This window comes from Herbiconiux liangxiaofengii, assembly GCF_041927335.1.
GTDB lineage: Bacteria > Actinomycetota > Actinomycetes > Actinomycetales > Microbacteriaceae > Herbiconiux > Herbiconiux liangxiaofengii.
Window position 1 is genome coordinate 1 of sequence record NZ_JBHFHD010000015.1, and the last position, 55,313, is coordinate 55,313.

54 protein-coding genes and 3 tRNA genes (1 of these 57 running past the window's edge) are annotated in these 55,313 nt (G+C 70.6%); 27 read left to right on the forward strand and 30 right to left on the reverse strand.

From position 1 onward, the window contains the following. Window positions 1–227 precede the first annotated feature (227 nt). From ACEXOR_RS15370 to hemE, 9 genes are all read right to left on the reverse strand, one after another. Entirely contained in the window at window positions 228–1,007 is a 780-nt protein-coding gene (locus ACEXOR_RS15370) for a uroporphyrinogen-III synthase (RefSeq protein WP_374850598.1), read from the reverse strand. Further along, window positions 1,004–1,990 carry a hydroxymethylbilane synthase gene (gene hemC / locus ACEXOR_RS15375; protein WP_374850599.1) on the reverse strand — a complete coding sequence of 329 codons (987 nt, stop codon included), beginning with the start codon at window positions 1,988–1,990 and terminating at the stop codon, window positions 1,004–1,006. The genes ACEXOR_RS15370 and hemC overlap by 4 nt, the downstream gene beginning before the upstream one ends. A gap of 55 nt (window positions 1,991–2,045) precedes the next feature. Next, the gene (locus ACEXOR_RS15380) at window positions 2,046–3,263 is read right to left on the reverse strand and encodes a ferrochelatase (RefSeq protein WP_374850600.1); all 1,218 of its coding nucleotides are present in this window, start codon (window positions 3,261–3,263) and stop codon (window positions 2,046–2,048) included. After that, entirely contained in the window at window positions 3,260–4,006 is a 747-nt protein-coding gene (gene hemQ, locus ACEXOR_RS15385; RefSeq protein WP_374850601.1) for a hydrogen peroxide-dependent heme synthase, read from the reverse strand. Before hemQ ends, ACEXOR_RS15380 begins: the two co-directional genes overlap by 4 nt. A 116-nt stretch (window positions 4,007–4,122) precedes the next feature. Next, window positions 4,123–4,380, reverse strand: a complete 258-nt coding sequence (locus ACEXOR_RS15390) for a DUF3618 domain-containing protein (RefSeq protein ID WP_374850602.1) — start codon at window positions 4,378–4,380, stop codon at window positions 4,123–4,125. Continuing rightward, window positions 4,377–4,781, reverse strand: coding sequence for a phage holin family protein (locus ACEXOR_RS15395; RefSeq protein ID WP_374850603.1), 405 nt, complete (start codon window positions 4,779–4,781; stop codon window positions 4,377–4,379). The genes ACEXOR_RS15390 and ACEXOR_RS15395 overlap by 4 nt, the downstream gene beginning before the upstream one ends. 13 nt (window positions 4,782–4,794) lie before the next feature. Next, window positions 4,795–5,244 carry a YtxH domain-containing protein gene (locus ACEXOR_RS15400; protein ID WP_374850604.1) on the reverse strand — a complete coding sequence of 150 codons (450 nt, stop codon included), beginning with the start codon at window positions 5,242–5,244 and terminating at the stop codon, window positions 4,795–4,797. A gap of 106 nt (window positions 5,245–5,350) precedes the next feature. Beyond that, window positions 5,351–6,895 (reverse strand): protoporphyrinogen/coproporphyrinogen oxidase, encoded by a 1,545-nt coding sequence (locus tag ACEXOR_RS15405; RefSeq protein ID WP_374850605.1) that lies wholly within the window; start codon window positions 6,893–6,895, stop codon window positions 5,351–5,353. After that, window positions 6,892–7,974 (reverse strand): uroporphyrinogen decarboxylase, encoded by a 1,083-nt coding sequence (gene hemE / locus ACEXOR_RS15410; RefSeq protein ID WP_374850606.1) that lies wholly within the window; start codon window positions 7,972–7,974, stop codon window positions 6,892–6,894. Before hemE ends, ACEXOR_RS15405 begins: the two co-directional genes overlap by 4 nt. Before the next feature lie 135 nt (window positions 7,975–8,109). Between hemE and ACEXOR_RS15415 the strand changes: the two genes are divergently transcribed. From ACEXOR_RS15415 to ACEXOR_RS15425, 3 genes are all read left to right on the forward strand, one after another. Further along, window positions 8,110–9,444, forward strand: a complete 1,335-nt coding sequence (locus tag ACEXOR_RS15415) for a hypothetical protein (RefSeq protein ID WP_374850607.1) — start codon at window positions 8,110–8,112, stop codon at window positions 9,442–9,444. A gap of 117 nt (window positions 9,445–9,561) precedes the next feature. After that, entirely contained in the window at window positions 9,562–10,905 is a 1,344-nt protein-coding gene (locus tag ACEXOR_RS15420; protein ID WP_374850608.1) for a glutamyl-tRNA reductase, read from the forward strand. Window positions 10,906–10,909: 4 nt separating this feature from the next. Further along, entirely contained in the window at window positions 10,910–11,356 is a 447-nt protein-coding gene (locus tag ACEXOR_RS15425; RefSeq protein WP_374850609.1) for an NUDIX hydrolase, read from the forward strand. Between the two features lie 58 nt (window positions 11,357–11,414). Here ACEXOR_RS15425 and ACEXOR_RS15430 read toward each other — a convergent pair whose 3' ends face one another. Continuing rightward, window positions 11,415–12,506, reverse strand: coding sequence for an aminotransferase class V-fold PLP-dependent enzyme (locus ACEXOR_RS15430; RefSeq protein WP_374850610.1), 1,092 nt, complete (start codon window positions 12,504–12,506; stop codon window positions 11,415–11,417). Between the two features lie 93 nt (window positions 12,507–12,599). On the opposite strand from ACEXOR_RS15430, the gene ACEXOR_RS15435 reads away from it, so the two are divergent. Beyond that, window positions 12,600–13,538, forward strand: coding sequence for a LysR family transcriptional regulator (locus tag ACEXOR_RS15435; RefSeq protein WP_374850611.1), 939 nt, complete (start codon window positions 12,600–12,602; stop codon window positions 13,536–13,538). On the opposite strand, the gene ACEXOR_RS15440 is transcribed toward ACEXOR_RS15435, so the two are convergent. Next, window positions 13,528–14,469, reverse strand: a complete 942-nt coding sequence (locus ACEXOR_RS15440; RefSeq protein WP_374850612.1) for a hypothetical protein — start codon at window positions 14,467–14,469, stop codon at window positions 13,528–13,530. The genes ACEXOR_RS15435 and ACEXOR_RS15440 overlap by 11 nt on opposite strands. Before the next feature lie 173 nt (window positions 14,470–14,642). Beyond that, on the reverse strand, window positions 14,643–16,844 hold the full coding sequence (locus ACEXOR_RS15445) for an FAD/NAD(P)-binding protein (RefSeq protein ID WP_374850613.1): 2,202 nt from the start codon (window positions 16,842–16,844) through the stop codon (window positions 14,643–14,645). 169 nt (window positions 16,845–17,013) lie between these two features. Between ACEXOR_RS15445 and ACEXOR_RS15450 the strand changes: the two genes are divergently transcribed. The 5 genes from ACEXOR_RS15450 (at window position 17,014) to ACEXOR_RS15470 (ending at window position 21,709) form a co-directional block, all read left to right on the forward strand. Beyond that, window positions 17,014–18,177 carry an LLM class flavin-dependent oxidoreductase gene (locus ACEXOR_RS15450; RefSeq protein WP_374850614.1) on the forward strand — a complete coding sequence of 388 codons (1,164 nt, stop codon included), beginning with the start codon at window positions 17,014–17,016 and terminating at the stop codon, window positions 18,175–18,177. Beyond that, window positions 18,164–18,790, forward strand: coding sequence for a GNAT family N-acetyltransferase (locus ACEXOR_RS15455; protein WP_374850615.1), 627 nt, complete (start codon window positions 18,164–18,166; stop codon window positions 18,788–18,790). The genes ACEXOR_RS15450 and ACEXOR_RS15455 overlap by 14 nt, the downstream gene beginning before the upstream one ends. Continuing rightward, window positions 18,787–19,821 carry an amino acid ABC transporter permease gene (locus ACEXOR_RS15460; RefSeq protein ID WP_374850616.1) on the forward strand — a complete coding sequence of 345 codons (1,035 nt, stop codon included), beginning with the start codon at window positions 18,787–18,789 and terminating at the stop codon, window positions 19,819–19,821. The genes ACEXOR_RS15455 and ACEXOR_RS15460 overlap by 4 nt, the downstream gene beginning before the upstream one ends. Continuing rightward, window positions 19,818–20,594: an amino acid ABC transporter ATP-binding protein gene (locus tag ACEXOR_RS15465; protein WP_374850618.1), complete on the forward strand. Its 777-nt coding sequence runs from the start codon at window positions 19,818–19,820 to the stop codon at window positions 20,592–20,594. Before ACEXOR_RS15460 ends, ACEXOR_RS15465 begins: the two co-directional genes overlap by 4 nt. 110 nt (window positions 20,595–20,704) lie before the next feature. Then, the gene (locus ACEXOR_RS15470) at window positions 20,705–21,709 is read left to right on the forward strand and encodes an ABC transporter substrate-binding protein (RefSeq protein WP_374850619.1); all 1,005 of its coding nucleotides are present in this window, start codon (window positions 20,705–20,707) and stop codon (window positions 21,707–21,709) included. Window positions 21,710–21,812: 103 nt separating this feature from the next. Here the strand turns inward: ACEXOR_RS15470 and ACEXOR_RS15475 are convergent, their stop codons facing one another. The 3 genes from ACEXOR_RS15475 to ACEXOR_RS15485 all read right to left on the reverse strand — a co-directional run bounded on the left by ACEXOR_RS15475 (window position 21,813) and on the right by ACEXOR_RS15485 (window position 26,132). Next, entirely contained in the window at window positions 21,813–22,994 is a 1,182-nt protein-coding gene (locus ACEXOR_RS15475) for a MalY/PatB family protein (RefSeq protein WP_374850620.1), read from the reverse strand. A 143-nt stretch (window positions 22,995–23,137) separates the two neighbouring features. Continuing rightward, complete coding sequence (locus tag ACEXOR_RS15480; RefSeq protein WP_374850621.1) at window positions 23,138–24,142, reverse strand: serine hydrolase; 1,005 nt, start codon at window positions 24,140–24,142, stop codon at window positions 23,138–23,140. Between the two features lie 22 nt (window positions 24,143–24,164). Beyond that, complete coding sequence (locus tag ACEXOR_RS15485) at window positions 24,165–26,132, reverse strand: M13 family metallopeptidase (RefSeq protein WP_374850622.1); 1,968 nt, start codon at window positions 26,130–26,132, stop codon at window positions 24,165–24,167. A gap of 34 nt (window positions 26,133–26,166) precedes the next feature. Here ACEXOR_RS15485 and ACEXOR_RS15490 point away from each other — a divergent pair, with 34 nt between their 5' ends. Next, window positions 26,167–27,495, forward strand: a complete 1,329-nt coding sequence (locus ACEXOR_RS15490) for an MATE family efflux transporter (RefSeq protein ID WP_374850623.1) — start codon at window positions 26,167–26,169, stop codon at window positions 27,493–27,495. 78 nt (window positions 27,496–27,573) lie between these two features. On the opposite strand, the gene ACEXOR_RS15495 is transcribed toward ACEXOR_RS15490, so the two are convergent. Next, window positions 27,574–28,344, reverse strand: a complete 771-nt coding sequence (locus ACEXOR_RS15495; protein WP_374850624.1) for an MBL fold metallo-hydrolase — start codon at window positions 28,342–28,344, stop codon at window positions 27,574–27,576. A 4-nt stretch (window positions 28,345–28,348) separates the two neighbouring features. Beyond that, window positions 28,349–29,971 (reverse strand): MFS transporter, encoded by a 1,623-nt coding sequence (locus tag ACEXOR_RS15500; protein WP_374850625.1) that lies wholly within the window; start codon window positions 29,969–29,971, stop codon window positions 28,349–28,351. Between the two features lie 256 nt (window positions 29,972–30,227). Between ACEXOR_RS15500 and ACEXOR_RS15505 the strand changes: the two genes are divergently transcribed. Genes ACEXOR_RS15505 through ACEXOR_RS15515 form a run of 3 tightly spaced genes read left to right on the forward strand, consistent with a single transcriptional unit; the run spans window position 30,228 to window position 32,455 of the window. Then, entirely contained in the window at window positions 30,228–31,673 is a 1,446-nt protein-coding gene (locus ACEXOR_RS15505; protein ID WP_374850626.1) for an MFS transporter, read from the forward strand. Between the two features lie 12 nt (window positions 31,674–31,685). After that, window positions 31,686–31,967 carry a helix-turn-helix transcriptional regulator gene (locus ACEXOR_RS15510; protein ID WP_374850627.1) on the forward strand — a complete coding sequence of 94 codons (282 nt, stop codon included), beginning with the start codon at window positions 31,686–31,688 and terminating at the stop codon, window positions 31,965–31,967. A 2-nt stretch (window positions 31,968–31,969) separates the two neighbouring features. Continuing rightward, complete coding sequence (locus ACEXOR_RS15515) at window positions 31,970–32,455, forward strand: hypothetical protein (protein WP_374850628.1); 486 nt, start codon at window positions 31,970–31,972, stop codon at window positions 32,453–32,455. 27 nt (window positions 32,456–32,482) lie between these two features. Here ACEXOR_RS15515 and ACEXOR_RS15520 read toward each other — a convergent pair whose 3' ends face one another. Next, entirely contained in the window at window positions 32,483–33,349 is an 867-nt protein-coding gene (locus tag ACEXOR_RS15520) for an AraC family transcriptional regulator (RefSeq protein WP_374850629.1), read from the reverse strand. 125 nt (window positions 33,350–33,474) lie between these two features. Here ACEXOR_RS15520 and nucS point away from each other — a divergent pair, with 125 nt between their 5' ends. Next, window positions 33,475–34,170 carry an endonuclease NucS gene (nucS, locus tag ACEXOR_RS15525; protein WP_374850630.1) on the forward strand — a complete coding sequence of 232 codons (696 nt, stop codon included), beginning with the start codon at window positions 33,475–33,477 and terminating at the stop codon, window positions 34,168–34,170. 90 nt (window positions 34,171–34,260) lie between these two features. Continuing rightward, window positions 34,261–34,662 (forward strand): SseB family protein, encoded by a 402-nt coding sequence (locus ACEXOR_RS15530; RefSeq protein WP_374850631.1) that lies wholly within the window; start codon window positions 34,261–34,263, stop codon window positions 34,660–34,662. Between the two features lie 70 nt (window positions 34,663–34,732). On the opposite strand, the gene ACEXOR_RS15535 is transcribed toward ACEXOR_RS15530, so the two are convergent. Next, entirely contained in the window at window positions 34,733–35,905 is a 1,173-nt protein-coding gene (locus ACEXOR_RS15535; protein WP_374850632.1) for an SLC13 family permease, read from the reverse strand. A gap of 97 nt (window positions 35,906–36,002) precedes the next feature. Here ACEXOR_RS15535 and ACEXOR_RS15540 point away from each other — a divergent pair, with 97 nt between their 5' ends. Next, entirely contained in the window at window positions 36,003–36,674 is a 672-nt protein-coding gene (locus ACEXOR_RS15540; protein ID WP_374850633.1) for an HAD hydrolase-like protein, read from the forward strand. Between the two features lie 117 nt (window positions 36,675–36,791). Here ACEXOR_RS15540 and ACEXOR_RS15545 read toward each other — a convergent pair whose 3' ends face one another. Further along, window positions 36,792–37,913 (reverse strand): choice-of-anchor D domain-containing protein, encoded by a 1,122-nt coding sequence (locus ACEXOR_RS15545; protein WP_374850634.1) that lies wholly within the window; start codon window positions 37,911–37,913, stop codon window positions 36,792–36,794. Window positions 37,914–38,049: 136 nt separating this feature from the next. On the opposite strand from ACEXOR_RS15545, the gene ACEXOR_RS15550 reads away from it, so the two are divergent. Then, window positions 38,050–39,375, forward strand: a complete 1,326-nt coding sequence (locus ACEXOR_RS15550) for a coiled-coil domain-containing protein (protein WP_374850635.1) — start codon at window positions 38,050–38,052, stop codon at window positions 39,373–39,375. 35 nt (window positions 39,376–39,410) lie between these two features. Then, window positions 39,411–40,160, forward strand: coding sequence for an alpha/beta hydrolase (locus ACEXOR_RS15555; protein ID WP_374850636.1), 750 nt, complete (start codon window positions 39,411–39,413; stop codon window positions 40,158–40,160). 135 nt (window positions 40,161–40,295) lie between these two features. Here ACEXOR_RS15555 and ACEXOR_RS15560 read toward each other — a convergent pair. Further along, window positions 40,296–40,379, reverse strand: a tRNA-Leu gene (locus ACEXOR_RS15560). A 207-nt stretch (window positions 40,380–40,586) separates the two neighbouring features. Here ACEXOR_RS15560 and ACEXOR_RS15565 point away from each other — a divergent pair. Genes ACEXOR_RS15565 through pknB form a run of 7 tightly spaced genes read left to right on the forward strand, consistent with a single transcriptional unit; the run spans window position 40,587 to window position 49,642 of the window. Continuing rightward, window positions 40,587–41,330 carry an FHA domain-containing protein gene (locus tag ACEXOR_RS15565; RefSeq protein WP_374850637.1) on the forward strand — a complete coding sequence of 248 codons (744 nt, stop codon included), beginning with the start codon at window positions 40,587–40,589 and terminating at the stop codon, window positions 41,328–41,330. Window positions 41,331–41,335: 5 nt separating this feature from the next. Next, a complete protein-coding gene (locus ACEXOR_RS15570; protein ID WP_374850638.1) occupies window positions 41,336–41,944 on the forward strand; it encodes an FHA domain-containing protein FhaB/FipA in 609 nt (202 codons plus the stop codon). A gap of 3 nt (window positions 41,945–41,947) precedes the next feature. Then, window positions 41,948–43,261, forward strand: coding sequence for a Stp1/IreP family PP2C-type Ser/Thr phosphatase (locus ACEXOR_RS15575; RefSeq protein ID WP_374850639.1), 1,314 nt, complete (start codon window positions 41,948–41,950; stop codon window positions 43,259–43,261). Next, entirely contained in the window at window positions 43,261–44,682 is a 1,422-nt protein-coding gene (locus ACEXOR_RS15580; protein ID WP_374850640.1) for an FtsW/RodA/SpoVE family cell cycle protein, read from the forward strand. The genes ACEXOR_RS15575 and ACEXOR_RS15580 overlap by 1 nt, the downstream gene beginning before the upstream one ends. A 4-nt stretch (window positions 44,683–44,686) precedes the next feature. Further along, window positions 44,687–46,138: a peptidoglycan D,D-transpeptidase FtsI family protein gene (locus ACEXOR_RS15585; RefSeq protein ID WP_374850641.1), complete on the forward strand. Its 1,452-nt coding sequence runs from the start codon at window positions 44,687–44,689 to the stop codon at window positions 46,136–46,138. Next, a complete protein-coding gene (locus tag ACEXOR_RS15590) occupies window positions 46,135–47,883 on the forward strand; it encodes a protein kinase domain-containing protein (protein ID WP_374850642.1) in 1,749 nt (582 codons plus the stop codon). The genes ACEXOR_RS15585 and ACEXOR_RS15590 overlap by 4 nt, the downstream gene beginning before the upstream one ends. Before the next feature lie 58 nt (window positions 47,884–47,941). Then, window positions 47,942–49,642, forward strand: coding sequence for a Stk1 family PASTA domain-containing Ser/Thr kinase (pknB, locus tag ACEXOR_RS15595; protein ID WP_374850643.1), 1,701 nt, complete (start codon window positions 47,942–47,944; stop codon window positions 49,640–49,642). A 12-nt stretch (window positions 49,643–49,654) separates the two neighbouring features. On the opposite strand, the gene ACEXOR_RS15600 is transcribed toward pknB, so the two are convergent. From ACEXOR_RS15600 to ACEXOR_RS15610, 3 genes are read right to left on the reverse strand one after another with little or no spacing between them, the layout of a single operon-like run. After that, window positions 49,655–50,293 (reverse strand): anthranilate synthase component II, encoded by a 639-nt coding sequence (locus ACEXOR_RS15600; RefSeq protein WP_374850644.1) that lies wholly within the window; start codon window positions 50,291–50,293, stop codon window positions 49,655–49,657. Then, complete coding sequence (locus ACEXOR_RS15605) at window positions 50,290–50,451, reverse strand: hypothetical protein (RefSeq protein WP_374850645.1); 162 nt, start codon at window positions 50,449–50,451, stop codon at window positions 50,290–50,292. Before ACEXOR_RS15605 ends, ACEXOR_RS15600 begins: the two co-directional genes overlap by 4 nt. A 6-nt stretch (window positions 50,452–50,457) precedes the next feature. Beyond that, entirely contained in the window at window positions 50,458–51,288 is an 831-nt protein-coding gene (locus tag ACEXOR_RS15610) for a class E sortase (protein WP_374850646.1), read from the reverse strand. A 102-nt stretch (window positions 51,289–51,390) separates the two neighbouring features. Here ACEXOR_RS15610 and ACEXOR_RS15615 point away from each other — a divergent pair, with 102 nt between their 5' ends. Further along, on the forward strand, window positions 51,391–51,660 hold the full coding sequence (locus ACEXOR_RS15615) for a cell division protein CrgA (protein ID WP_374850647.1): 270 nt from the start codon (window positions 51,391–51,393) through the stop codon (window positions 51,658–51,660). 107 nt (window positions 51,661–51,767) lie between these two features. On the opposite strand, the gene ACEXOR_RS15620 is transcribed toward ACEXOR_RS15615, so the two are convergent. Both ACEXOR_RS15620 and ACEXOR_RS15625 read right to left on the reverse strand, forming a co-directional pair. After that, window positions 51,768–52,625 carry a rhomboid family intramembrane serine protease gene (locus tag ACEXOR_RS15620; RefSeq protein WP_374850648.1) on the reverse strand — a complete coding sequence of 286 codons (858 nt, stop codon included), beginning with the start codon at window positions 52,623–52,625 and terminating at the stop codon, window positions 51,768–51,770. A gap of 53 nt (window positions 52,626–52,678) precedes the next feature. After that, window positions 52,679–53,218: a peptidylprolyl isomerase gene (locus ACEXOR_RS15625; protein WP_374850649.1), complete on the reverse strand. Its 540-nt coding sequence runs from the start codon at window positions 53,216–53,218 to the stop codon at window positions 52,679–52,681. Window positions 53,219–53,359: 141 nt separating this feature from the next. Between ACEXOR_RS15625 and ACEXOR_RS15630 the strand changes: the two genes are divergently transcribed. Beyond that, the gene (locus tag ACEXOR_RS15630; protein ID WP_374850651.1) at window positions 53,360–53,911 is read left to right on the forward strand and encodes a hypothetical protein; all 552 of its coding nucleotides are present in this window, start codon (window positions 53,360–53,362) and stop codon (window positions 53,909–53,911) included. 118 nt (window positions 53,912–54,029) lie between these two features. Here the strand turns inward: ACEXOR_RS15630 and ACEXOR_RS15635 are convergent. From ACEXOR_RS15635 to gyrA, 4 genes are all read right to left on the reverse strand, one after another. Further along, window positions 54,030–54,102: transfer RNA gene (locus ACEXOR_RS15635), tRNA-Ala, on the reverse strand. 31 nt (window positions 54,103–54,133) lie between these two features. Next, window positions 54,134–54,210, reverse strand: a tRNA-Ile gene (locus ACEXOR_RS15640). A gap of 54 nt (window positions 54,211–54,264) precedes the next feature. After that, complete coding sequence (locus ACEXOR_RS15645; protein WP_374850652.1) at window positions 54,265–54,672, reverse strand: DUF3566 domain-containing protein; 408 nt, start codon at window positions 54,670–54,672, stop codon at window positions 54,265–54,267. Then, window positions 54,665–55,313, reverse strand: partial view of a DNA gyrase subunit A gene (gene gyrA / locus ACEXOR_RS15650; RefSeq protein WP_374850653.1) — the 3' end only. The gene runs 1,877 nt beyond the window's last position; the window shows 649 of its 2,526 coding nt (coding positions 1,878–2,526); the start codon falls outside the window, past its right edge — the gene reads right to left on this strand; the stop codon is at window positions 54,665–54,667. The genes ACEXOR_RS15645 and gyrA overlap by 8 nt, the downstream gene beginning before the upstream one ends.

Consider the following 55,313-nt stretch of genomic DNA (forward strand, 5'->3'; position numbering starts at 1 on the left):
AGCAGCATTACGGTGAGACACGAAGACCTCCGGCAGTGGTGATGGAACCTAGACAGCTCCAACCCTCCACCGGAGGTCTTCGTCACTTCAAGACATCACACATCAACCAACGTCCCTGGGCAGTACACCTAGCCCCGCCACCACCCCGGTGAGTCGCGCAAAGTCGTGCTGAAGCGCCCTTGAGGGCGACTTTTCGCGACGCAATGCGCAGGGCGCAGCGCGCAGGGTCAGGTGCGGCGGGAGTTCGCGACCTCGATGACCGCGTTGATGAGCGACTCGGCGGAGCGGCCCTTGGCGATCACGTCGACCCGGAGGCCGTAGGCCCGGGCGTCTTCGGCGGTGCGCGGGCCGATGGCCGCCACGAGCGTCGACTCGGGGATGGGGCCCAGCTGCAGCTGCACCTGCTCGGCCACCGAGCCCGACGTCACGAAGATGGCGTCGATCGAGCCCTCCGCCACGTCGGTGCGGATCTGCGGATCGACCTCGACGCCGATGGTGCGGTACGCCACCACCGACTCCACGGTGTGACCGCGCGCGATCAGCCCCTCGGTGAGCGTGGGCTTCGCGATGTCACTGCGCAGCGTCAGCACCTTGAGCTCGGGTCCGAACTGCTCGAACCGCTTGAGCTCGCGCAGGAGCCCGGCGGCCGAGTTGTCCTCCGGCGGCACCAGGTCGACCTTGTAGCCGGCGGCACTCAGGGCCGCCGCGGTGGTCTCGCCCACGGCGGCGATGTGCGTCTCGGGCGGCACCACGGCCTGGTGCGCCGCCAGCACGTCGACGGTGGTGGCGCTGGTCATGGTGAGCCAGTCGAAGCGCCCCTCGGCCAGGGCCCGCAGCGCCTGCTGCAGCGTCTCGTCGTCTTCGGTGGGCGCGAAGTTGATCATCGGCGCCACGATGGGCTTGGCCCCCACCGCGCGCAGGTCGGCGGCCACGCCGTGACCCCAGGGGCCGCCGCGGGGAACGAGGATGCGCCAGCCGCCGAGCGGCCGCTGACCCCAGGCCGTCACTCGGTACCGCCCGGCCAGGAGGCGGAGGGGTCGGCACCGTCGGCCAGGCCGGACGAGCCGGCGGGGCCCACCGGCGCGAGCTCTGCGGCCCCGTCCTCCAGCAGCTGGGTGGCCACGGCCTCGCCGAGCAGCGTCGCCACGAGGGTGTCGTCGCCCATCAGCCGAGCCGACCGCTCGCAACCGAGCTCCGCGGCACCGTCGGCCTGATAGACGGTGGCGGCGAGCAGCAGTTCGTCGCCCAGCACCGTGGCCGTGGCGCCGATCGGCGCCGCGCATCCCGCCTCGAGGGCAGCCAGCACGGCGCGCTCGGCGAGCACGGCCGTGCGCGTCGGCGGGTGTTCGATGCTGAGCAACTCGGGAATGCTGTCTCCCTCTCGGGTCTCGATCGCGAGGGCACCCTGGCCCGGCGCCGTCGGCCAGAGGTCGAGGGCGAAGATCTCGGATGCTGCGTCTAGCCTATCGAGCCTGGTGAGACCCGCTGACGCCAGCACCACCGCGTCCAGGTCGCCGTCGCGCACGCGGCCGAGCCGGGTGTCGACGTTGCCGCGGATGTCGACCACCGTGAGATCGGGCCGCAGAGCGAGCAGCTGCGCCACCCGGCGGGGCGATCCGGTACCCACGCGGGCGCCGATCGGCAGGTCGTCGAGGCTCATCCCGTCGCGCGCGCAGAGCACGTCGCGCGGGTCTTCGCGCAGCGGCACGGCCCCGATCACGAGGCCGTCGTAGGCGGCGGTGGGCAGGTCTTTCAGCGAGTGCACGATGAGGTCGCAGTCGCCGGCCACGAGGGCCTCCCGCAGCGCGCTCGCGAACACTCCGGTGCCGCCGAGCGAGGCCAGCGACTCCTTCGAGCGGTCGCCCTCGGAGGTGATGATCACCGTCTCCACCTCGACGCCGGTGGCTTCGACGAGGGCCGCCACCACGTGCCCCGTCTGGGCTCTGGCGAGGGCGCTGCCGCGTGTCGCGACCCGAAGCTTCCTACTCACGATGACTGCTGTCCTTCATACCGCTGATGATCGAATGGCGCCGAGCACGCCGATGTCAGGGGGCGAGCCCCGACACTGCCGGCTTGAAGCCGAGCCGCGCGTTCTCGCAGCATCCGGAGCGGCACACGTCGTACCACGGCCCGATGTCGGTGGCGTGCGGGCGCTCCTCCACGGGCGTCCCGTTCACGCGCTCCAGCACCAGGTCGACGAGGCCGGCCACGTAGGCGGGGTCGATGCCGGGGGTCGGCGTGCGCACACCGTAGAGGCCGTGCTCGGCGCAGCTCTCCAGCGCCTCGTTGTCGAGGTCCCACATCACCTCCATGTGGTCGCTCACGAAACCGAGCGGCACGATCACCACGGCGCGGATGCCCTTGGCGGGCAGCTCGGCGATGGCGTCGTTGATGTCGGGCTCGAGCCACGGCTGCGTGGGCGGGCCCGAGCGCGACTGGTACACGAGCTGCCAGGGCACGTCGGGCTGGCCGGCGAGACCGGAGGTCGCCGACATCAGCACCACCTCGGCCACCGCCTTGTGCTGCGCGGCGTAGGCGCCCTCCGGCCCGAAGCCGCGGAAGTCGGGGCCCGACTTCGCGGCATCGCCCGAGGGGATGGAGTGCGTGCTGAACAGCACCTCGACCTCGGTCGCCAGATCGATGTCCTCGAAGCGATCCTGGATGCCCGCCAGCGCCGTCGCGAGTCCGTCGATGAAGGGCTGCACGAATCCGGGGTGGTCGAAGAACTGCCGCACCTTGTCGATGGTGATGGTGTCGGCGAGGCCGGTCTCGTCCAGCGCCGAAGCGAAGTCCTCCCGATACTGGCGGCACGAGCTGTAGGAGCTGTAGGCGCTCGTGGCGACCGCGATCAGCGTGTGCAGGCCCCGCGCATCCGCTTCTCGGAGTGCCTCGGGGAGGTACGGGTCCCAGTTGCGGTTGCCCCAGAGCACCGGCAGGTCGATGCCGCGCTCGGCGAGCTCGGCCTCGAGGGCGGCCTTCAGGGCGCGGTTCTGCGAGTTGATGGGGCTGACGCCGCCGAAGGCGCGGTAGTGGTGGGCCACCTCTTCGAGCCGCTCGTCGGGGATGCCGCGACCGCGGGTGACGTTGCGGAGGAAGGGGATGACGTCGTCCTGGCCCTCCGGTCCGCCGAAGGAGGCGAGCAGGATGGCGTCGTACGCCGTGGGGGTCGAGACGTGCTCGGGCCCGGCCGCGGCGGCGGGGCTGGCGTTGCGCACGACGGGCGCGGGGGTTCCGGACGGGGCGGAGCCGTCGATGACGGTCACTGGAGCACCTCCACGATCTCGGCGACGTCGATGCGGCGGCCCGTGTAGAACGGAACCTCCTCGCGCACATGACGGCGCGCCTCCGTCTGTCTCAGGGCACGCATCATGTCGACGAGGTTGGTGAGCTCGTCGTCCTCGAGCGCCAGGATCCACTCGTAGTCGCCGAGGGCGAACGAGGCGACGGTGTTGGCGAGCACCGAGCGGAAGGCGCCGCCCTTGCGGCCGTGGTCGGCGAGCATCGCCCGACGCTCCTCCTCCGGCAGGATGTACCAGTCGTACGAGCGCACGAAGGGATACACGGTCACCCAGCCCTTGGGCTCCTTGCCGCGCATGAAGGCGGGCAGGTGGTTGGCCGAGAACTCCGCATCACGGTGCACGCCCATGGCGTTCCAGGTGGGCAGCAGCGGGGCGAACAGCTGCGTGCGGCGCAGCTGACGAAGCGCCCACTGCAGGGTCTCGGGCACGCTGCCGTGCAGCCAGACCATCACGTCGGCGTCGGAGCGGAGGCCCGAGACGTCGTAGAAGCCCCGCACCATCACGTCTTCGGCCTCGACGGAGACCACGGCGTCGTCGAGCTCGGCCACGGCATCCGGTACGTCGCTGCCGTCGAGCACGACCGCCCGATCGGGGTTGCGACGGAAAACCGCCCAGAGCGTGTAGCCCAGGGCGGGTACCTCCTCCGAGTCCTCGACATCGCGAGCGGGCTCGACATCGGCGGTGGTTCGGACTGTCGGGTCAGTCATGATCCCTCTTCGTTTCGATGGTGGTACGCGAGCGCGACGGCGGGCGCCCGTGGGCATCGGCCGGGGCCGGTGCGCGAGCCGAACAGACCGGTGGAACGGCCGGGCTCTCTTACACGCTACCTCGTGGAAGCGGCGCGGAAGCCGAGAACGGCCACTCCTGCCAGCACCACGACCGCCCCGCCGATCCCCGCCGCGACGGCCGCGGGGTTCTCGGCGCGCAGCCGGTTGAAACGGCTCTTCAGCCGGTGGGCCGCGTGCCTGGCCTGCTTCGGCACGTTCAGCTTGAACTCGATCGCGTCGAGCGTCGACCGCAGCTCGTCGCGGGTCTTGGCGATGTCGGCGTGCAGGGCCGGTGTGCTCCGGTTCTCGGTCACTGCCCCAGACCCCTCACCGTGTTGAGGTCTTTCTTGATGCTCTCGATCGACTCCTCCGGCACCGGTGGCAGCCCCTTCTTCAGCGAGCGCACGCCGATCAGCACCAGGATGCCCGCGATGATCAGCAGGGCGACTCCCACGATGAGAGCCGCGAGCCAGGCGGGCAGCGCGGTGGCGATGCCCAGCACGGCGGCGGCGACCAGCGTCGCGAAGGCGAAGAACGCCAGCAGCGCCGCGGCCACGAACAGGCCCACGCCGATGCCGAGTTTCGCGAGCTTGGCGGTGAGCTCGCGCTTGAGGTTCTCGATCTCGTCTTTCAGCAGCTGGATGATGAGCGTGGGCAGCTCGGCCAGCAACGAGACCAGCGAGCGGCGGGCCTTCTTGTCGCGTTCTTCGGTCATGTGGGGCGCCCTTCTAGTCGTCGGATTCCGGCGAGGCGGTGCCCGCGGACGGCTTGTCGGAGGTGGCGGGCTTCGCCGCGGCCGGCTTCGCCGCAGCGGGCTTGGCGGCAGCCGACTTGGCGGCGGTCGTGGCAGCGGTCGACGTCGACGCGGCCTTCACCGGGGTCTTCGGCCGGGTGGAGCCGGCCTTCGCCGCTGCGCGGCTCTGCTGCGGGCCGTCGAGCGGCTCGCGCCCGATCAGGCCGGCGAGCGCCTTCCGGGCGCGCTTGGACAGGTTCGCCTTGACGGTGTCGACCCGGGCGCCGGCGAACTCCTGCACCCTGTCGACGCCGGACTGCACCACGGGCAGGTTCCACACCTTGTCGGCACCGGACTTGATCTGCACGTACCGCTCGCGCCCGGCTCTCGTGCCGAGCACATACCCCGTCGCCAGGCCGACCACGAAGACGAACTTTCCGCGCATGTGTGAATTCCGATCGATGGGGAACAGGGTTGGTCAAAGCGTAGTCCGACTGTCCTACCCCCGCACGAGACGGCGCCCGGGGCACGCCGAGGCGGCGTTCCGCGGCCTACTCCGCGTCGAGGCGCGGGGCGCCGCGCAACTCGGCGGCGAGGGCCGACGCGGTGCCACGGGCGTGCTCCACGGTGGCCGCGAGCCCGGTTCCCGACACCCACGCACCCACCACGTCGAGTGCGGGCACGGCCGCGACCGCCTCGAGCGTCTGAGTGACCCGCGCCTTGTGGCCCACGGTCGCGAAGGCGAGCGAGTCGTTCCAGGTCACCACGTCGGAGCCCACGACGCGGGAGGGGTCGAGCCGCACCCCGAGCAGCGTCGAGGCGTCGGCGATCACCGTGTCGAGGTCGACGCGATCGGCCACGCCCGGCTCGTCGCCGCGACGGCCGTACGACAGCCTCAGCACGTGCCGGTGGGCCGGCAATCCGGCGGCGAGCCAGGCCCACTTCGCCGTGGAATGGGTGAGCGCCTTGGCCGTGACCCCCGGTGTGCCCGGTGCCACCAGCACACCGGTGCCCCGGGGCGCCGCATCGAGCCGGGGGTCGTCGATCACCACGGTCGCCAGGGCGACGGATGCGGGCTCAGGCCACAGGCCTGCGCCCGGCAGCTCGGGCGCACCCGTCACGTCTCCCACCCCGGCCTCGGCGAGCAGCTGCAGGGCCGGCCGGAATCCGGCCGCCACCACCACGGCGCGGGCCGACACCGTGCGGGCGGCCACCGTGCGGTCTGCCGGGGCGAGCGTGACCGACCAGCCGGCCCGCGCATCCGGAATCGCGTCGCCGGGCCCGGCCGTCGTGCCGTTCGTCGCGTTCGAGACGGGGGCGAGCGACAGCACTCGGGTACCGCTCTCGAGGGTGCCGCCGTAGAAGGCGAGGTCGCGCTCGAGGGCCTCCACCAGGCGGTGCATGCCGCCCACGATGCCCTGCACCTGGCTACCGGCGGGCGCCTGCTCGCGCAGCGCCATCACGGCGCCCGAGAGCGAGCCCTGCGTGGTCATGGCCTGGGTGAGGCCGGGGGCGACGGTGCGCACGTCGACGTCTCCGGGGTCGGAGGAGTGCACGCCCGCCACCACGGGGGTGACGAGCCGGTCGAGCACCCGGCGGCCCATGCGGCGGCGCACGATGTCGCCGAGGTCGTGCTCGGGGCGCACGCGGAGAATGGGCATCAGCCGGTCGAGGTAGGCGCGCAGGCTGCCCGGCCAGCCGATCACGCGGCGCACGTCGGTGGCGAGTGGAACCCCCGGGATGCCGAGCACCCCGGCCGCCGGGAGCGGAGCGGTGCCGCCCGACCAGTGCACCCACGCACCGGCGCCGGCGGGCACCACCACGTCGTCGCCGAGCCCGAGTTCGGCGGCGAGCGCCGCCACGGTGCCCTTGCGGGTGGCGAAGCTCTCAGCGCCGGCGTCGAGGCGGATGCCGGCCACGTCGTGGGCGGCCACGAAGCCACCCGGCCCCGAGCGCTCCTCGACCACGAGCACGGAGTGGCCCAGGCGCGCCAGCTGGCGGGCGGCCACGAGGCCGGCGACGCCGCCGCCGACCACGAGCACGTCGACCTCGGAGGTCTCGCCGGCCTCCGGGCCCGCCGGCCCGCCGGAACTCATCGGCCGGTCTCCGGCGCCGCCCCGCCCTGCGCGTGCACGAGCTCCACGATGCGGCTCAGCACGTCGGGATCGGTCTCGGGCGGAACCCCGTGCCCGAGGTTGAGCACGTGCGCGGGAGCGCTCCGGCCGCGGCGCAGCACGTCGAGCACATGTGCCTCGAGCACCGGCCAGGGGGCGGTGAGCAGCGCCGGATCGACGTTGCCCTGCACGGTCACCGCGCCGCCGAGCCGCCGCGAGGCCTCATCCAGCGGCAGGCGCCAGTCGACGCCCACCACGTCGGCGCCCACAGCGTGCATGTCGGCGAGCACCTCGCCGCTGCCCACACCGAAGTGCACCACGGGCACGTCGAGGTCGCGGATGGGCTCGAGGGCCGCCTTCGAGAACGGCGCCACGCGCTCCACGTAGTCGGTGCGGGAGAGCGAACCCACCCAGGAGTCGAAGAGCTGCGCCGCGCTCGCCCCCGCCACGAGCTGCGCCCGCAGGAAGCGGCCCGTCACCGCAGCCGCCCAGGTGAGCAGTCCCTCCCAGGCCTCGGGGTCGGAGTGCATGAGGGTGCGGGCGCGGATGTGGTCCTTCGACGGGCCGCCCTCCACCAGATAGGCCGCGAGGGTGAACGGCGCACCGGCGAAGCCGATCAGCGGGGTGCTGCCGAGTGCGGCCACCGTGAGCGCGACGCCCTGCTGGATGGCGGTGAAGTCGGCGCCATCCGGAGCCGGCAGCGCGGCCACGTCGGCGAGGGTGCGCACGGGCTTGGCGAGCACGGGCCCGCGGCCGGGCTCGATCTCGACGTCGACGCCGGCGAGCTTGAGGGGGATGACGATGTCGCTGAAGAAGATGCCCGCGTCGACGCCGTGCCGACGCACCGGCTGCAGGGTGATCTCGCTGGCCATGGCCGGGTCGAGGCAGGCGTCGAGCATGCGGGTGCCCACGCGCAGCTCGCGGTACTCGGGCAGCGACCGGCCCGCCTGCCGCATGAACCACACGGGGGTGCGATCGCCGCGCACGCCACGGTAGGTGGTCACGAGAGCGGATGCGGCGGTACGGCCGTCGAGAAGAGGGTGCGTCGCGGGCAGGGTCACCCACCGATGATACGGAACCGGGCTGAGACGCAGCCCGAGGAGAGGAGGTGGGGAGATCTCCCCATGTACCGTTCCCCGGCCTGATGGTAGACAAGTGTTGACATTTCATCGACGACCACCTCGACAGGACGACCCATGAGCCAGAACCCGCCCCCTCCGACCGGACCTTCGAACCCCGCCTACCCGGGCCCGCAGGGTGAGCCGTCCGGAGCGCCGCAGGGTGGGCCGGCCGCACCGCCTCCGATGCCGCAGTACGGAGCACCTCAGGGCGCCCCGGCCGGAACTCCGCCGGTGCCGCCGCAGGGCCCGCCGCAGGGTGCGCCCCAGGGCCCGCCGCAGGGTCCGCCCCAGGGCCCGCCGCAGGGTCCGCCCCAGGGCGGGCAGTACGGGGCGCCGCAGGGCTCGCCCTCCGGGCCCCCTCCCGGACAGCAGCCGCCCAAGAAGAAGGGGCTGAGCACCGGGGCCATCATCGGCATCGTGGCCGGCGGGCTCGTGCTGCTGCTCGTGATCGCGATCGTCATCGGCGTCGTGGCCGTGCGCGGCCTGATGGCGGGATCGGGCGGATCCGGCGGCTCGGAGGAGTCGGGCGGCGGCAGCGAGCGCACCGCGTCGCAGACCGTCGAGGACTACTTCACCGCCCTCACCGAGGGTGACGCCGAGACGGCGATCAGCCTGCTCGGCACCGCTCCCGACGACGACACCCTGCTCACCGACGAGGTGCTCGCCGCCTCGAACGAGCTGGCCCCGATCACCGACTTCGAGATCGTCGACGACCAGACGTCGGCCGGCTCCTCGGAGGTCACCGTGGCCTACCAGCTGGGCGACACCCCCGTCACGGCCACGTACAGCCTGTACGACTACTCCGAGGACGGCTCGTGGGTGCTCTCCGGCGGCACCGGCTCGCTGGGCGTCTCGCAGTTCGCCGGTCTCGGCCTCACCGTCAACGGCCAGGAGGCCGACGGCGAGGTCTTCGACGTCTTCCCCGGCACCTACGAGCTCGCCACGAGCCTGCCCAACTTCACTCTCACGGGTGAGACGGTGGTCACGTCCACCGAGCCCTACGGAAGCGTCGACACCACGGGTATCGATGCCGGGCTGAGTGACGCGGCACTGACCCAGTTCCGCTCGCTCGTGCAGGCCGCGGTGGACGCCTGCCTCGCGTCGACATCCCTCACCGCCGGGTGCGGCCTCGACGTTCCCGCCACGCTCTCCGACGGAACCCAGCTCGCCGACGGCACCATCTCCCGCAGCCTCTCGGCCGAGGGAACCGTCACCATCCAGTCGATGGTGCCGACTCTGAGCTACGACAACCCCACGCTCGCCCAGGGCGACTACATCGGGTCGGTCACGACCACCGGAACCTGCACGCAGAACGGCGCCACCGGCACCTGCAGCGTGCTCTTCGGACCGTCGCTCGGGCGACCGTCGATCGACATGGCCTCGGCGACCCCGACGGTGCTCTGGGACTGATTCCCGCCGGTCGGGGCGTGAGCGGCCCCTGACCCGCACGTGATCTGCTCCCGATGTGCTCCTGCCGGATGCGTCCCACCCGGCAGGAGCACATCGTTGCGGGAGTACAATCATCTGGTGCTCATCTGCCTCACCGCGAACCATCGCAACGCGAGTTTCGACCTGCTCGAGAAGCTCTCGGTCGGCACCGCAGACGTAGCGAAGAGCCTCGTGCAGCACAGCGACTTCGTCCAGGGCGCCGTGGTGCTGGCCACCTGCAACCGCTTCGAGGCCTACCTCGACATCGACGAGCCGCTCACGGCGGGTGTCTCGCTCGCCGTCGAGGAGGCGGCCGAGTCCTTCGGCAGCGCATCCGGAGCCGACGTGGCCGAACTGCGCGACAGCCTCACCGTGCTGGCCGGAGACACCGTGGCCGACCACCTGTTCGCCGTGTCGTCGGGCCTGGAGTCGGTGGTCGTGGGTGAAGACGAGATCGCCGGCCAGGTGAAGCGCGCTCTCACCACCGCGCGGGTCGAGGGCACCACCTCCTCCGACCTCGAGCGCCTCTTCCAGCGGGCCTCGCACACCTCGCGCGACGTCAAGACCAAGACGGGTCTCGGCGGCGCCGGCCGATCGCTCGTGCGCCTCGGGCTCGACCTGGCCGAGAGCCGCGTCACCGACTGGGCGCGCACGCGCGTGCTCCTGGTGGGCACCGGTCAGTACGCCCGGGTGACGCTGGCGAACCTGCGCGAGCGGGGGGTCACCGACATCCGCGTCTACTCGCCCTCGGGCCGGGCCGTGGCGTTCGCCGCCAAGCAGCAGATCGAGCCGGTGGCCGCCGGAGACCTCCTCGGGGCCATCGCCACGGCCGACGTCGTGATCACCTGCTCCACCGCCGACACCTACGTTCTCGACGCCACCCACCTCACCGCCTCGGCCTCGGTGCCGGGTGCCTTCACGCGGCGGCTCATCATCGACCTCGGCCTGCCGCGCAACGTCGATCCGCTGGTCTCCGGCGTCGCCGGGGCCGAACTGCTCGACCTCGAGACCATCAGCCTGCACGCCCCCCTCGACGAGCTGAACGCCGAGTCGGATGCGCGTGCCCTGGTCGACCAGGCCGCCGCCGAGTACCGCGCGGGCAAGGCCGAAGCCGCCGTCACCCCCGCCGTCGTGGCGCTGCGTTCGCACCTGTTCGACCTGCTCGACGACGAGCTCGCCCGCTCGCGCGACCGCGGCGAGGGCGAGCAGACCCAGCGGGCGCTTCGGCACCTCGTGGGAGTCATCCTGCACTCGCCGTCGGTGCGTGCGCGCGAACTCGCGCGTGAAGGCCGGGCCGACGAGGTGTTCGCGGCGGTGGAGACGCTGTTCGGCCTGGGCGCCGACGCGTCGGAGCGCTCGCGCGCTGCGGTCGCCGCCGCTTCGGCCGCCGAGGCCTCAGCCCCCGCCGTGTCGCTCGAGGCCTACCGCCGCGCCGAGGGCTGACCCCGTGCCGAGCGGATCCTCCGGGGCCGGATCTCGTGGTGCCGACCCGGCTCTGCCCACCATTCGGGTGGCGGCGCTGGCGCTCATCCGGAACCGCCGCCTGCTGATGGTCACGGCCCGCGGCCGCGACGTCATCTACCTGCCCGGTGGCAAGATCGACCCGGGCGAGACGGCGGCCGAGGCCGCTGCCCGCGAAGCGCACGAAGAGGTGAGCATCACCGTCGACCCGGCCGCCCTCGAGCCGCTGTTCACGGTGACGGTGCAGGCGCACGGCGAGCCGCTCGGCCGCCTGGTGGAGATGCAGCTGTTCGCCGGTGCGACTCCGGATGCGCCGCGCGCCTCGAGCGAGGTCGACGCCATCCACTGGGTCACCTCGGCCGACGCGCACCGCTGCCCGCCCGCGGGCGCCGAGACTCTGGCGCGCCTCGCGGCCCTCTCCCTCATCGACTGACGCCGCCGGCTCGCGGTGCCTGCACACCCGGGCGCCGAGCGCGGTGGGCTGGGCGCGCTCAGATGCCGAGGGCGGCGCGGGCGAGCGCGAGGTCGCCCGGAGTGTTCCACACGTGGAACGCCACGCGGCAGCGGCCCGAGCGCGCCGAGGCCGCCAAACCCGCCGAGGTGAGGGCCGCGATCGCCGCGCCCGACGCATCCGGCCACGTGACGATCGCCGAACCGTCGCTGCCCACGGCCGCCACGTCGGCCGCACGGAGGGCGGTGCGCAGCTCGTCGGCCAGGCCCACGCAGTACTCCTGCACCGCGTGCAGGTCGGCCGACGCGAAGAGCTCGAGCGAGGCCGCGGCCCCCACCCACACGGGCCAGGCCGGCGAGAGGTCGAAGCGGCGCGCATCCGGTGCCAGCTGCATGGCCGGGCCGTAGCAGGAGCCCCACACGTCGGTACCCGCGTACCAGCCGGCCAGTACCGGGGTGAGCCGTTCGGCGTAGGCGGGGGCAACGGTGGTGAGGCAGGCGCCGCGGGGCACACCGAGCCACTTGTAGGTGTGGCACACGGTCACGTCGAAGAGCGAGGCGTCGACGGGCAGCCAGCCGCAGGCCTGGGTGGTGTCGCAGAAGGTAGCGGCGCCGTGCCGCCCGGCCGCCGCGAGCACGGCATCGGTGTCGGCCAGCGCGCCCGTGGCCGACTGCACGAGCGAGAAGGCCACGAGGTCGGTGTGCGGGCCGATCGCGGCGGCCAGCCCGTCGAGCGGCACGCACCGCACCCGGATGCGCCCCGACTGCTGCTGCACCAAGAACGGGAACACCATCGAGCTGAAGTCGCCGTCCACCAGCAGCACCTCCGCGCCGTCGGGCAGCGACGCCGCCACCACGCCCGCGGTGGCCGAGACCTGCGAACCGGTCGCCACCCACGAGAGCGGCACGCCGACCAACCGCGCGAAGGCCTCCCGCGCCCGCTCGACGGCCGAGCCGTACGACCCCGGATCGCGGTGCCCCTCGCCCCACGCCGCGAGGTCGGCGGCGAGCGCCGCCACGGTCTCGCGCGGCGGAACCCCCACCATGCACGCCGAGAGGTACCCGGGGCGCGGGTCGAAGTGGCTCTGCAGCTCGGCCACGGAGAGACCGGATGCGGAGCCGAGAAGCGTCATGAGTCCAGCATCCCGGCCGGCCATTCATTCGTCCAGACCAGATGATGCATGCCATCCATCACCTCAGATTATGAATCGGCTACCCTCGACGGCATGACCCTCTCGCCACTCGCCGGCGCCTTCGACCTCGACTCCCCCACCCTGCGCGTGGTGGCCGCGGTGGCGGAGTACGGCTCGATCACCCGGGCCGCCGCCGTGCTCGGTTTCAGCCAGCCGGCGCTGAGCCAGCAGCTCAAACGCGTCGAGGCCCGCATCGGCATGCCGCTGGTCACCCGGTCGGGTCGCGGCATCCGGCTCACGGATGCGGGCGAGGTGCTCGCCCGTCACGCCACCGACGTGCTGGCCGCGCTCGACGCCGCGGCCGGCGAGCTCTCCGACCTGGCAGGGCTCCGGGCCGGGCGCGTGCGGCTCGCGGCGTTCCCGTCCGCGTCGTCGACCATCGTGCCCCGCCTGATCCGGGCGATCGGGGTCGAGCACCCGGGCCTGGAGATCACCTACCTCGAGGCCGAGCCGCCCGAGGCCGTGGCCGGGGTGCGCGACGGTGTGAGCGACCTCGCGATCGCGTTCCGGCATCCCGCCGACCGCAACGACCCCTTCGAGGCGAGCGCGGAGGGCCTGGTGGTGCACGAGCTGGCGCGCGACGACGTGCTGCTGCTCGCCCCGGCCGAGCACCCCGCGCTGGCGGGCGGCGGGCCGGTCGACCTGGCCGCCCTGCGGGCCGAGAACTGGATCGCGGGCTGCCCGCGCTGCCGCGGCCACCTGCTCGACTCCTGCGCCCGGGCGGGGTTCGCCCCGACGATCTCGTTCGAGACCGACAACTTCGTGGCGGTGATGAGCATGGTGGCGGCGGGCCTGGGCGTCGCGCTGCTGCCGGCCCTGGCGGTCGACGCCGTGCCGCTGCCGCCCGGAGTTCTCGCCCGCCGAACCGCGGCCGGCGACCATCGGATGCTCGTGGCCGTCATGCGCCCGGCCGGCGACCACATCCCGGCCGTCGCGGAGACCCTGCGGCTGCTGCCGGGCCTCATGGGCTGACGCGGAACGCCGCCCGCGCGGCCGCGAGACGGCCCACCCAGGAGAGCTTGTCCTCCTGCTGGGCCTCGAGTACCTCCCGGACGTCGTTCACGCTCCGTCGGTACGTGCCGAGAACCGATCGCGCTGCGGAACGGGCTCCCGCACCCCGAATCGTCCAGTTTCGGAAGAACCTCGACCGCGACTTTCCCTGCCAGAAGGTCGAGATCAGGGAGAACGCCACGATTGCGAGCAGTCCCCCTCCAATGGCTGATGCTCTGCCCAGGAACAACTCCGCTGCGAGAGCGAAGGTGGCCACATAAAGGCACGACGGGAGAACCCAGGCGAGGACGAGGGTCGTGCGATCGCGAGCGGCGAGCCAGGTGAAGACCCCGTAGAGACCTGCCAAGGCGAGACCTGAGGAGATCAGGCCGAGCAGCAGCGCGACTATCCCGATCGATCCGCCGACTCTCCCGATCGCGGACGTCGCGCCGAGACCGATCGCCGTGCCGACGCCGACGTTGATCGCTACGGTAAGCCAGGCGGGCTTGCGAGACCGACTGCGCAGTGAACGCAGCCGAGTTCTCGCCCAGTCTCGCGACCGCCGTGCGGCCGCCAGCCTCAGGCCTGGCTCGAACACGATGAAACCGCCGAGCTGGACGGCAAGAAACACCATCACGGCGGTCACCGGGAGAACCACGAAGACGGCACCCACCTGGGAAGGATCCGACAGAGCCGCAACGAGGATGACCGCGAGTCCAGGCGCGAGCGCTCCGGTCATCATCTCGGCCACGAAGCCGAGCGTGCGACGCGTGCGGAACGCGGTCTCGGGTTCCCCCACGAGCTGGCCGCCGATGACGATCGCGTAGAAGCCGAGCAGAACGGGAATGTAGGCGCCGAAGGCCCATCCGATGTGCTGGAGCACCACCCGACCCGCCGTGATCGCCCATTCCATCACCCTGTCTCCGTTGAAGGGAAGGCCGATGAAGACGAATGGAACGAGCAGCGCCACAATGCTCAAGAGGCATATTTCCAGCACGGCCCGTCGTGCCGGGCGCGAAGGCAACGATTTCACAGCGACGGATGTAGTCATGCCCCAGACGCTAATTCAGAGCGGCCACGGCCCGCTCAGCCGCCTCGGCGGGCCGAACCCCAGAGCGCCACGGGCTCGGCCGCGAACTCGCCCCAGAGGCGGTCGCTGAACAGGCCGGGCGGCGGCAGCTCGCCGACACCGGCTGAAGCGCCGGCACCGCGGTCGGCCCGGGATGCCGCCAGCTCGGCCGCGTGCTGCAGCAGCGCCCGCGCCACCCGGTCGTTCTCGCGGAACGACACCGCGTTCGTGCGCGGCCGCGAGAACGCCCCCACGAACGGCGAGGTCGTGTACGGTCCGATGGCGTAGCAGCGCCCGCTCGCCGCCCCCGAGCCGTGCAGCACCCTGCGGTCGTCGGCGCGCACCGACAGTCGGCCGGTCGACCGGCGGAACCTCGCGTCGTGCGCGATCTCCTCCCGCCCCGCGCCCGTCTCCACCAGCAGGCGCAGCAGTTCGTTGTCGCTGCGGGCGATGCTCGTGTCGGGCAGGCGGGCGTCGACCAGGGCTGTGGCCGTGACCTCGCGGTCGTGCTGGGCGCTCCCGGCCCGGAAGACCCCGGTCTCCTCATCCGCCCGCACCCGCATCTCGCCACCGATGAACTCCACGATGCCGGCCTCCGAGAGCGCGAGCAGCTCCTCGAGCCGGTGCGCCGGTGGACCGCTGGCGATGAAGCTGAAGTAGCCGAGCCACCAGCCGTGGATGTCCTCCACCCGCGAGCGCGCCGTCCACTTCGGTGAGGCGATCAGTTCGGCGAACGAGAACAGCGCGGTGAGCAGGGCCACGAACAGCCCGAGGGTGGCACTGTGCTCGGGCCGGGTTCGCAGGAGCAGGTCGCGCTCGATGTAGGCGCGCACCGCCTCCTGCAGCTCCTCGGTCGAGCTCGCCCGCAGCCCCTCGATGGGCCGGTCGAGCTCAGGCAGGAACAGCCGGTCGAGCTCCAGCGGCACCGCGCTCTCGATCAGCTCGGTGAGGGCCGCCGCATCAGCCAGCACCCGCGCCTGCTCGGCCGCATCCCCGAGCGGCGGCAGCGCGTGCCCGCGGGAGCGCGCCACCGCCGGCGAGGGTTCCCGGCCGTTCGAGGCCGCGGCCAGCAGTGACGCCCGGGGGTCGAACCGTTCGAAGCGGGCGGCGAACTCCGCCCACGGCAGCGCCACCCGATCCGGATGCCCGGTGAACAGCTCTCGGTAGTACCCCCAGAGCATCTCCTGCCCGATCAACGGCCAGACGTCGGCCGCGAAGTCCAGCGAGGAGCGCGTGGCCTCCAGCTCCGCGGCGACCGCGGGCGTGAAGAAGCGCGCCGACGGAGCCTCTCCCACGAGACTCGAACTGATCTTGGAGTGATAGGGCACACCGCGCCGCGAACCGATCACGATCCGCGGTTCTCGGCCCGACGACTCGTAGCGCAGTCGGTCGCCCGAACGCACGAAGCGCCCGCCGCGGCCCTCGGTGAGCAGCACCGTGAGGTCGACGGCGGCGAGCCCGAAGCCGCGCACGAGCACCCGCTGGCCGGGCACGATCGGCCGGGTGTCCGCATCCGCCGTGAACGCCGGGGGCAGGTAGTAGAGCTCGCGCCGGTGCGCGAAGTCGATCAGGGCGGCGTGCTCGGGCTCGGGGTCGGCGCCCGTGTGACCGAGCGAGTACAGCACGAGATCGGCCGGCAGCACCTCGCCGTCGTCGAGCTCGAGCCGCTGGCCGCCGTCGGGCGTCTCGCTCACCCGGCGCACCCGGGCGCGGTGCTCGAGAACCGTCACGTCGACGTCGACCGCGGCGAGCGCGGCCAGCGCCTCCTCGTAGAACCACCGCAGGTACAGGCTCTGCAGCCGCCTCGTCGGAAAGCTCGCCGGCGCCAGGTGCTCGATCTCGGCCAGCAGGGCCGGGTCGACCCGCGCCCGGTCGAGCCGCACGATCCCGCCGCGCACCTGCTCCACCCACTCGATCAGGGAAGGGCCGGGCCGCACCGGCCCCTCGGTGGTCGACGTCTCGTCGGTGAACATGGTCACGTCGGCCGCCATCGAGTTGAGCTTCAGCAAGGGCGACTGGTCGTGCCGCCAGATGCGGCCGGGGCCGGCGGGATGCGGGTCGATCAGGTGCACCACCAGCGGCACCCCGGCCGCCCCGAGCTCCGGCAGGTTCGCGGCGAGCCGCTCGAGCACGCCCACTCCCCGCGGTCCGGCGCCCACGACGGCGATGGAGACGGCGGCCGGGTTCCGGGGCGCACGGGGGGCGGATGCGGCAGACATGTCTCCAGGGTCGGCAACCGCGGGCCGATCCGCCGATTTGTGACAGAGCGTGACGCGGATGACGAAATAAGCCGGTCGATCGTTGCCCGGGGCGCCGCGGCCGACTTAGCGTCAGGCAACCGATCGGGGCCCCGCCCCCGCTCCGCCCCACTGGTGAAAGGACCACCCCGTGCCCATCGAATTCCTCGGCATCGCCGCACTCAACGACGGCAGCGAGACGCGCCCCCGCAGCGGCGCGAGCTTCGACAAGGAGTACACGCTGCGCCTGGCCAGGGCCCATGAGGACAACGGCTGGGACCGCATCCTGTTCGCCTACCACTCGGGCTCGCCCGACCCGGCGACCGCGGCGGCCTTCGTGGCCTCGCACCTCGACCGGCTGAACATCCTGCTCGCCCACCGGCCGAACGTGTCGTACCCCACCTACGCGGCGAAGGCGATCGCCACGCTCGACCAGATCAGCGACGGCCGGGTGAACGTGCACGTCATCACGGGTGGTTCCAGCGCCGATCAGGCGGCGGAGGGCGACTTTCTCACCAAAGACGAGCGCTATGCCCGCACCGGCGAGTACATCCGCGTCCTGAAGCAGGCCTGGACCAGCCGGGAACCCTTCGGCTGCGACGGCGAGCACTACCGCTTCGAGAACTTCGTGAGCGACGTCTGGCCCGCCCAGCAGCCGCGGCCGCAGGTGTCGTTCGGCGGCTCCTCCCCCGCCGCCTACGCCATCGGTGCCGCGGAGAGCGACATCTACGCGCTCTGGGGCGAGCCGCTCGCGAACACGGCCGAGCAGATCCAGACGATCACGGGTGCGGCCCTCGCGGCCGGCCGCCCGTCACGCCCGCGCATCCAGGTGGCGTTCCGTCCCATCCTCGGCGCCACCGAGGAGCTCGCCTGGCAGAAGGCGGAGCGCATCCTCGGCCGCATCCAGGAGCGCACCGGTGCCCTGCCGCCGGCCGTCGCCGCCGGCCTCGGCTCGCCCGAGAACGCGGGCTCGCAGCGGCTGCTCTCGATCGCGGAGCAGGGCGACCGCTTCGACCGGGCGCTCTGGACGAAGGTGGCCGCCGCCTCGGGCGGGCGTGGCAACTCCAACGCCCTCGTGGGCACCCCCGAGACCGTCGCCGCCGCTCTGCTGGACTACGTCGACCTCGGCGTCGACATCATCTCGGCCCGCGGGTACGACTACGTCGACGACACGATCGACTTCGGTCGCTACGTCATCCCGCTGGTGCGCGACGAGGTGGCCAAGCGGGATGCCGCGCGAGACGCCGCGCGCAAGTCGGCGTCGACCGGACTCGACGCCCACTCCACCCGAGGGGCAGCCCATGTCGCTGCGTGAGCGCACCGATCCAGCTGCGACGGCGACCGAGGAGTTCGTCTACGTCGCCCCCGACGACCCCCGCGCCGAGCCGCTCCTCACCGAGCTCGAGCGCGAGTACGACACCCGCTACGGCCGCGCCTTCGGCGAACCGGCCTCGGCCGAGCTCGCCCGCTACCCCGCCGAGGACTTCGCCCCGCCCAGGGGCGCGTTCGTCCTGCTCCTCCGCGACGGCGTGGCGATCGCCGGAGGGGCGTTCAAGCCCTTCGACGCCGGCACCCCGGGGGCCGCCGCCGTGGAGTTCAAGCGCATCTGGGCCTCCTCGGCACACCGTCGCCAGGGCCTCGCCCGCCGCGTGGTCGCCGAACTCGAGGCCGAGGCGCGGCGCCGAGGGGTGGCGACCGTGTACCTCACCACCGGTCCCCGGCAGCCCGAGGCGCAGCGGCTGTACTTCGCCACCGGCTACACGCCGCTGTTCGACGTCACCCTCGCGCCCGAGCAGGTGGTCATCCACGGCTTCGCCAAGTCGCTCACCGACCGGCCGCTCGACCTGGCGGCGGTACAGCGTGCGCACGACGAGTCGCTCGTGGAGTTCTACGCCGCGCATCCGCGATTCGGGGCGGAGGCGTCGTGACCTCGCTCACCGCGAAGCCAACCGAGGCCGCCGCGCCCGCCGGGCCCGCGAAACCCGCCGCGCCCACAGGCATCGCCACCGCCCGGCCCGACACCCTGCCGCCCGGCATCGACCTGAAGCGCCTGGCCGAGCGCCCCGTGGTGCCGCTGCGTCATCCGTTGCGCTGGGTGATCACCGCGCTCGTGCTCCTCGTGCTGCTCAACGTCGGCCAGACGCTGTTCACGAACCCCTCCTGGGAGTGGGCGAAGGTGGGCCAGTGGTTCTTCAGCCCCGCCATCCTGAAGGGCCTGCAGCTCACGCTCGTGGCCACCGGCATCAGCGCCGTGGTGAGCTTCCTGGGCGGCATCGTGGTGGCCCTCGCGCGACTGTCGGGCAACCCCGTGCTCAGCACTCTGAGCTGGCTCTACATCTGGCTGTTCCGCTCGGTACCGCTCATCCTGGTGCTGATCTTCCTGTTCAACCTGGGCAACCTCTATCCCACCGTCGGTATCGGCATCCCGTTCGGGCCGCAGTGGTCGGTGCCCACGTTCACCGTGCTGTCGCCATTCGTGCTCGGCGTCATCGGGCTCAGCCTCTCGGAGATCGCGTACAGCGCCGAGATCGTGCGCGCCGGCATCCTCGCCGTCGACCAGGGGCAGCACGAGGCCGCCAAGGCGCTCGGCATCCCGCAGCGCCGGCAGTTCACCCGCATCGTGCTGCCGCAGGCGCTGCGCTCGATCGTGCCGGCCTACGTGAACCAGATCATCGGGCTGCTGAAGGCGAGCTCGCTGCTGTTCTACGTGTCGCTGCTCGACCTGTTCGGCGTGGTGCAGAACCTCGGCAGCACCTACCCCACCGACATCATCCCGCTGCTCGTGGTGGCCACCATCTGGTACCTGGTGCTCACCAGCGCCATCTCCGTCGTGCAGTTCTACATCGAGCGCTTCTACGCCCGCGGTTCGGTGCGGGAGCTGCCGCCCACTCCGTTCCAGCGGGTGCGGCGAAGCCTCGGCGGCTTGCGTTCGGCCGAGCGGGAGGCGGGTGCAGCATGACCGCCGCGATCGAGATCCACAACGCCACCAAGTCCTACGGCGACAAGACGGTGCTGAAGGGCGTCGACCTCACCGTCGAGGCCGGTACCGTCACCGTCATCCTCGGGCCCTCGGGCTCGGGCAAGTCGACGCTGCTGCGGGCCGTCAACCACCTCGAGAAGCTCGACGAGGGCTACGTGGCACTGAACGGCGAGCTGATCGGCGTGCGCGCCCGCCTCGGCCGGCGGGGTGGCGACCGGCTGAAGGAGCTGCCCGAGAAGCACATCCTGCGGCAGCGGGCGAAGATCGGCTTCGTCTTCCAGAACTTCAACCTGTTTCCCCACCTCACCATCCTCGAGAACGTCAGCGAGGCGCCCGTGTCGCAGGGGGTGGCGCCGAAGGATGCCCGTGAGCACGCGCGTGCCCTGCTCTCGCGAGTGGGCCTCGCCGACAAGGAGGCCGCCTATCCCCGGCAGCTCTCGGGAGGCCAGCAGCAGCGGGTGGCCATCGCTCGGGCGCTCGCGCTGGAGCCCGAGGTCATCCTGTTCGACGAGCCCACCTCGGCACTCGACCCCGAGCTGGTCGGCGAGGTGCTCGCCGTCATCCGCAGCCTGGCCGGCAGCGGCACGACGCTCATCGTGGTGACGCACGAGATCGGGTTCGCCCGCGAGGTCGCCGACCGCGTGGTGTTCATCGACGAGGGCGTCGTGGTGGAGCAGGGCACCCCCGCCGAGGTGCTCTCGAAGCCGCGCCACCGGCGCACGCAGGACTTCCTCGGCAAGGTGCTCGCCTGACGCGGGGCCTCGGCACCTCGCGCATCCGTCACGCCCTTCACCACCACCGGCGCCACGCCGCCACATCGACCCCCTCCCCCCTCCGCACCACCACAGCAAGGACACCCACCATGACCACACACCGACTGAAGACCATCGGTTCTCTCGTGACCGCCGCCGCCCTCGTGGCCGGTCTCGCCGCCTGCTCGAGCGACGCGGCGGCCCGCGACGACACCGCCGCTTCGGGCACCGTCACCGTCGGGGCGCACTCGAACGGCGCCGGCACCGAGACCACCATCGACGTGAGCCAGGTCGACGAGATCCGCGACACGCTTCCGCAGGAGGTGCTCGACAGCGGCGAGCTCACCATCGGCATCGGCGCCCTGCCCGCCGGGTTCCCGCCGCTCGCCTTCACCGGCGACGACAACGAGACCCTCACCGGTGCCGAGCCCGACCTCGGCCGCCTGGTCGCGGCGGTGCTCGGCCTCAAGCCGGTCGTGAGCAACGCCACCTGGGACAACCTCTTCGTGGGCATCGACACCGGTGCCACGGATGTGGGCTTCTCGAACATCACCGTCACCGAGAAACGCAAGGAGAAGTACGACTTCGCCTCCTACCGGGGCGACAACCTGGCGTTCCAGGTGAAGGCCGACAACCCCTGGGAGTTCGACGGCGACTACGAGAACCTGGCCGGACTCACGGTGGCCACGAGCTCGGGCACCAACCAGGAGAAGATCCTGCTGGCCTGGAAGACCGAGCTCGAGGCCGAGGGCAAGACCCTCGACGTGGTCTACTTCCCCGACGCCAACTCCATCACCCTTGCGCTCAACTCGGGTCAGATCGACGCCCAGTTCAACCCGAACCCCGGCATCGCCTACCAGAACACCCTCTCCGAAGACGGCGCCAACCCCACCCGCACCGCGGGCACCTTCTCGGGCGCCGGCGAGACCCTCGACGGCCTCATCGCCGCCACGGTCAAGAAAGACTCCGGGCTCGCCCAGCCGGTGGCGGATGCGATCAACCACCTGATCGAGAACGGCCAGTACGAGAAATGGCTGGCCGCCTGGGACCTCGAGAACGAGGCCGTCACCGAGTCGCTCGTCAACCCGCCCGGCCTGCCGCTGGACAACAGCTGACCTGCCGACGCGACGGAGTCTCGACGCCGCTCGCCGGAACGACGGGCCACGGCTCCGTCGTTCCGGCGAACCTCCGTCGCCCCGCGGGGCCCACGGGGCCGGTTCAGGATGCGGCGGACCGGACGGCCAGGGCCATCCGCTCGACCGTCTCGCGGAGGAGGGGGCGCGGCATCGCGAACACGAGGCGCACGTGACCCTCGGAGCCGCGACCGCAGAGGGCGCCGTCGGTGAGCGTCACCCCGGCCTGTTCGCGCAGGAAGTCGGCGGGCGGAACGCCACCCCAGAGGTCGTCGCCGAGACCGCGAAGGTCGAGCCAGGCCAGGTAGGTGGCCTCGGGCATCCGGTACCCCACCTCCGGCAGCAGGTCGTGCAGCAGTGAGGCCAGCAGCCGTCGGTTGCCGTCGAGGTACTCCATCACGTCGGCGAGCCAGTCGCGGCCGTGCCGGTAGGCGGCGGTGCCGGCCACCACGCCGGGGGTGGCCGCACCGTGCTGCACGGCGAACCCGAACCGGCGGTACACCGCATCGTCGGTGTCGTTCGAGGTGATCAGCTGGGCGGCCTTGAGGCCCGGGATGTTCCACGCCTTCGACGCGCTCGTGCCCGTGACGGTGTGCGCGGCGGTCGCCTCCGAGATCGAGGCGTACGGGATGTGCCGGCGGCCGTCGAACCGCAGTGGCGCGTGGATCTCGTCGGCGAACACGCGCCCGCCGTTCTGCTCCACCACCCCGGCCACGGCCTCGAGCTCCACGCGGTCGAGCACCGTTCCCGTGGGGTTCTGCGGATTGCACAGCACGAGCGTGCCCGCGCCGTCGCGGAACGCCCGGTCGATCGCGGCGAGGTCGTGCCGCCAGCGCCCGCCTTCCTCGATGCCCGGCACCTCCACCACGGCCCGGCCGAGGGTGGGCGGGTAGCTCAAGAAGGGCATGTACGCCGGCGTCGGCACGATCACGGCCGACCCGGCGGGCGAGTACTCCGTCACGGCCACGCCGAGCGCGGCCATCACGTCGGAGACCGGATGCACGCGGCCCGGGTCGACCGGCCAGCCGTACTCGTCGAGCTGGTACTCCGCCGTCGCCTCGGCCAGATCACGGGCGGTGGCCGGCGAGAGGTACCCGAGCACCCCCGCGTCGACGGCGTCGTGCAGCGCCCGGGTCACCGCGGGCGCGGTGCCGAAGTCCATCTCGGCCACCCAGGCGCCGATCGTGCCGGGATGCAGGCTCCATTTGCGGCTGCTCGGCACATCCAGCTGCTCGGCGGCAATCCGGTCGTAGGGGTGCTCGGCCATCGTCTCCTCGCCCGATCCGCTCGCGAGAGGCCCACTCTGCCTCATCGCGACCGGCGCCGCCGCAGTGTTACCGGATGCGACGGACGCCAACCCCCGCACGCGTCAGCCCTCGCCGCTGCCTCCGGCCACCGCGCCCGGAGGCGTCAGTACACGTACTCCAGCACGTCGGTGCCCAGCGTGCGCATGGCGTCGAGCACGGCCAGCCGCCCCGGCAACTCGGCGTCGTTGAACCGCATCGTCACCGCGTAGGCGACTCCCCCGCGCGGCCCGGTCACCACGCCGGCCTCCGAACGGATGCCCGCATCCGTTCCGGTCTTGTTGAACAGCGTCAGCCCGTGGTCGGCTCCCACGTGCGCCAGCGGATCGAGCCCGAACGCGCTCGCGACCATCGACAGATCGGTGCCGAGGCTGAGCCAGCCGCGCACCAGGCGGGAGGTGGTCTCGTCGACCACCGTGCCCTGGTGCAGCCGGCCGAACAGGATGGCGAGCTCGCGCGCGGAGCCCACCGAGAGCTGCGGCGCGTCATCCGGACCGCGCTGCTCGCGCACGATGTCCAGCAGCAGGGTGCGGCGCAGGCCCAGCGACTCGGCCCGCGAGCGCACCGCGTCGAGGCCGATCCGCCGCAGCAGAACGTTGGTGGCCAGGTTGTCGCTCGTGGCCCCGATCAGCGCCGCGAGGTCGGCCACGGGCAGCGCCGGCACCTGGAGGTGCTGCCAGAGTCCGGAGTCGGCCACCGTGTCCTGCGCGGTGCGGTTCAGGATGCTCAGGGCCTCGGCCCCCGGGGCGGCGCGAACCGGTCTCGGCCTCGACTCCGGCGACCCCGCGGCGCCGAAACCCTGCGGAGAGGCAGCCGATGATCCGTCGCGGGCGGAGATGCGGGCCGCCACCTCGATCAACAGCAGCACCTTGCCGATCGAAGCGGTGGGTACCGAGAGATGGTCGTCGACCGAGAACAGGAGCGTTCCTGATCCGAGATCGACCGCGCAGGCCGTCACCTGCACCCCGGAGAGGGCGAGCTCGGTGAGCGAGGCGAAACCGCGGCGGAAGATGCCGCCCTGTCCGTCGTTGTCGATCGCATCCGAACGGCGACCGCGTGGCGCGGTCTCCTCGCGTTCGGATCGCGACCGACGGCGGATCGATTCCGGCATGCTCAGCTGACCTTCTCCCTGATCACCAGATGGTCACACGCTCGGCTGGGTTCAACCAGAGACCGTCGGCCTCGGTCACCTCGAAGGCGTCGTAGAACTCGCCGATGTTGCGCACGATCTGGTTGGCCCGGAACTCGTTCGGCGAGTGCGGGTCGATCGAGAGCAGCCGGATGACCTCCTCGTCGCGCGACTTCTGCTGCCAGGCCTGCGCCCAGGAGAGGAAGAACCGCTGGGCACCGGTGAGGCCGTCGACCACCGGCGGCTCGGCGCCGTCGAGCGAGAGCAGGTAGGCCTTCCAGGCGATGCCGAGACCACCCAGGTCGCCGATGTTCTCGCCGATGGTGAGCGCGCCGTTCACGTGGTGGTCGGGCACCTGCGCGGGGGCGAGCGCGTCGTACTGCGCGATCAGCGAGGAGGTGAGCTTCTCGAACGCCTCGCGGTCCTTCTCGGTCCACCAGTCGGTGAGCCGGCCGTCGCCGTCGAAGCGCGAGCCCTGGTCGTCGAAGCCGTGACCGATCTCGTGGCCGATCACCGCACCGATGGCGCCGTAGTTCGCGGCCGCGTCGCGGTTCTCGTCGAAGAACGGATGCTGCAGGATGGCCGCCGGGAAGACGATCTCGTTGAAGCCCGGGTTGTAGTAGGCGTTGATGGTCTGCGGCGTCATGAACCACTCGTCGCGGTCGAGCGGCTTGCCGATCTTGCCGAGCTCGCGCTGGAACTCGAACTCGCTCGTGGCCCGCACGTTCGCGATCAGGTCGGTGGGGTCGATCTCGAGCGAGGAGTAGTCGCGCCAGGTGGCGGGGAAGCCGATCTTCGGGGTGAACTTGGCCAGCTTCTCGAGGGCGCGCTCGCGGGTGGCCGGGCTCATCCACGGCAGGGTCGAGATCGACTCGCGGTAGGCCTCGATGAGGTTGGCCACCAGCACGTCCATCGCCGCCTTGGCGGTGGGCGGGAAGTGCTTCTCCACGTAGATGCGGCCGACGGCCTCGCCCATGGCGCCCTCCACGAGCGAGACGCCGCGCTTCCAGCGGTCGCGCATGCTCGGGGTGCCGGTGAGGGTGCGGGCGTAGAAGTCGAAGTTCTCCTCCACGAAGTCGTCGGAGAGGTAGGGAGCCCAGCCGTGCACGACCTGCCAGGCCAGCCAGTCCTTCCAGCTCTCCAGCGGGGCCTCGGCGAGCGCCGTCGCGAGCCCGGTGACGAAGCCGGGTTCGCGCACCACGAGCTCGTCGAACACGCCCTCCGGGGCCTCGAGGGCGTCGCGCCAACGGCCGAACAGGTCGGCCGCTCCGGTGGAGGAGGCGGGCAGCGAGACGAACTCGTTCCAGTCGAGCAGGTTGTAGGTGGCCTGCGCGTCGCGGGTGCGCACGTTGTCCCAGTGCGAGGCGGCGATCAGTGTCTCGAGCTCGAACACGCGCTGGGCCCGCTCGGCGGCCTGGTCGAGACCGGCGAGGGCGAGCATCCGTTCGATGTGGCCCACGTAGGCCTCGCGCACCGAGGCGAACTTCTCGTCGCGGTAGTAGCTCTCGTCGGGCAGGGAGATGCCTCCCTGCTCCACGAACACGAGGTAGCGCTCGGGGTTGCCCGGGTCGTTGTCGACGAAGAGGCGCAGCAGGCCCGGAACGCCCTGCCGCTCGAGGCGGCCGAGGATCTCGGCGAACGAGGCCCGGTCGTCGACGGTGTCGACCAGGGCGAGCTGCGGCTCGAGCGGAGCGGCGCCGAGCGCCTCGATGCGCTCCGTGTCCATGAAGCTGGTGAAGAGGTCGCCGAACTTACGGGCCTCGGTGCCCTCCGGCGCATCGGCCGACTCCTCGATGATGGCGCGAACGGCCTTCTCGGCCTCCTCCGCGAGCTCGTAGAACGAGCCGTAGCGGGCCTTGTCGTCGGGGATCTCGGTGCGCGCGATCCACTTGCCGTTCACGTGGCGGAACAGGTCGTCCTGCGGACGGACGGTGGGGTCGAGCTCTGACAGGTCGATTCCGGATGCAGTCACCCGACAACTCTACGCACCGGCCTAGGCTGAGCGGATGCCGAGTCTGGACCGCGACATCCTGCGGCTGGCCGTGCCCGCGCTCGGCGCCCTCGTGGCTGAACCGCTCTACCTCCTCACCGACACCGCGCTCGTGGGCCACCTCGGCGACACCGAGCTGGCCGGCCTCGGCGTGGCCGGAACCCTGCTGCAGACCGCGGTGGGCCTGCTGATCTTCCTCGCCTACGCCACCACGCCGGCCGTGGCCAGGCGGCTCGGCGCCGGAGACCAGCCGGGGGCGGTGAAGGCGGGCATCGACGGCATGTGGCTGGCCCTCGGCATCGGGGTGCTGCTCGCACTCGTGGCCTGGCCGCTCGCCGGCGCCGTGGTCGGCCTGTTCGGCTCCACCGCGGCGGTGTCGGAGGCCGCCACCACCTATCTCACCGTGTCGCTGATCGGGCTGCCGGGAATGCTGGTGGTCATCGCCGCGACCGGTCTCCTCCGCGGGCTGCAGGACACCCGCACCCCGCTGGTGGTGGCCGTGGGCGGCTTCGCCGTCAACGCCGCCCTGAACGCCGTGCTCATCTACGGCGCCGGCTGGGGCATCGCCGGCTCGGCGGCCGGCACCGTGGTCGCGCAGTGGGGGATGGCGGCGGTGTACGTCGTGATCGCCGTGCGGGCGGCCCGCGCATCCGGAATCGCCCTGCGACCCGGCCTCGACGGCGTCTCGGGAGCGGCCCTCGCCGGCGGCTGGCTGTTCGTGCGCACGGCGAGCCTGCGCGCAGCGCTCGTGGCCTCGGTGGTGGTGGCCACGTCGCTCGGCGTCACCGAACTGGCCGCCTTCCAGATCGCGCTCACCCTGTTCTCCACGCTGGCGTTCATCCTCGACGCGCTCGCGATCGCCGGCCAGGCCCTCGTGGGCCACGGGCTCGGTGCCGGGGAGGTCGACCGGGTGCACGCCGTCACGCGGCGGCTGATCCGCTGGGGCGTGCTGTCGGGGCTGGTTCTGGGGGTGCTGATCGCGCTCGTGGCACCCGTCGCCGGTGCGGTCTTCAGCCCCTCGATGGCGGTGCAGCAGGCGGTCACGGCCACCCTCTACGCCATGGCCGTCGGCGTGCCACTGGCCGGCTTCGTGTTCGTGCTCGACGGCGTGCTGATCGGGGCGGGGGATGCGCGCTACCTCGCGCTCGCCGGCCTGATGAACCTGGCGGTGTACGTTCCGCTGCTGGTGGTGGTGGCGATGTTCGGCCCCACCGGAACCGCGGGGCTGGTGTGGCTCTGGCTCGCATTCGGCCTCGGCTATATCGGCGCGCGGTCGCTCACCCTCGGCCTCCGAGCGCGCTCCTCCCGCTGGATCGTGACGGGCGCCCCCGCCCAGCACCCCTAGCCGCCCCCGCGACTCGTCCCATTTCGGGGCGCCACGCCGCACATCCTGGCGATTCGGGACGAGTCGCGGGGGTGCCGCCTAGACCGTGAAGACCGCTCCCGGGCGGGCGAGGTCGACGGCGCCGTCGAAGAGAACGGATGCGCGCGAGACCGCGTCATCCGCCGTGATCGTGTCGGCCACGTGCGTCAGCACCAGCCGCCCGGCACCTGCCGCCGCCGCGGTGCGGCCGGCGTCGTCGGGGGTATGGTGCACCGGCGCCTCGCCGCGCGGAACGGCCGCGTCGTAGCCCGCCTCGATCAGGAACAGGTCGGCCTTCTCGCCGATCTCCTCGAGCGATCCGCACGGTGCGGTGTCGCCCGAGTACGCGAAGCGCCGCTCCCCCTCGTCGACGGTGAGGCCGAAGGCCGGAACCCCGTGCTGCACCGCACCCCACGACAGGTCGAGCGAGCCCACCCGCAGGTCGCCGAACCCGCTCATCGGGCGGTGGTCGAACACCCGGGGCAGCTCGTCGACCGAGCTCGGGCCGAGGTACGCGGCGAGCCGGTCGAGCATGCCTTCCGGCGCGATCAGCGGGATGGGCGCCGCCGGGAGGGCGGCACCGAACCGCAGGGCGTAGTAGGCCACCAGCAGGTCGGCGGAGTGGTCGGCATGGCGGTGCGAGATCCAGATGGCGTCGAGCCGGTCGGGGGCCACGTGGCGCTGCAGCTCGGCGAGGGTCCCGGTGCCGGCGTCGATCCAGAGTGCCGTGCGCCCGCCCTCGGCCGACGGTTCGCCCTGCAGCAGGTAGCCGGAGCAGGCGTTCCCGGGTCTCGGGTACGGGGTCGCGGTTCCGAGCACGGTGAGCTGCATGCGTCTATTGTCTCGTGCCCGCTCCGGATGCCTCGCCGCCATCCGTCGCGCCCGCGCCGCTGCCCGCCCCGCCGGCGTACTCCGCGAACAGCGCATGCTCGGCCTCGCGGCGCGGATAGAACACGAACACGATCACCGCCCCGATCAGCATGGTGAGCATCCCGGTGCCGTAGGCCCAGTCGGCGCCGTCGAGGAACGACCGGCGGGCCGCCTCCACGATCCCGTCGGCGTAGTCGGGGTACTGCTTCGCGATCGAGACGGCGCCGTCGAACGACTTCTGCAGCTGCGCGGCGACATCCGCCGTGATTCCCGACCGCACCGAGGCGGGCGCGTCGGCGATCGAGCGGGCGATGGCCGACGCGTATCCCGCCGTGAGAATCGAGCCGAGCACCGACTGCATGATCGAGCCGCCGAGATCGCGCTGCAGGTCGGAGGTGCCCGACGCCATCCCCGCCCGCGCCACCGGCACCGAGTCGGTGAGCGACCGCGACGAGGGGGGCCCGGCCAGCCCCACGCCGATGCCCACGAGGGCGTACCCCACGCCGACGGGGAGGTAGCTCGCCCCTACGTCCCAGAACAGCAGCATGGTCAGAAAGCCCAGCAGGCAGAACGCGAACCCGAGCAGGAAGACCACGCGCGCGCCGTACCGCAGCACCAGCCGGCTCGACAGCGGCGCCACGCCCACCATCAGCGCCGCGGCCGGCAGGATGCTCGCCCCAGCCTCGAGGGCGTCGTACCCGAGCACGTTCTGCAGGAAGAGCTGCCCCACGTACATCGCACCCATCAGCGACCCGAACACGATGATGCCGCCCACCGCCGCCACCCAGAAGGTGGGCCGCGCGGCGATGCGCAGCTCATAGAGCGGGTTGCGGGCTCGGCGCTGCCGCAGCACGAACCCCACACCGGCCACCACGGCCACGGCGCCCAGCACCAGCGCGAACAGCTGCGCCCCCGGCACGGCCGCGAAGTTGATCGCCAGCACCAGCGCGGCCACGAGCACGATCGAGAGCACCCCGCCGAGGTTGTCCACCGGCTCGGTGCCCTCGTTCACCCTCGCGGGCACCACCGCCAGCACGATCACCAGCGTGACGGCGGCCAGCGGGATGGTCATCAGGAAGACGGCGCTCCAGTCGAACACGCCGATCAGATAGCCGGATGCGAGAGGGCCGAGAGCGGAGATGGCACCTCCCAGCCCCGACCACAGCGCGATGGCGGCGATACGTCTCGGCCCCGTCCAGAGCGCGGCGATCAGGGCGAGCGTGGTGGGGTAGGCCATGCCTGCGGCCACCCCGCCGAACAGACGGGCGACGAAGAGCACCTCGATGCTCGGCGCGTAGGCCGCGAGCAGCGCGGCCGGGATGCTCAGCAGGAGGCCGAGCACGAGCATCCGTTTTCTGCCGTACCGGTCGCCGAGGGCGCCGAGATAGAGCACCGAGCCGGCGAGGCCGAGCGAGAAGCCCACGGCCACGAGGTTCAGCGCGGTCTGCGAGGCGTCGAAGGCCTGCCCGATCGACGGCAGCGCCACGTTCGCCACCGACAGGTTGAGGTTGGCCACCCCCGACGCCAGAATCAGTGCCACGAGCACCAGCCCGCCGCGCGCCGGCGCGGTTCCTCCCCCAGCAGCCACCTGCGTCCCCCTCCCGCCCACGTTCAGCGCCGACGTTCTGCCACGTTCTGCGCGTCCACGTTCAGCGCCCACGTTCTGCGCGCCCACGTTTCTGGCACGACAGTATCGCCAACGCCCCACCCAGCCCCACCCCTGGGCGCCGGGCACCTGGCCGGGCACCCGGCCATCCACCGGCGGAACGACGGAGGTTCGCGCCGACACGCCGCCACACGTCCGTCGATACCTCGATCCGGCCCGAATCTCCGTCGTTCCGCCGGTGGAAGGCCCGCGACGGCACCGGCCGCTCGCTACGGTAGTCGAGACGATCTCGTCGTCACCCCGTCGCATCCTCGCCACCCCACCTCGGGGCCGGTCGCCGCCGCCGGATGCCCGCCCCGCACGCACCCCCGCAGGAGTTCCGATGACGACCGCCCTCCCCACCCGCCGCCTGCTCGCCTGGCGCAACGCGATCTTCGTGATCTTCGCGCTCAGCGGCATCTCCATCGCGAGCTGGGTGGCACGGCTGCCGGCCGTGCGCGACCAGCTGGGCATCGACACCGCCCAGGTGGGCCTGCTCATCTTCGCCATGGCGGCGGGCTCGGTGGTGGGCCTCATCGCCGCCCCTCCGCTGATGGCCCGCATCGGTGCCCGCGCCGGAATGGTGGTGGTGCTCTGCCTGGTGGCCGCGGGCCTCGTGGGAATCGGCTCAGGCACCGGCATCGCCGCCGCCGGTCTCGTGGCCGTGAGCCTCGCGGTGTTCGGCTTCGGCAACGGAGCGGTCGACGTGATGATGAACGTCGAGGGCGCCGCCGCCGAGCGCGCCATCGGCAAGACGCTGATGCCGCTGATGCACGCCTTCTTCAGCTTCGGAACCGTCGCCGGCGCGGGAATCGGCGCCCTCGCATCCTGGCTCGCCGTGCCCGTGCCCGTTCACCTGGCGATCATGGCCGTGGTCATCGTGGTGGCCGCGTTCGTGGCGGTGCGGTTCGTGCCCGAGGGTGCCGAGGCCGCCGCCGCAGCAGCAGCAGCAGCAGACACCGCCGCTCACGACACCGCGACGACGGATGCCGCCGGCCTGCCGGCCGCCGGCGCCACTCCCGCCAAGCCGCCCTTCCGCGAGCGCCTCGCCCAGTCCCTGTCGGTGTGGCGCGATCTGCGGCTCCTCGCCATCGGCGTCATCATGCTCGGCATGGCCTTCGCCGAGGGCTCGGCCAACGACTGGCTCGCCATCGCGGTGGTCGACGGCTACGACCAGTCGAACACCACCGGCGCCATCGCCTTCGGCGTCTTCACCGTGTCGATGACGCTCGGCCGGGTGGCCGGCGGGCCCGTGCTCGACCGCTTCGGCCGGGTGCCGGTACTCCGGGTGAGTGCGGCGCTCGGCGTGCTGGGGCTGGTGGCGTTCATCTTCGCGCCGGTGCCGTGGGTGGCGTTCGTCGGAGCCGCCTTCTGGGCGCTGGGCTGCTCGCTGGGCTTCCCGGTGGGCATGTCGGCCGCCGCCGACACCGACGACCCGAAGCTGTCGGCCGCCCGCGTGAGCGCGGTGGCGATCATCGGGTACGTGGCCTTCCTGGTGGGCCCGCCGGTGATCGGTCTGCTCGGCCACGAATTCGGCATCCTGAACGCCCTGCTGGTGGTGCTCGTGCTCGTGGTGCTTGCGGGCCTCGCCTCCCCCGCGGCGCGTGAACCGGGCCGCCGCCCTGCTGCGACTCACAAAATGTAGTACATTTACTACATGCCGAAGCAAAAACAAGACGAGGTGGTGCAGTTCTACACGCGCCTTCCGGTCTTGCGGGCAGAACGCGGGCTCAGCAGAAAAGAGCTCGCCGAGGCCGTCGGTGTGCACTACCAGACCATCGGGTACCTCGAACGCGGCGAGTACAGCCCGAGCCTCGTGCTCGCGCTGCGGATCGCCCGTCATCTCGGGCTGCCGCTCGAGGCGGTGTTCTCCCTGCAGCCCTTCCCCACCCTGTCCGGGCAGATCTACGCCCCACCCGGCCAGCCGACCGAGGAGTGACCATGCCAGTGAACAGCAGCTACCAGCAACGACGTGCCGCCCGCCTCGACGACCCGACCATGGAGGGCCTGCGCAACCCGCGGGCGCGGCGACGGCTCGCGGCAGGGCTCATCACCCTCTTCGCCATCGAGGTCGCGGCCTTCTTCACCGTGCACCTGATGCCCCTCGTGGTCTTCATCGGCATCATGGTGGTGGTCATCATCGCGGGGGTGCTGCTGCTCGGTGCCCTCAAGGCGTCGACCCGGGGCGTCGAGGAGCTCTCTCCAGACGTCCTCGACGAGCGTCAGGCACAGCTGCGCGGGGAGATCTTCGCGCGGTCGTACTGGGCGCTCGGCGCGGCGTCGCTGATCGCCTGCATCCTGGTGGTTCTGATGGGCCAGCCGTGGTGGCCGCTCGACGGTGTGGCGGCCGCCGTGGTGCCGGCACTGCTGGTGCAAGTGGTCGTCACCCTCCCGACCTTCGTCACCGCCCTGCGGGTCCGCGTCTGACGGAGCCGCCCGGGCACCCCGACGGACTCATGCTCGTTCGACCGGCATCCAGAGTTCGGTGGTCGCCGTGCTGAAGTCGTCGGCTCGGTCGAGCACCGCCACGATCGATGGCCCTGGGCGGAGTCGCCACGGGTTCGAGGGGAACCACTCCGACGCCGTGGCCGCCCAGATCGACTGAAGCGCCTGGGGGTACGGGCCTGCGGCACCGAACACGGCCCACTCCCCGGCCGGAACCTCGATCACGTCCAGGCCCGACGGGATCGCGGTCCCCTCCCTGATGGCGACCCCGTGCAGGTACGTGAGCTCACTGCCCTCCGTGTAGTCAGGATCTACGTCGGCGCTCACCTGCAGCAGGCCGGACGGCTCCGTGTTGCTCAGTTCTTTGAGACGAGCGTGCTCTTCTGGGGGCAAAGACGCGATGAAGGCACCGATGTTCGGGTTGATGCCCTCATGGATGAGCGGCACTCGGGCCGAACGTCCGACGAGTCGGAACGCGTTCCGGGTGATTATGCGGGTGTCCATCGGGCTGTCCCCTTCTACGGTCAGGCGGAACCTGAGTTGCGGTTGAGTGCGAAGAGGGCCACCGTCTCGCCGCGCGTCGCCGGGGCTGGCGCCGTGCACCGCCCTGAACGCTCGACCGAATGCCTCGGCCGAGCCGCACCCGTGGCGCACCGCGATTCCCAACAGCTCGCCGTCACCGAGGACGTCTGCCGCTGCGACCGTCATGCGACGGCGACGGACGTACTCTGACAGCGGCATGCCCGCCAACGACGAGAACATGCGCCGAAGGTGATACTCGGTGGTGCCGAGGTCTGACGCCAGGCTCACCAGATCGACGTCCGCGGCGAGGTCGTCCTCGATCAGTTCGACGAGTCGGTTGAGGTGTGCGATCACGGTTTCCCCTTTCGATGCCCAGCCTGCCGGGAGATCCATCCTCAGACCCAACTATCGCGGTCCGATCCGATCGCGTGCTGGTCGTCCACGGACTCCGGGGTCGGGTTCTCTACTACTCTGAGTCGGTGCGTCTCGTCATTGCCACCTGTTCCGTCGACTACGCGGGTCGTCTCAGCGCCCACCTGCCGCTGGCGAAACGCCTGCTGATGCTCAAGAGCGACGGCAGCATCCTGGTTCACAGCGACGGCGGCTCGTACAAACCCCTCAACTGGATGAGCCCGCCCTGCACCCTCACGGTGCTCGAGCCCGATGCCGACCAGGCGGATGCGGGCATCACCGAGCTCTGGAAGGTCACCCAGAAGAAGACCGACGACGTGCTCGTCGTCTCGCTGCACGAGATCGAGCACGACTCGGCGCACGAACTCGGCATCGACCCCGGTCTCGTCAAGGACGGCGTCGAGGCGCACCTGCAGAAGCTGCTCGCCGAGCAGATCGAGCTGCTGGGCGACGGCCACACGCTGGTGCGGCGCGAGTACATGACCGCGATCGGCCCCGTCGACATCCTGGCGCGCGACTCGGCCGGGGCATCCGTGGCGGTGGAGATCAAGCGCCGCGGTGACATCGACGGCGTCGAGCAGCTCACCCGCTACCTCGAGCTGATGAACCGCGACCCGCACCTCTCCCCCGTGCAGGGTGTGTTCGCCGCGCAGGAGATCAAGCCGCAGGCGCGCACGCTGGCCCTTGACCGTGGCATCCGCTGCGTCACGCTCGACTACGACGCGATGCGCGGCCTCGACGACGCCGACTCCCGCCTCTTCTGACCCTGAAACACCAGTTCCGTCACTTTTCGCCCTTCCCGCGGCGTTTTCGGGCCGAAATCGACGGATCCGGGCTGTCGTTAGGCTTGAGGAGTGGCTACTCGCGCACCCGCCTTTCCCAAGTCGTACTCGAACCGACCGCTCCGCAAGGCGCTCGAGACCTTTGCGGCCCTGCCGAACCGCACCACGCTCGACGCCCTGCTGAAGGCGATGCGCTCAGGCGGCCTCGTGGTCGACATCACCGGCACCACGGATGCGGCAGACCCGCAGCTGCGCACCCTGCTCTCCACGTCGGGTGAGCCGGTTCTCCCCTTGTTCACCTCGATCGCCGAGCTTCGGCTCGCCGTGCCCGAGGAGCAGCGGGCCGCGGCCCAGGCGATGATCCTGCCCGCCGCCGAGGCCCTCGCCCTCGTCACCACCGCCGACTTCGTGGCCGTGCAGTTCGACGCCGGCAGCCTCGCCCAGGTGGTGAAGCGCGACCTCGTGCTGCCCTGACGGCCGCACCCACGCATCCGGAGCAGCGGCCCCGCCGCACATCCGGAGCAGCGGCCCCGCCATGCAGAGGTCAGGCAGTGAACGCGAGCGCCAGCGTGGCCAGCGGCACGATGATCACGGCGGCGATGAGCCCCAGGCCCATGAACCGCGGCCACGAGATGGTGACCCCGTGCGCCGCGAGCCGCTGGTGCCAGAGCAGGGTGGCCAGCGACGCCCACGGGGTGACGAGCGGCCCGAGGTTCACCCCGATCAGAATCGCCACCAACCGCAGCTGGCTCCCCGCCTGCGGCTCGAGCACGAGGTAGGCCGGCAGGTTGTTGATGCCGTTGGCGCTCACGGCGGCCACCGCCGAGAGGTGCAGCAGGCTCAGCGGGTCGTCACCGGTGCCGCTCACCGAAGCGAGCAGGTCTTCGAGGCCGTGCGCGTGCGCCGCCTCCACGAGCACGAAGAGCCCGAGCGCGATGCCGAGCGCCTGCCACGGAACGAGCGACACCCGGATGGCCCCACGACGCCGCACCAGGAACGCCGCGACAAGCAGCACGGCCGCCACCCCGGCCACGATTTCCACCGCGATGCCCGACACGAGCATCGGCAGCAACAGCGCCACCACCACGGCCGCGAACACCAGCAACGGCCGGTCGCCCACGGGCTCACGCTCCGGCGTCACGTACCGCCCGGCGAGCCGGGAGCGGTACACGAACGACAGGATGGCGACGCTCACCACCACACCCACCAGCGCCGGCGCCCACACCACCCCGAGATACTGCGCCGGCCCGCCGTCGAACGACTGGGCCGCGAGCAGGTTCGTGAGGTTCGACACCGGCAGGAAGAGCGAGGCGGTGTTGGCCAGCCACACCGTGGCGAGCGCGAACGGGATGGGCGAGACGCCCACGTGGATGGCGAGCACCACCACCACGGGCGTCACCAGCACCGCGGTCGTGTCGAGCGAGAGGAAGGCGGTGCTCACGATGGCGAGCAGGATGACGAGGATCCAGAGGGCCCAGATGCGCCCGCGTCCCCACCCGGCCATCCGCTCGGCGAGGGTCGAGAACACGCCGGCCTTGCTGGCGAGCTCGGCCACGATGGTGATGCCCACCACGAACGCGAGCACGGGAGCCACCCGCTCGATCAGCGCTCCGAAGTCGTCCCACGGCAGAACGCCGGTGGCCACCACCACGACGGCCGCCACGAGGAGCAGCACCGTGATGAGAGCCGGGATGCGGCGAGCAGCGGAGGCGACCATGACTCGGTGAGTCTAGAGCCGTCGACGACCCCTCACCTTCAGGTTGTCCCCGAGCCGACACGGGGCCGCGCCCCCGACCGACCGTAGGATTGCTCAGGTGACTCGTCAGATCCCCGCCAAGCCGTGGTCGTGCATCCTCTTCGACCTCGACGGAACCATCACCGACTCGGCCCCCGGCATCATCGGCCGCCTCTCGCGCACCCTGCAAGCCATGGGCCGGCCGGTACCGTTGCCGGCCGAACTGGTGGCGTTCGTGGGGCCGCCGATCCTCGACGGTTTCCGCGACGTCGCCTCGATGAACGAGGCGGAGTCCCGTGAGGCGCTGACGGTGTACCGCGGCCTCGCCGCCTCCGACGGCCCGCAGGACGACTCGACGGTGTACCCGGGCATGCTCGGCCTGGTGCGCACGCTGCACGAGGCCGGCATCCCGTTGGCGCTCGCCACGTCGAAGTCGGAGACGCAAGCCGCGCGCATCCTGCAGCACCTCGAGGTGGCCGACTGCTTCGAGGTCATCTGCGGATCGTCGGAGGATGAGACCCGCAGCGCGAAGGCCGACGTGGTGGAGGAGGCGCTGCGCCGCCTCATCGAGCAGGGCGTCGACCTCTCGAACATCGTGCTGGTGGGCGACCGCGAGCACGACGTGCACGGGGCCGCGGCCCACGGCGTGCCCACCATCATGGTCGAGTGGGGCTACGGCTCACCCGCCGAGGCGGTCGGTGCCATCGCCGTCGTGCACTCGGTCGACCAGCTCCGCGCAGCCCTGCTGTAGCCGTCGCCCTCGCTTCGGGCCGACTCCGCGTCAGCCCGTCACCCGTCTTCGGCGGGCAGGCACGCGAAACGGCCTGCCGGCTCCGGATGCCCCCGAGAGCCGACAGGCCGCGTTCGATCAGCGGGTGCGACGCCGCATCCGCCATGCTCCGGCGAGCGCGATGGCGCCCGCGAGCATGGTGAGCCCGGAGAACCAGACCGCGGCACTCACATCACCGCCGGTGTTGGCCAGCGTTCCGGACCCTGAGCCGCTCCGCGTACCCGAGGCACCGCCGACCGAAGCGCCGCCGCCCGAGGAGCCGCCGCCCCCGGGCCGACTGCTCGACCCGGCTCCACCGGCAGACGTGGGCGCCGGTGACGGCACGGGAGTGGGCGACGGCGTGGCCGACGGCGTCGGCGTGGGGCTGGGCGTCGGCTTCGGGTCGGGCGGCACCACCACGGCCGTCGCGCTCGCGGTGAACGGGATGACCTGCGTCACGCCCTTCGCCTCCGGGTCGCCGTTCATCGGCCGACCGGTGATCTGGATGGTGCCGGTCAGTGAACCCGCAGCGGTCGGCGCGAAGGTCACGTCGACGGTGGCGGTTCGGCCCGGCGCATACGTCGCACCGGTGCCGAACGACGATCCGCCCACCCGCATCGACGGCAGCGGAAGTGAGCCGAGGTCGAGCATCCGCACGTCGCTCTCTGCGAAGGCCAGAGGATCGATCCCCTGAATCGACAGGAACAGTCGCTTCGTGACCGTCTTGCCCACCTCGACACTGCCGAACGCCAGCGGAGAGATGCCCCCGCTCGACGAGACCTCGAAGAACGCCCGATCCGTCGTCAGCGACTCGGCCCTGAACTGCAGCTTCAGCTCAGCGGTTCCAGGCCGATCGTGGTCGACCGCGGTCAAGGTGACCGTCTGCGTCGGCACCAGCGGCGCAGGCGGCGCGGTGAGCGTGACGGTGATGGTGCGGCGCTGACCAGGGGCGATGACATCCGTCGCCGTGATCGACGTCGACGTGAGGGCGAAGACCCCCGTGAGCGCGCTGAGCGGAGCCGGATCGATCGTCACCGAGTCGGTGCCGTCGTTGAGGATGTCGATGGTGCGGACCACCACGGTGCCCTGCTTCACGTACCCGAAGTCGGGCAGCAGTCGCGGCATCGAGATGGACACCTGGTCGCCCGGCGCAGCAGACGCCGGGGCGGCGGCCGCGCCCAGCGCACCCGCCGCGAGCAGCACCGCGGCCAGTACAGCCATCGGTCGAGAACGGTTGTGAGGTCTCATGGGGACTCTCTCGGTTAGAAGGGAAAAGACATCTCCCACGATGCAGCCGTAGCCGCCGACCCCGTTATGAGCAATCACTACTCAATCAAGCTCTCCGTACCATTGACCCATGGCCGACTTCTCCCTCCTCCCGAGCCTGATCGTGCTCGCCGTGGTGCTGGTGGGCCTCGCCGCGGTGTCCACCGCCCTCCGCCTCCGAAGCAACCGCAACGGCCGCAGCAACCGCAGCAACCGCAACGGCACAGGCACCCGAGACCCCGACACCTCCGGCGCCCCCGCCCGAATCCCCCTCGACGACCTCGTGAGACGCGCCAACATCCAGCTCGTGCAGATGGACGACGCCATCCGTGACGCCGCCGACGAGCTCGAGTTCGCCCGCGCCGAGTTCGGCGACGCCGCCGTGCACGACTTCGCCGACGCCCTCGCGACGGCCCGCGGGCGCGCCTCCGAGGCCTTCTCGATCAAACAGCGCCTCGACGACTCCGTGCCCGACTCCGAGCAGCAGCAGCGCGACTGGAGCAAGCGCATCCTGTCGCTGAGCGACTCAGCCCTTGCTCTCGTCACCACCCAGACCCGGGCCATCGGCGAGCGCCGCCGGGCCGAGACGGCCGCCCCCGCCACCCTCGCCCGCCTGAACGACCGCATCGAGGCGGCCCGCACGCGCATCCCGCTCGCCGCCGCCACCCTGGCCGAACTCGCCGACGCCTACGACCCCGACGCCTGGTCCGACGTCGCCGGCAACGACGACCGGGCCGCCGCAGCCCTCGACGAGGCGCAGCGCACGTCGGCCGAGACGAGCGAGTCGCTGCAGGAGACGACCGTCGCCCCCGTCGCCCGCCTGGTGCAGCAGGCCGAGACGTCGCTCCGCGAAGCGGTCGCCCTGCTCGACTCCCTCGACCGCACCCGTGACGCCCTCCGCGACGCCCGGCTCAGGAGAACACAGGCCCTCGACGCCGCCCGTGCCCGGCTCGTCGACGCCGAAACCCTCCGCCGCACCGTCGACGACGCCGAGGCCGCCCAGCGCATCCTCGACTCCGAGAAGCGGATGCGCGACGCCGTCGCGGCGGCCGAGGCGCGGCGCCCCGCGCATCCGTCGGCCGACATCGACGCCCTCGACGCCGCAGCCACCGACCTGGATCTCGCCCTCGCCACCGCCCGCACCGCCCAGCAGCGCCTCGACTCGGCCCGCGAGGCGCTCGTGGGCGCCGTGCAGATCGCCGAGAGCCACATCCGCACCGCGAGCGACCTCATCTCCTCGCGCCGCGCCGGTGTGGGTACGGATGCCCGTACCCGCCTGGCCTCCGCCGAGCGCGAGCTGGCGCTGGCCCGTCTCGAGTCCGACCCGGTCGCCGCCCTCGACGGCGCCCGTCGTGCCGCCACCCTCGCGACCGATGCCGACGCCCTGGCCCGCTACGACACCCTGCACACCCGTTGAAACCGCGGCATCCGCCCGAGAATCCCACGATCATCATGCTGAACCACCCCCGCTCCCTCTTCCGCGTCATCGCCAGAACCGCCGCCGCCCTCGCCGCCCTCGTGCTCGCCGCCGTGCTGGTCTTCCTCGTCGACGCCCACACCACGTACTCCGCCGAGCTCGAGCCGGTGCAATCGGTGGCCGAGAACCCTGCGATCGACATCAGCTGGACGTACGACGACGTGGTCATGCGCCCCGTCGCCGACGCGAACGGCACCGGCCTCGTCTTCTTCGCCGGCGCGAAGGTCGATCCACTCTCCTACGCCTACAAGCTCAGCAGCCTCGTCGAGCGCGGTACCACCGTGGTGATCGTACGTCCCGTTCTCAACTTCGCGATCCTCGAGTTCCGGCCGCTCAGCACGTTCACCCGAGCGGTTCCCGAGGTCGACGACTGGTTCGTCGGCGGCCACTCGCTCGGCGGCGTCAAGGCCTGCCAGTACGCGGCCGACTCCGACGTGCGCGGCCTCGTGCTGCTCGGTTCGTACTGCGCGGGCGACGAGTCGCAGCTCGGCAAGCCCGTGGTCTCGGTCTCGGGCAGCGACGACGGGCTCAGCACTCCCGCGAAGATCGACGCGTCACGCGCCGATCTGCCCGCCGACACCGTCTTCGTCGAGATCGACGGCGCCAACCACGCCGCTTTCGGCGATTACGGCGTGCAGCCGGGCGACGGCACGGCCTCCATCGACGACGAACGGATGCGCGCCCTCCTCACCGAGGCCCTTCAGCAGGTCGTCACCACCCGCTGAGACAGCGGCGGGGTACCACGGAGTCCGCCGGATCCGCCATCTCTGGACGACGAATGCCGGAGACGACGAAAGCCGGAGACGACGAATGCCGGCCGCCGGGGTTGAACCCCGGTCGACCGGCATGTGTATCGTTCGTGCGCGAGGGGGGACTTGAACCCCCACGCCCTTTCGAGCACTGGCACCTGAAGCCAGCGCGTCTGCCAATTCCGCCACTCGCGCGAACTAGGAGAGATTAGCACGCGAGTCGCGGAGGTGTGAAACCAGGGCCGCGCGCACCGGTGAGAGCGCATTAACACGCAAGACAAGTAACATCGACCTAGCATTCACGCCTTGAACAGCACGCGCCCCCTGCGCGACGCATCGAACGACACCCCGACTCCTCCTTACTGAGGCCGAGTGATGCCGCGAGAAAGGAACGAAAGAGACGTGGGAATACTGGACAACTTCGAGAAGGGTCTCGAGCGCGCCGTCAACGGCGCCTTCGCGAAGACCTTCCGCTCGGGGCTCCAGCCGGTCGAGATCTCCTCCGCGCTGAAGCGGGAGCTCGACACGAAGGCCGCCGTGGTCTCCCGTGACCGCATCCTGGCTCCCAACGGCTTCCGCGTGCTGCTCGCCTCCTCCGACTACCAGCGCATGGTCGGCATCGGCCCCACGCTCATCGACGACCTGAATCAGATCGTTCAGCAGCACGCCGCCCAGCAGGGCTTCCAGTTCGCGGGCGCCGTCTCGATCGATCTGGTCGAGGAGCCCCGCCTCACCACCGGCGTCGTGCAGATCGACTCGGCCAACGTGCAGAGCCAGGTCAGCTGGACTCCGGTGCTCGACGTGGCCGGCCGTCGCCATCCCATCACGAAGGCCCGCACCATCGTGGGCCGCGGCAGCGACGCCGACATCACCATCGACGACACGGGAACCTCCCGCAAGCACGTCGAGATCCTGTGGGATGGCTCGCACGCCCAGGCGCGCGACCTCGGTTCCACGAACGGCTCGCAGTTGAACGGCCGTCCGTTCCAGCGGGCCAACCTCGACCCCGACTCGGTCATCCTGATCGGGCGCACGAACATCGTCTTCCGCATCGTGCCGCAGTCCTCGACGGGCCAGGGCCAGAGCCCGCGCCCGGCCGCCCAACCGCGCGGTTCCGCCGCCGACCCCGGCGGATTCTGGGGATAGGCGACATGAGCGAACTGACTCTCCTCATCCTGCAGCTGGCGTTCCTGGCCCTGCTGTGGGTGTTCATCTTCATCGTGGTCTACGCGATGCGGTCCGACCTGTTCGGGCAGCGCGTGCGCAAGCTCCGCAGCGACGCGGCCCCGGCGGCCGCGGGTGCTCCCGGCGCAGCCGCATCCGTCCCCGCCCCGGCCGGAGCCGCAGCGGGAGCCGCCGGCGTCGCGGCAGCAGCCCCGGCCCCCGCCGCACCTCCCGCGCCCAAGGTCCCCACCTTCATCCCGGCCCCCGGCACCGAGCTCGCCGGCCCACCGCGCGCCACCACGGCCAACGCCGGCCGCCTGGTCATCACCTCGGGTGTCAAGTCGGGCACCGACATCCCGCTCGGCACCGAGCCGCTCACCATCGGGCGGTCCTCCGACTCGAGCGTGGTCATCCGCGACGACTACACCTCCACCCACCACGCCCGGCTGATGGTCTGGGGCGAGGAGTGGGTCATCCAGGATCTCGACTCCACCAACGGCACCTTCCTCGACGGCCAGCGTGTCACCTCCCCGGTGCACGTCCCCCTCAATACGCCGATCCGCATCGGCGCCACGAGCTTCGAACTGCGGCGGTAGCCTGTGGCGATTGTGACCGTGAGCGCGGCCGTATCCCACGTGGGCAAGATCCGCTCCAACAACCAGGACTCCGGCTTCGCGGGCGAGACGCTCTTCGCCGTGGCCGACGGCATGGGCGGGCACGCGGGCGGCGACGTGGCGAGCGCGCTGGCTCTCCAGCGGCTGGCCGAGATCGACGGCCAGTACAACTCCGCGGTCGACGCCGAGTTCGCGTTGCAGGAGGCCATCGTCGCGGCGAACGCGGTGCTCACCGAGACCGTGTACGAGCATCCCGAGCTCACCGGCATGGGCACGACACTCAGCGCCCTCGTGCGCGTCGGTCACAGCGTGGCGCTCGCCCACATCGGCGACTCGCGGGTCTACCGCCTGCGCGACGACGTGCTCACCCAGATCACGGTCGACCACACCTTCGTGCAGCGGCTGGTCGACTCGGGCCGCATCACGCCCGAGGAGGCCAAGACGCACCCGCGCCGCTCCGTGCTGATGCGCGTGCTGGGAGACGTCGACGCGCCGCCCGAGGTCGACCTTCAGGTCATGGACACCCGCCCCGGCGACCGGTGGATGCTCTGCTCCGACGGTCTCTCGGGCGTGGTCGAGCACGACGACATCGAGAAGATCCTGAAGAATAAGGTCACCCCGCGCGATGCCGCGGAAGCCCTGGTGAAAGAGAGTCTCGACCACGGCGCGCCCGACAACGTCACCGTGGTGGTCGTCGACGTGCACCAGTCGCTCGACACTCCCGAGGTCGAGCCGGTGATCGTGGGCTCGGCCGCCTCACCCATCGCGTTCGAGCGCGGGGCCGGCCGTCGCACCACGCGCATCGCGGGCATCCCGGGGCTGCGCCTGCACCCCCGCGGGCCGGCGAGCACCGAGCCGAGCCACTTCGAACCCGGCTCCGAGGACTACCTCGACGAGTTGATCGAAGAAGACCGCCGCCGCAGCCGCCGCCGGAAGGCGACCTGGCTCGTCGCGGCGCTCATCGTGGTCGCGCTCGTGGCCGTGGGGCTCTGGGCGGGCTACCGCTGGACCCAGACGCGCTTCTACGTGGGCGAGTCCGACGGTTATGTGTCGATCTACCAGGGCATCCAGCAGGGCGTCGGGCCGATCTCGCTCTCCCACGTCTACGAGAAGACCGACATCCAGACGGATGCGCTCACCCCGTACGCACAGAACCAGGTCTCGAACACCATCAGCGCCGATTCGGTGGCCGCAGCCCAGGAGATCGTCGACCGCCTGGGCGATTCCGCGGCTCCGGCTGCGACGCCGACGCCCTCCCCCGCGGCCACGCCCGCGCCCACCGTCTCGAGCACCCCCTGATGGCGTCGGCCCCCACCGCCCCCGTGGCGTCCGGCCCCGGCGACCCGCGCGGGAACGCCGCTCAAGCGACCCCGGCGAAGGGCATCCGGCGCATCCGGGTGCCGCAGAAGCTGCGCAACCTCGAGCTGTTCCTGCTGCTGTTCGTCTGCGCCGCCAACGCCTTCGCCGTCGTGCTGGTGCAGTTCGGGGCGCTCGGCTACGCCGACCTCACGGTGGTCACGCTCGGTGCCGGGCTCGCAGTGCTGGTCTTCGCCATGCACATCGCCCTGCGTCTGGTGGCCACCAACGCCGATCCCTTCATCCTGCCGATCGCGTCGCTGCTGAACGGCATCGGCATCGCGATGATCTACCGCATCGACATCGCCGAGAACCTCACCGGCTGGGAGTCGACCGCGCTCCGGCAGGTGGTGTGGACGGGAGTGGCCGTCGCCCTCTCGATCGGCGTGATCGTGGTCATCCGCAACCACCGCGTGCTGCAGCGGTACACCTACGTGGCCATGCTGGTGGCCGGCGTTCTGCTGCTTCTGCCGATGCTCCCCGTGCTCGGTCAGGAGATCAACGGGGCCCGGGTCTGGATCCACGTGGGCTCGTTCTCGTTCCAGCCCGGTGAGGTGGCGAAGATCGCGCTGGCCGTGTTCTTCGCGGGTTACCTCGTCTCGCGGCGCGACAGCCTGTCGATGGTGGGGCGCAAGGTGCTCGGCATGCGGTTCCCGCGCGGGCGCGATCTCGGGCCCATCCTGCTGCTCTGGGCGCTGTCGATGGCCGTCATCATCTTCCAGCGCGACCTCGGCACCGCCCTGCTCTACTTCGGCCTGTTCGTGGTGATGATCTACGTGGCCACGGGCCGGGCGAGCTGGGTGGTGCTCGGCGTCGGCCTGTTCCTCGCGGGCGGCGTCATCGCCGGCCAGGTGCTGGTGTACGTGAACGACCGCTTCACGAACTGGCTGGATGCGTTCAATCCGGCCGTGTACGACGAGCAGGGCGGCAGTTACCAGCTGGTGCAGGGCCTGTTCGGGCTCGCCAACGGCGGGCTCATCGGCACCGGTCTCGGTGAGGGCAGGCCCGACATCACGCCGCTCGCGCAGAGCGACTACATCGTCGCCTCGCTCGGCGAGGAGCTCGGGCTCGCGGGGCTGTTCGCCATCCTGGCGCTCTACCTGCTGTTCATCGGCCGCGGCTTCCGCATCAGCTTCGCGGGGCAGGACGACTTCGGCCGGCTGCTCGGCGTGGGCCTGTCGTTCACGGTGGCCCTGCAGTGCTTCATCGTCATCGGCGGCGTCACCCGCGTCATCCCGCTCACCGGCCTCACCACGCCCTTCATGGCCGCCGGAGGCTCGTCGCTCGTGGCCAACTGGATCATCGTGGCGCTGCTGCTGCGCCTGTCGGACACAGTTCGCAATCAGCCAAGGCTGGTGATCTAGACCGGTGACCCGAGAACTCAAACGTGTGAGCATCGTGGTCTTCCTGATGTTCGCGGCCCTGCTGGTGTCGACCACCGTCATCCAGTTCTTCCAGGCCGACAACCTCGCGAGCGACGCCCGCAACGCCCGCACGGTGTACGCCAGCTACGACGTCGAACGCGGCCCGATCCTGGTCGACGGCCAGCCGGTGGCGGTGTCGGTGCCCACGACCGACGAGTTCAAGTACCAGCGCTCCTACCCTCAGGGCGCGCTCTACAGCGCGGTCACGGGGTACTACACGCTCGGGCAGGGCTCCAGCCAGATCGAGCAGTCGATGAACGACTACCTCAGCGGCACCAGCGACTCGCAGTTCCTGGAGTACCTCGACCGGCTCGTCACGGGCAAGAACCCGCAGGGCGCCTCGGTCGAGCTCACCATCGACCCTGTCGTGCAGCAGGCCGCCTACGACGCGCTCGGCAGCTACCAGGGCGCCGTGGTGGCCATCGAGCCCTCGACCGGCCGCATCCTGGCCATGGTCTCCAAGCCCGACTACGACCCCAACACTCTGGCCGTGCACGACACCGACCAGGTTCTCTCGGCCTACGACTCGCTGCTCGCCGCCCCCGGCGACCCGCTGATCAACAAGACCATCAACGACCTCAACCCTCCGGGCTCCACCTTCAAGATCGTCACCACCTCGGCGGCCCTGCAGAACGCGAACCTGCCGGTCGACCACACCGAGCCCAACATCGCCCGGCTGCAGCTGCCCGGCAGCGACGCCACGGTGGCCAACGCCGGCGGCGGAACCTGCGGGGGCGGCGACACGGTCTCCATCGCCACGGCGTTCGTGCTCTCCTGCAACATCCCGATGGCCGAACTCGGCATGGAGATGGGCGAGTCCTCCCTCGGCGACATGGCGAGCGCCTTCGGCTTCGGCAGCGACCTGTCCATCCCGATGGACGTGTCGACGAGCGAGTACCCCCGGGGCCTCGACGACGCGCAGCTGGCCCTCTCGGCCTTCGGCCAGGGCAGCGACGTCGCCACGCCCTTGCAGGTGGCCATGCTCTCGGCGGCCGTCGCCAACGGCGGAACGATCATGACGCCCAACCTCGTCGACGAGATCCGGGCTCCCGATCTGAGCGTGCTGCAGGCTTTCGAGCCCAAGGAGTTCTCGACCCCGCTGACCGATGTAACAGCTTCGGAACTTTCGAAGCTGATGGTCGAGGCCGTCGATAACGGCGCAGCGACTAATGCAAGAATAGACGGCGTCAGTGTGGCCGGTAAGACCGGAACTGCGGAGAACGGGGAGGGTGATCCCTACACGCTGTGGTTCACCGGTTTCGCGCCCGCCGACAACCCTCGGGTCGCCGTCGCAGTCGTCGTGGAAGATGGTGGTGGGTTGGGCCAGTCGGGCACAGGAAACGAACTGGCCGCACCGATCGCAAAACGAGTACTAGAGGCGGTGCTGAGTAAATGAGACCCACAGCAGGGGTGACCTTCGGTGGCCGGTACGAGCTGTCCAGTCGCATCGCGATCGGCGGCATGGGCGAGGTCTGGCAGGCGACCGATCTGGTCATCGGCCGCACGGTGGCCATCAAGATCCTGAAAGACGAGTACCTGGGCGACCCGGGCTTCCTCGAGCGCTTCCGCGCCGAGGCCCGCCATGCCGCCCTCGTCAACCACGAGGGAATCGCCAACGTCTTCGACTACGGCGAAGAAGAGGGCAGCGCCTACCTGGTGATGGAGCTCGTGCCCGGTGAGGCGCTCTCCACCATCCTCGAGCGCGAGCACGTGCTCTCCACCGACCGGGTGCTCGACATCGTGGCGCAGACCGCGCTCGCCCTGCAGGCTGCGCACGCCGCGGGCCTGGTGCACCGCGACATCAAGCCCGGAAACCTCCTCATCACGCCCGACGGCCGCGTGAAGATCACCGACTTCGGAATCGCCCGCATCGCCGACCAGGTGCCGCTAACCGCCACCGGTCAGGTGATGGGCACCGTGCAGTACCTCTCGCCCGAGCAGGCGAGCGGGCAACCGGCCTCCCCCACCACCGACATCTACTCGCTCGGAATCGTGGCCTACGAGTGCCTGGCCGGCAAGCGTCCCTTCACGGGCGAGTCGCAGGTCGCCATCGCGATGGCGCAGATCAACGAGACCCCGCCCGATCTGCCCACCACCATCGCCACACCGGTGCGCAACCTCGTGCTGGCCTGCATCGCCAAGAAGCCGGAAGACCGCCCGTCGTCCACCGGCAATCTGGCCCGCGCCGCGATGGCCCTGCGCCGCGGTGACATCGCATCCGCCGCCGCCGCCGTTCCCGCCGTTCTCGGCGACGAGCCGCTGCCGCCCACGCAGGCCACCACGGTCATGCCCTCCAGCGCCCCCACGCAGGCCACCACCGTGCTCGCCGCGGCCGGCGGCGCGGGTGCGGTCTCGGGTGGCGTTCCCCCGTTCGATCCCACCGACCCGGGCACGGATGCGGTCGAGGACGAACCGAAGAAGCGCAGCCCCTGGACGTGGCCGCTCATCGTGCTCATCGTCATCCTGCTGCTGATCGGCGTCGGCACGCTGGTCACCGTGCTCTTCCAGAACTCCGGCAGCCCGGCCACACCCACCACCGCGTCGTCGACGCCCACCCAGAGCGCGACGACTCCCACGCCCAGCGTCACCCCCTCCCCGACGCCCACCCGTGTGGCCGTCTCCGAGGCCGACCTCAAGGGCAAGTCGTTCACCGATGCGGCCGCCGTGCTCGAGGCCATGGGCCTCTCGGCGAACCGGGTGGTCGGCAACGCGGCGCCCACTCCCGAGCAGGTCGACGTGGTCTACCAGGCCACGCCGGTCGGCAACGTGCAGCCGGGCACCACCATCGCCCTCACCGTCTACGGCGACGTGATCGTTCCGGATGCGCCCACCAGCGCCCCCACGACCACCACGAACACGGTGGAGCCGGGTGAAGACTTCACGGTCTCGTGGAGCTCGTACAGCTGCCCCTCGGGCACCACCCTCACGGGCTACACGCTGCAGGCCACGAACGCCACCCTGCAGGCCGAGCCGGGCACGGCCACGAGCGCCCAGTTCAAGGCCACCGGCCCGGCGACGTCGACCATCGAGATCAAATACCAGGTCACGTGCTCCGGTTCGGCCTCCGGCTTCTCGCCGGCGCTCACGCTGTCGATCGAGGGCGGCCAGCCCACGCCCACCCCGACCGCCACGAACGGCTGACCCGACATCCCTTCGCACCACCGACCACCGTCTCGACACCGTTTCAGGAGCAGCACCAGTGACCGATGACACACGTCTCCTCGCCGGGAGGTATCGCATCGGCGAACTCATCGGCCGCGGCGGCATGTCGAACGTCTATTCCGGGCGCGACGAACGCCTCGGGCGCCAGGTGGCCATCAAGCTCCTGAAATCGTCGCTCGCCGGCGACCCGGTGTTCCGCACCCGCTTCCGCCAGGAGGCACAGGCGGCATCCCGGATGGCGCACCCCACGATCGTGCGGGTCTTCGACGCCGGCGAGGAGCGGGTGGCCGAGGCGGGCGGCTTCGAGGGCATCGTGCCGTTCATCGTGATGGAGTTCGTCGAGGGCAAGCTGCTCAAAGACGTGATCAAGCAGGGCCCGGTCGACTCGGCCGAGGCCATCCGCATCACCGAGGGCATCCTCACGGCCCTGGAGTACTCGCACCGGGCGGGGGTCGTGCACCGCGACATCAAGCCCGGCAACGTGATGATCACCCACGGCGGCCAGGTGAAGGTGATGGACTTCGGCATCGCCCGCGCCATCTCCGACTCCTCGGCCACCGTCGCGCAGACCACGGCCATCCTGGGCACGGCGCAGTACTTCTCACCCGAACAGGCCAGAGGAGAGTCGGTCGACGCCCGCACCGACCTCTACTCCACCGGAGTCGTGCTGTTCGAGATGCTCACCGGTCAGCCGCCCTTCAAGGGTGAGACCCCGGTGGCCGTCGCCTACCAGCACGTCAGCGAGATGCCGGTGGCGCCGTCGACCGTGAACTCCCATGTGTCGCCCGCGCTCGACCAGGTGGTGCTGCACGCCCTCGCCAAAGACCGCTTCGCCCGCTTCCAGAGCGCGGTGGAGTTCAAGGGCGACCTCGAGATCGCCGGCGCGGGCAAGATCCCGTCCAAGCGCGTGCCCGCGGACGACTTCCAGTCGTCGCTGTTCGGAGCACCTCCCACCCTCTCCCAGGGGTCGGACTCGCCGCTCACGCAACTCGCGGGAGATGACGAGTACGCCGTACGCACGCAGTCCAGGCCCCCCGTGGTCTGGATCTGGGCGGGCATCGTCTCGGTCGCGGTCATCCTCGTGGCCATCGTGTTCTGGGTGCTCACCCTGCAACCCACCAATACGCTGCCCACCACCTCGCGCGAGATCCCCACGGTCACGGGCCAGAGCTACGAGGCGGCGGATGCCACCCTGCAGCAGCTCGACCTGATCACCGCCCGATTCGAGGTCTACAGCGACACCGTGCCCGCGGGTCAGGTCGTCGAAACCGATCCGCCGGCCGGCACCATCGTGGGCCCTGGCACGGTCATCGACGTGCGGGTTTCGCAGGGCCGCCAGGCAGTGTCGGTGCCCTCGGTCGTCAACAGGTCGGCGACGGATGCCGCGGCAGCCCTCAGCGCGGCCGGCTTCACCGTCGGCAGCACCATCAAGGAGAACTCGGCTTCCGTTCCGGCCGACACCGTCATCCGTTCGTCGCCCGACGCCGGAACGAGCGCGTTCGCGGGCGACACCATCGACATCGTGGTGTCGAGCGGGCTCGTCAGCGTGCCCGACGTCACCGGTCAGCCACTCGACACCGCGCGCGGAAGCCTCGCCTCGTTGCAGCTCGACGTGAAGGTGGAGCAGGATCCCGGGTGCAAGACCGCGCCGCTGAACCCCGTGTCGAGTCAGTCGATCGCCGAGGGCGACGCCGCCCAGAAGTCGGAGATCACCATCCGGTACTGCACCGGGTCCTGACGGCCGCGCAGATCAGACCGCGCGCAGCAGCGGGTTCAGGGTCGCGGCGCGGGCGGGAGCCTCGTCGAGTCCGGCCGTGGCGAGCCAGTTGCCGAGCATCCGGTAACCGCCCTCGGTGAGCACCGACTCGGGGTGGAACTGCACGCCGTACACCGGCGCACTCACGTGCCGGAGCCCCATGATCACACCACCGTCGGTACGCGAGGTCACCACCAGGCTGTCGGGCACCGTGCCGTCGACCACCGCGAGCGAGTGGTAGCGGGTGGCGGTGAAGCCGTCGGGCACCCCGTCGTAGAACGGGTCGTCGTCGTGACGGATGACCGACGTCTTGCCGTGCATCAGCTCTTCGGCGTTCGTCACCGTGGCACCGAGCGCCTCGGCGATGGCCTGATGACCGAGGCACACTCCGAGAAGCGGCGTGCCGTTCTCGAGGGCCGCGTGCACCACCGGGATCGAGACGCCGGCGTCGGCCGGCTTCCCGGGGCCCGGCGACAGCAGCACGGCGTCGTACCGGGCGATCGTCTCCGCGGCGTCACCGGCGTCGAACGAGTCGTTGCGCACCACCTCGGTCTCGGCACCGAGCTGCTGCAGGTACCCGTTCAGCGTGTAGACGAAGCTGTCGTAGTTGTCGATCACGAGAACCCTCGTCATCGGTCGACCGTCACGTCCTGCGCGGGCGCGGTCAGCTGGTCGATCCACGGGAACACGAAGAAGGCGAGCGCGTAGAGCACCGCCGCCAGCAGCACGAGAACGATGAGGATGCGCACCCAGAGCGGGCCGGGCAGGATGTGCCAGAGAGCTGCGTACATAGAAGGTCAGGCCCCCACGAGTCCGGCGATGTCGGCGGGCGCGCCCACCGATCGCGGTGTCCAGTCGGTCAGCACGGAGTACGCGATGATGCGCTCCGATGCGATGTAGAGCGGGTTGCAGCTCGTCATGGTCAGGATGCGGTCGGTCGCGGCCGCACCGGGAACCTGCGGCACCGGGTCGATGACGCCCACGCCGTACGGCGTCACGTACTCGAGGCCACGGAACGTGTACGTGTACCAGCCGTCCTGCGTCTCGATGTAGATCTTGTCGCCCACCTGCAGCTCGTTGATCTTCAAGAACGGGCTGCCCCAGCCGTCGCGGTGCGCGGCCACCGCGAAGTTGCCCACTTGACCGGGCATCTGCGTGGTGGAGTAGTGGCCGGCACCGCCCTTGTTGAGCACCGATCGGGGGTCGACGCCCTCGGCGATCGTCTTCTTGAAGTCGGCACCGAAGCGGGGCACGTACATCACCGCGAACTCCTCGGCATTCGAAGGGGTTGCCGTGGCCGGCGGTTCGCCGTACTGGAAGGCCGTGCTCGTGGTGGGCGCCTGTGTCTCCGGCGTGCTCGGCGCCGCCGACGGAGCGGCCGTCTGCCAGCTCTGCACCAGGTTGTCGGCGTCGGAGGCCTGCTGGTTGCTCAGCATCACGCCGTTCAACGAGAACTGCCAGCCGAGGAAGAGGAGCACGAGCACTCCGGCCGTGATCAGCAGCTCTCCGAACACGCCCACCACACGCGACACCATGCTGCGCTTGCGGCGACGGGGGCGCTTGAGCTCTGGGCGCGGTTCGAGCCCAGGCTCTGCCGTCTCGGGCGGGGAGTCCGGCAGCTCACTCATGTCCATCATCCTAAGAGGAGGAACCTGGGCAGCGGCACCGAAGGCCCTGCCTGTGGAGAACCGGTGGAGAACTGGGGGTCGATGACCGTTAGAATCATCGGCATGGCCCGAGACAAAGCATCCACGAAGGACGTCGCCCGCCGCAACCGCGATGTGCAGCGCTCCAACGCCGACGACTCGTCTGCGAACCAGCCCAACCCCGTCTGGTTCAAGCCGGTGATGTTCGGCTTCATGATCGTCGGTCTGCTCTGGATCATCGTGTTCTACGTGAGCCAGGGCCTGTTCCCCATCCCCGACCTGGGCAGCTGGAACATCCTCATCGGGTTCGGCATCGCCTTCATCGGCTTCATCATGACCACGCGCTGGCGCTGAGTCCGCCCGCCTGAAACCCGGCACGGGGCCCGCTAATTACACGCCTGTAATTATCCCCAATGTGGAAACTCCTGTGGAGAAGTCCACAGTGTGGATAACCCTGTTAGTCAGATGAGGGCCCGCACCACGGTCAGCGCCACGAGAGCGGCCGCGATGCCTGCGGTTCCTGCGATCTGCAGCGTGCGTTGACTCCGGTTGCGCGTGCGCACGTACACCAGAGCCACCAGCCCGCCGGCCACGATGCCGCCCACGTGTGCCTGCCAGGAGATGCCCGGCACGAAGAAGCCCCAGGCCAGGTTGAGCACCACCAGCACCACGAACTGGATGCTGTTGCCGCCGAGGTGCCGGTTGATGATGAAGAAGGCCCCCATCAGCCCGAAGATGGCTCCGGATGCGCCCACGGTTCCCTGGAACGGGTCACCGAGCAGGTCGACGGCGACCGAGCCGCCCAAGCCGGCGATCAGGTAGAGCGCGAGAAAGCGTCCACGGCCGAGCATCCGCTCCAGCACCCCGCCGAAGATGAACAGCGAGTACATGTTCAGCAGGATGTGCAGCGGCAGCAACGAGGCCGTCGAGTGCGTGAAGACGGCTGTCAACAGGCGCCAGGGCTCTTGCGGCAAACCGGAATCGGGCTGGACGTAAGCCGGGGCGAACAGCAGGGCGTTCGTCACACCGAGCCCGGGCAGCAGCTGCAACAGGAAGACGACGACGCAGAGCGCGATCAGCGAATACGTCACCACGGGGGTCTCGCCGCCCGTCACCCGGCGCACGAACGCCCGCCCCCGGCGCGGGCGCGGAGCGCTCGCGCGATCCTGACGCGCGCACTCGACGCAGTGCACCCCCACGGCCGCCTGCACCTGGCAGTCGGGGCAGATGGTGCGACCACAGCGCTGACACAGCACGAAGCTCTGCCGATCGGGATGGCGATAGCAGTAGTTGTCAGACGTGTGAGCGGCGCTCGTCATCGGTGGGTCTGCCTGGGAGGTGTCGCGTCAGTGAGGGGCGGGCCGACCGGTGCTCAGACCTCGTCGACGGTGATGCTCTCCAGCACGACCTCGTCCAGCGGGCGGTCGTAGGCATCCGTCGCCACTCCGGCGAGCTTGTCGACGATGCGCTTGGAGGCGTCGTCGGCCACGGCGCCGAAGATGGTGTGCTTGCCCTGCAGCCAGGTGGTGGGGCCCACGGTGATGAAGAACTGCGAACCGTTGGTGCCCTTGCCGCCCTGGAGCCCGGCGTTGGCCATGGCGAGGATGTAGGGCTCGTTGAAGTTCAGCTCGCCGTTGATCTCGTCGTCGAAGCGGAAGCCGGGGCCGCCGGTGCCGTTGCCCAGGGGGTCGCCGCCCTGGATCATGAAGCCCGGGATGATGCGGTGGAAGACGATGTTCTCGTACAGCGGCGCGGTGGTGGCCTGACCCGTCTTCGGATCGGTCCACTCGAGGCCGCCGGTCGCGAGACCGACGAAGTTCTTGACGGTCTTGGGAGCCTGGTGGCCGTACAGGTTCACGACGATGGGGCCGTGGTTGGTGGTGATGGTGGCGACGTGAGTGTGTGCGGGCATGGCCCAATTCTGTCATACGGGCTCAGTCGTCCAGTGAAGGCCCAGAGAGTGTTGAGCCGATGATCAGCGCCGCGAACTACTGCGGCAGTGCATTGCGTGCCAAGATGAGATTGTCCGTGCTTTCGCCGATGGAGGTTTCACATGAGTCTTTCCCGCAAGCGCCGTAAGGCGCTCAAGCGTCTGAAGGGTTCGGCAGAAGAGCTGTGGCTCGACCAGCAGGATGTGCTCGACCGCGCCAACACGATCATCCGTGAGGCCGGCAAGCAGGCGAGCTTCCTGGCCGACGAGCAGGTCAAGCCGCGCGTCAAGACCGCTGTCGACTCTGTCGCCCCCACGGTGAGCCGCAAGGTCGCCGACGTGAAGGTGGCCGGTTCGGCCGTCAAGAAGCAGTTCGCCACGGAGGTCATCCCGGCGCTGGCGTCGACCATCGGGTCGGCTGCCGCCGTGCTGCAGGCCTCGAAGAACCCGGAGTTCGTCAAGGAGGCCGGCAAGAAGGCCCAGAAGGCGGCGAAGACCATCAAGAAGTCGGCCCCGAAGTCGGGCGGCTCGAAGGTCGGCGCGGCGTTCGTGATCAGCCTCGGCATCGTCACCGCCGCCGGCATCGGGTACGCACTCTGGCAGACCTTCCGGGCCGACGACGAGCTCTGGATCGCCGACGAAGACCCCGAGCCCGAGACCAGCCCCGAGAGCTGACCTCCCGCCCCACCAAAAGAAGAAGCCCCGCACGGTGTGTGCGGGGCTTCTTCTTTGTCGAGAACTCAGCCATTAACGACGAAAGGGACGCGTGTACGCGTCCCTTTCAATTGGCACGTGGAGCCTGGGAGAATCGAACTCCCGACATCCTGCTTGCAAAGCAGGCGCTCTACCAACTGAGCTAAGGCCCCGATGAGACTTTCGCCTCGAGGGAGTAATCGGTGGTGGGGTTACAAGGACTTGAACCTTGGACCTCTTCGTTATCAGCGAAGCGCTCTAACCGCCTGAGCTATAACCCCGTTTTTTGACCAGAGTCGAGACTACCCTACTCATGGCCCGGTCGTGAAATCGGCCTACTTGTTGGTGAAGCCGAGCAGCACGCCGCCCGTGATCCGCACCGCGAGGTTGTACAGCGCGGCCCAGATGGCACCCAGAGCCGTGATCACGATCACGTTCAGGATGGCCACCACGATCGAGAAGCCCATCACCTGCGGCAGCGAAGCGAAATCGAACAGGTCGAAGTTGCCCGCACCCGCGATGTCCTGCAGCAGGGTGTTGATCGAGTCGAAGACGCCGGTCTGGTTCAGCACCGACCAGATCAGGAAGCTGGCGACCACGGTCACGATGCCGAGAACGATCGCGAGGAGGAAGGAGATCTTCAGCACCGACCAGAAGTCGATGTAGACCAGCTTCAGCCGAACCTGCTTCGTGTTGGCGACTCTTGCCGTCTTCTTCGCGAATTTGTCGCCAAGATTACTCATCCGTCGTTACGTCCTCTCCAGGGGCGGGTTCGGCGCCCTCTTCGAGCTCCGACTCGAGATTGCGTTCCGTGTTCTTGGCCACTGCGATGATGCGATCATCGTCCGCGAAGCGGGCGAAGACCACGCCCATCGTGTCGCGTCCCTTAGCCGGAACTTCGGCCACGGCAGAGCGTACCACCTTGCCGCTGGCAAGAACCACAAGCACCTCGTCGTCCTCGCCGACGATCAGCGAGCCGATCAGATCGCCCCGCGCATCCTGCAGCTTGGCCACCTTGATACCGAGACCGCCACGGCCCTGCACGCGGTATTCGTCGACCGAGGTGCGCTTGGCGTAGCCGCCCTCGGTGACGATGAACACGAAGCCCTCGTCGCTCACGACCGAGGCCCCCTGCAGCGAATCGTCGCCACGGAACTTCATGCCGATCACTCCGGAGGTGGCGCGGCCCATCGGCCGGAGGGCCTCGTCGCTCGCGGTGAAGCGGATCGACATGCCCTTCTTCGACACCAGCAGCAGGTCGCTGTCCTCCTCCACCAGGAGAGCCGACACGAGCTCGTCGTCGTCGCGCAGGTTGATGGCGATGATGCCGCCCGAGCGGTTGGTGTCGTACTCGGTGAGCGAGGTCTTCTTCAGCAGGCCGCCC

Bases quoted from the DNA above. Each gene is read 5' to 3' on its own strand.
- hemQ (WP_374850601.1), bottom strand. From the start codon at position 4,006: ATGACTGACCCGACAGTCCGAACCACCGCCGATGTCGAGCCCGCTCGC.
- ACEXOR_RS15395 (WP_374850603.1), bottom strand. From the start codon at position 4,781: ATGACCGAAGAACGCGACAAGAAGGCCCGCCGCTCGCTGGTCTCGTTG.
- ACEXOR_RS15400 (WP_374850604.1), bottom strand. From the start codon at position 5,244: ATGCGCGGAAAGTTCGTCTTCGTGGTCGGCCTGGCGACGGGGTATGTG.
- ACEXOR_RS15405 (WP_374850605.1), bottom strand. From the start codon at position 6,895: ATGAGTTCCGGCGGGCCGGCGGGCCCGGAGGCCGGCGAGACCTCCGAG.
- ACEXOR_RS15415 (WP_374850607.1), top strand. From the start codon at position 8,110: ATGAGCCAGAACCCGCCCCCTCCGACCGGACCTTCGAACCCCGCCTAC.
- ACEXOR_RS15430 (WP_374850610.1), bottom strand. From the start codon at position 12,506: ATGACGCTTCTCGGCTCCGCATCCGGTCTCTCCGTGGCCGAGCTGCAG.
- ACEXOR_RS15435 (WP_374850611.1), top strand. From the start codon at position 12,600: ATGACCCTCTCGCCACTCGCCGGCGCCTTCGACCTCGACTCCCCCACC.
- ACEXOR_RS15440 (WP_374850612.1), bottom strand. From the start codon at position 14,469: ATGGAATGGGCGATCACGGCGGGTCGGGTGGTGCTCCAGCACATCGGA.
- ACEXOR_RS15445 (WP_374850613.1), bottom strand. From the start codon at position 16,844: ATGTCTGCCGCATCCGCCCCCCGTGCGCCCCGGAACCCGGCCGCCGTC.
- ACEXOR_RS15455 (WP_374850615.1), top strand. From the start codon at position 18,164: ATGTCGCTGCGTGAGCGCACCGATCCAGCTGCGACGGCGACCGAGGAG.
- ACEXOR_RS15465 (WP_374850618.1), top strand. From the start codon at position 19,818: ATGACCGCCGCGATCGAGATCCACAACGCCACCAAGTCCTACGGCGAC.
- ACEXOR_RS15470 (WP_374850619.1), top strand. From the start codon at position 20,705: ATGACCACACACCGACTGAAGACCATCGGTTCTCTCGTGACCGCCGCC.
- ACEXOR_RS15475 (WP_374850620.1), bottom strand. From the start codon at position 22,994: ATGGCCGAGCACCCCTACGACCGGATTGCCGCCGAGCAGCTGGATGTG.
- ACEXOR_RS15480 (WP_374850621.1), bottom strand. From the start codon at position 24,142: ATGCCGGAATCGATCCGCCGTCGGTCGCGATCCGAACGCGAGGAGACC.
- ACEXOR_RS15490 (WP_374850623.1), top strand. From the start codon at position 26,167: ATGCCGAGTCTGGACCGCGACATCCTGCGGCTGGCCGTGCCCGCGCTC.
- ACEXOR_RS15495 (WP_374850624.1), bottom strand. From the start codon at position 28,344: ATGCAGCTCACCGTGCTCGGAACCGCGACCCCGTACCCGAGACCCGGG.
- ACEXOR_RS15510 (WP_374850627.1), top strand. From the start codon at position 31,686: ATGCCGAAGCAAAAACAAGACGAGGTGGTGCAGTTCTACACGCGCCTT.
- ACEXOR_RS15515 (WP_374850628.1), top strand. From the start codon at position 31,970: ATGCCAGTGAACAGCAGCTACCAGCAACGACGTGCCGCCCGCCTCGAC.
- ACEXOR_RS15535 (WP_374850632.1), bottom strand. From the start codon at position 35,905: ATGGTCGCCTCCGCTGCTCGCCGCATCCCGGCTCTCATCACGGTGCTG.
- ACEXOR_RS15545 (WP_374850634.1), bottom strand. From the start codon at position 37,913: ATGGCTGTACTGGCCGCGGTGCTGCTCGCGGCGGGTGCGCTGGGCGCG.
- ACEXOR_RS15550 (WP_374850635.1), top strand. From the start codon at position 38,050: ATGGCCGACTTCTCCCTCCTCCCGAGCCTGATCGTGCTCGCCGTGGTG.
- ACEXOR_RS15555 (WP_374850636.1), top strand. From the start codon at position 39,411: ATGCTGAACCACCCCCGCTCCCTCTTCCGCGTCATCGCCAGAACCGCC.
- ACEXOR_RS15570 (WP_374850638.1), top strand. From the start codon at position 41,336: ATGAGCGAACTGACTCTCCTCATCCTGCAGCTGGCGTTCCTGGCCCTG.
- ACEXOR_RS15580 (WP_374850640.1), top strand. From the start codon at position 43,261: ATGGCGTCGGCCCCCACCGCCCCCGTGGCGTCCGGCCCCGGCGACCCG.
- ACEXOR_RS15590 (WP_374850642.1), top strand. From the start codon at position 46,135: ATGAGACCCACAGCAGGGGTGACCTTCGGTGGCCGGTACGAGCTGTCC.
- ACEXOR_RS15600 (WP_374850644.1), bottom strand. From the start codon at position 50,293: ATGACGAGGGTTCTCGTGATCGACAACTACGACAGCTTCGTCTACACG.
- ACEXOR_RS15605 (WP_374850645.1), bottom strand. From the start codon at position 50,451: ATGTACGCAGCTCTCTGGCACATCCTGCCCGGCCCGCTCTGGGTGCGC.
- ACEXOR_RS15610 (WP_374850646.1), bottom strand. From the start codon at position 51,288: ATGAGTGAGCTGCCGGACTCCCCGCCCGAGACGGCAGAGCCTGGGCTC.
- ACEXOR_RS15615 (WP_374850647.1), top strand. From the start codon at position 51,391: ATGGCCCGAGACAAAGCATCCACGAAGGACGTCGCCCGCCGCAACCGC.
- ACEXOR_RS15620 (WP_374850648.1), bottom strand. From the start codon at position 52,625: ATGACGAGCGCCGCTCACACGTCTGACAACTACTGCTATCGCCATCCC.
- ACEXOR_RS15625 (WP_374850649.1), bottom strand. From the start codon at position 53,218: ATGCCCGCACACACTCACGTCGCCACCATCACCACCAACCACGGCCCC.
- ACEXOR_RS15630 (WP_374850651.1), top strand. From the start codon at position 53,360: ATGAGTCTTTCCCGCAAGCGCCGTAAGGCGCTCAAGCGTCTGAAGGGT.
- ACEXOR_RS15645 (WP_374850652.1), bottom strand. From the start codon at position 54,672: ATGAGTAATCTTGGCGACAAATTCGCGAAGAAGACGGCAAGAGTCGCC.